We start from the raw sequence: 57,671 nt of genomic DNA, 5'->3' as shown, positions 1-57,671 counted from the left end.
TTTATCTCTAAGTTAGTTCATACCGTTTATTATTAAATATACTTAGAGTTTGGATGTTTGTTGTATTGTCGCATAGGTTTCCATTATCTCATAAGTTTGAAATTTTATCATCTTAATTATTAGTTTGATATTAAATTAAGTATGATTTGGTATTTGAGTGTTGATTTGTAAATAATTGTTATTTTATTGTTATTTTGTGCTAATTAGTACATAATCGGCATACAAATTTTGTAAAAAGTTGTAAAAATTTTAGTAATGCTTTATAATTTGACATTAAGAAATTATGTTGTTAAATATTGTTTTTATCTTAACATTTTTAATTTTTGGCTGTTCATCTTCATCTTCATCTTCATCTTCAGAAACGGTTGAGGTTTTGCATAATATTAGTGAAGGTACACTCCATACAAAGATGACTTTAAAAAATGGTTCAGGGTTTGTTTATATGGATTATCCTAATAGGATTAAAAAGGATAATAATAAATATTTTGTTTTGGATTTTAATATTAAAACTAATAGGCCCCTTAATCTTTTAAAGGTATCTTTTAATGGTATTGAACTTGATCTTAAAGAGGTATTGTTATCTTATGATAATCGATTGAAATTAGATGGAGAAGAGTATATTTTACCTTTTGATGATTCAATTGAACTAACGGGTTTTTGGATTTACTTAACTTCTGAGTTGATAGAACGTTTAGAACTTTTAAAATTTGCAAAAACTGAAGGCTTTAAACTTGATGTTGAGTGTATTGAGCGCAAAAGTGGTGTTAAGAATAATATTTCTTTTAACAGCAGTGTAAGTAGTTCTAAGAAGTTTTTTGATCTTGTTGATAAGTTTGAAGTCCTTTAAAGTTTTTGTTTAGCATTTTTTAGTAAAATGTGTTTGGAGGAGAATAGAATGGATAAGATTAAGTCACTTTTATTTAAAATATATATTTTCTTGTTTATATGTTTTTGTATATTTTTCATATTCTTTGTTATCATGTACTTAAACGGTTTATTTTCAAATAGAGTGTTTTCAACAGGAGAACGTTATTTTTCAAATCCACATACTAGTATGATAAGAGAGAATACTTATTTTAAAGAGTTTGGTTTTCATGGCATTAAGAGTATGTTTTTTAAAGAGTTGTATGTTAGTAAGGACTCTTTTGATTTTAAGTCTTTGCAAGATGCAGAAAGAGAAAAGATAGTTTCTTCTTATCCATCTTTTACTCTACGTCTTAAGGTAGTTGATAAGGGACGCTTAATGAAATTTAAAAATGTAGTCTTTGATGGAGTTAATGCCATATATAATGATAATATAACTAAACCAGAGTTTAATTTATCAAATGAGCCATATTTTAGTATTATTGGTAATAATGATGTAGATCAAAAATATTTGGGTGAATATCCAGTAAAGGTGGTTAATGATTTAACTATTGCGTTTAATGAGTCCCTATTTAAGGTTTTACGTGAGCAAGCAAAATTAAAAATTACTTTAATCTCTCATGATAATGTTGAGTATAGTATTGAGACTGGTAACTTTTTATCTGATAGTAGATTTGATATTATACATTAATTAATAATTACATTAATAAAATTTAATTTCCATTTTATTTAATTTTTGGTGCATGCACCTTATTTTTTTAATAGAAATTTTAAATTTTTGCTGTATATTATTTTTCTAAATATTTATTAAGGAGATAAGGATAAGAGAAAATTATGAAAAAAATTCATGTTATTGTTTTATTTTTAGCTGTATTAATATTTGGTTGTAACCCTGATGGAAGTTTATTTGTAGATCCTTTGTTAAAGTCAAAGGGTTCCCAAAATGGGATGAGTATTCTTCAAAAAATGGGGAAATCACTTGATGATAAAATTATTGCTATTAAGGAAGAACAAGTTTTTGGTGTTCAAGTATCAGAAGGTGAAGTTGCTGGAGATAAAGAGGTTCTAAAAGGTGAAGAAGAGAGTTTAGAAGAAAATTCTAAAGACAAAGAAGGACCAAAAAAAGAAGGTACCAAAGAAGAAAGAGGTTTAGATGATAGTCAAAGTTCAAATGGTGTTAATTCTGTAATTGTTGGAGCTACTGGATCTAAAGGTATTAGTTCTGAAACTGGAACTGGAACTGAAACTGTAGCTTCTAGCCAAGGAGTATCAAAGGCTTTAGAGACCTTAGTGGTTGCTCAAGAAGCATCATCACCAACTGTTAGTGTAACTACAAAAGTATCACCACAAACTGTTAGTGTAACTACAGAAGAGGTAAAAAGTCCTATTAAGCCTGATGTTCAAGTGTCAGCTAATGGTGGTAAAAAAGCAGTGACAAAGCAAGATCCTAATAATAAAAATTCTAATAACCAAGGAAAATCAAGTCTTGGATGGTGGAATTGGTTTTTTAGCGCAAAATGGGACTACGAGTGGTAAAGAAATAAAATGAATCCCAATTTGGTGTGAAATTGGAATTGAAATTATGATGAAAATAGATATGATGTTTTATGTGCTGATGATATTGAAGAATTGATTGATGTATGTTAATTGATATGCCCTAAAGTTTATATACTTTAGGGTGTTTTTTTTATTTAAGTTATTATTTAAATTGGTTTAAATTCCCCCACTTCCTTTTAGTTGGAATACTTTTTAAGTAAAAATTTGAAAATTTACTTGAAATTTAATTTTATTGCTATATATTATCTTAATATTTTGAATAGTTTATAAGGAGGGTAGATATGAGAAATTTTAGTATTATTGTTTTGTTGTTAACTACCTTAACATTGAGTTGCAAGCCATATAATTATGGATCTGTTCAAAGAACAAAAAGTTTTGTTGACTCTCCTCTCCTAAGACCGGATCGTGTTGGCCAAGAGGTCGCGGTTGGCGGTAGAGAAATAGAAAAAGCTGTTAGTCGAAATTTAGGAGTTGCTGATGTGCAAAGAAAAGACACAGCTGATGTTAAAAATGGAGATGTTGTTGCCCGGAAAGCTAGGGATGTGCTTCAAAAAGCAGGAAATGCTATTCAAAGAGATGTAGATGGTAGTGTTGAGGGACTAAAAAATGATGTTATTCAAAATTTAAAAGGTGCTGGTGTTCAAGTAGCCGTAGATGGTGCTAAGAATGGAGGTGCTGGTGTTCAAGTAGCCGTAGGTAGTGCTGAGAATGGAGATGATCGTGGTCAAGTAGCCGTAGGTAGTGCTGAGAATGGAGATGATGGTGGTCAAGAAGCAGGAAAGGTTTCCCAAAACTTAGGAGATACTGGTACTCATTTAAATTTTGATTTAGGTGTTGAAAACAAGGGAGATATATCTAGTAGCGGTATGTCTACTAACTATGTAACAGGACATGTAACAGAAAATAGAGATTCAATAGATTCAATTACTAGTACTAGTTCAAAGTTAGATACTGCTTTACAAATAGCAGGAGCGTCTACAAGCTTATCTGGTTATGAGGGAGAAGTTACTACTAACACTCAAGATAGAACTTTTGTTGAGACTGGAACACAGGAATCTAAAACACAACGTTATGATTTTTCTAGTCAGGATATGAAAGATAAAATTTTGGGAAGTGTTGTTAGTGGCAGTAAAGACAGCGAGTCAATGATGAGTTTGAGTTCCAATGCTTCAAGTGAAGCTAAAGATAAAACAGTGGTCTTGAGTTATGATGTTATAAGTAAAGGCAATGACGTAGCAGTAGATTTAAGTTCTAATGAGACTCAAATGATTGATCGTTTAGAAAAATATCTTCAAAGTGCCATTAAGATTAATGGTATATCAGATTCTGAGCAAAGTAAATTAGAATCTGGACGTAAAAAATTCTTTAATTGGTTAAAAACAAGTGATACTGATGCTTCTAAGAGAAAAGCATTAGTACAGGATCTACAAAAGGTGTTTGCTCTAATAAAAGAAAAAAGTTCAAATTCAGTAGAGCTTCAAAATTGGATAGAAATTATTGTATATGATATTGAGGATAAAAGTACTATTGTTGATATTGGTAATGATGATGAATTAAATAGTGATCAAGAGATAGACTTTTTAATAAAAAATACTCTTAGCTCTAGGAATTATAGTGGATTTGCTGTAAGTTTATTGTTCCAATCATTGGCAGATACTCTTTATGATAGTGAAAATAATCATGAAAAATCTGAAGAGCAGATATTTAATGATCTAAGGAAAGTATTTTCTGATAGTTCTACTAAAAGTGGGGGGGTTTTAGAGTTTAAATCTAAAATTGAGGCTATAAATTAATGTAATGATTTTAAGAATTTACTCTAAGTTTATAAAAGCCTTAGGGTAAGTTCTTAATTTAGTTTCGTTTGATTTATGCAGGGTAGTAAATCTTTTTTAAGATTATTATATGCAAATTAACGTGTACATACATTTATATTATTTTGATATTTAAAAATTATTTACAATTTTTTTTAGAAATTGATAAGGAGGAAGAGTATGAAAATTGCTAAAATTTTTGTTGTGCTCTTAAGTATTTTGGTATTTAGCTGTGATTTAGCTAACTTACTTGGGAAGGATAAACTTGATGATCATCAGGTCGAGAAAATGGGAAATTTTCTTAAAAATGGCTTGAAGGCTGTTATTGAGGGTGAAGATTATTTGGTAGATTCTCTTGAAGAAGGGGAATATGAGTATGAATATTTTTATGTTGATGAGAAAGGTAACATTGTTTATGTAGATTATGATGGTGTTGATTATCGTCCAAAAGTTGATGTTGTAGAGGGTGGAGATGAAATTAATGTATCTGCTGGTGGAGTAGTTACTGCTGGTGATGACCAGAAAGCTGTCACTTCTCAAGCAACAGAAGTTAAAAAAGATGAAACCCAAGAAGCTGTCACTTCTCACGCAACAGAAGTTAAAAAAGATGAAGCTCAAGAAGCTGTTGCCGTTAAAGTAACAGGCTCTAATAAATGTGTAGACCCAAAAGTGAAATGCTTGAGAAAAAATAGAGCTAAAACTCTCAGTCTAACTCACCAAAAACCAAAAGAGTTTATATCTCCTCTTTTAGGAACAAGAGTTATTCATTCTTATGGTTCCCGTGGTATTAACTGTAAATCAAGAGAGATTAATTCAGCAGGTGGTGTAAGCGTATATATTAGTGATGATGAGAAAAGTAAATTTGAAAGTTTAGAGAAGTATGTTGGAGATGCTATTAAGGTTAATGGTAGATCAAAATCTGATCAAGAAAAGTTTAAGAATATCTACCAAACTTTCTTTAAGTGGTTAAAAAAAGATGATCTCCCTTCTTCTTTTAAAAGATTAGCATTGGGACGAGATATGAAAAAGGTGTTTGATTTTATAAAATCAAATGCTAGCGGTTCAAAAGAGATTCAGAATTTGATTATTGAAGGCAAAGATAAAGAAATTTTAAGATCAGCTGGAATTTATTCTACTAGTGACATTAAAAGTGATGCTGAAGTAGAAGCTTTAATGAAACTTTCTGTTAGTGATAAAGTTTATAGTGGAAATTATTTAAGTCTATTTTTCCAAAGATTAGCAGATAGTTTTGAAGATTGTTATGATTGCAGTGATAATTCCTTTGATTATGTATTTAGACAGATGAAATCTGTGCTTGATGGTACTTCTTATAAAAGTGATGATTTTTCCACATTGAAGACAAAGATTAAGGAATAAAATTTAAATACCAATTTATGCTTTACCTTACCCTAGGGCTTTTAAGCTTTAGGGTAAATTTATTTTACAATTATTTAATTGGTTTAATTTATGTCAAGTAAATTTTGAAGTTTAAAGCATGTGTTTTCAAGTTTAGGTTAGTTATTTTGTTTGAAGTTTTTTATTGTAAGGGGTGATTAATATCTGTTTTAAGTATAGGTTTGAACATATATTTAATATGTTAATATTGATCGATTAAAATTTAATTTTGGAGAATATTTAGCTTATGATAGTAATAAGACTCTTTTTTAAATTATTATTTGCAGTTAGTTTTTTTGTATTTAATACTTGTAATAAAGAATCTTAAAAGTCTACAGTATCTTATTTAAACAATCATAGTGGTACATGAGGATTTGCATTGGATCTAACTAATAGTCATGGTAGTTTACTTGTAATTATTTATAATTATTTATAATTCTTATTTAGGTGATTCTATACGAATATATCTTAAATTTAAAAGTGATCGTAAGATTAGATTAAAGTCGTTTAAATTAAATGAAGGTGATATTTGTTTTTACGACATTTATGCTGGGGATGAGTCAACAAATGGTGATTCTAATTTGAGTAGTTTGTGGAGTAATGGTTTTAAATTACTCTAGTTTCTATTTATTGCGATGAGTTTGTTGTAGAAACTGATAATTTTATTAAAAATATGATTTTTAAATTTAATTATTAATAGTTTAATTATTAATAGTTGTTGTATAGTTATATTTAGTTTACAATATTAAATATTATTGATATAATTAATTTATGATATTTAAGAAATGTAAGAATGATTTTGAAAATATATTATTTAATAAATATACAATCGATCCATTGAAGCTTTATAGGTATTCTTTATTTTTTAGGAATTACATAGAAAATTCAGCAGAAGATGCATTAAAACCTGGGATTAGATTAAATTTTTTAAATTCCTCCACAGTTGATTTGAATGATTTACAACCTTTAAGCTTAGAACTTAGCGAGGCACTTCTTGAGGCAATGATAAGTTATAGGTTTAATGGAGCAGGATATATTTTAATTAAACCTAAGGTTTTAGATGAAGATTTAAGCAAGAGTGTGAAAGATGAATTGCCAGTTGGATTTAAATATTTAGACTATAATCGGATAATAAATGATCACAGTAGTAATTATTTAGAATATCTGCAAGATGATGGTACATCTATTATTTTGCACAAGAGTAGGGTTATAATCCATGAAAATTTTGATTATATACTAGGAGAGCATATTCCAGTTTATACCCAAAGCTTACTTTTAAGTATTTGTCTCTTAGAGCAGATATATTCAGAGATTGAAAAGCGCATTGGGCAATATAATTTTTTGTTTTATAAAGATGAGCAGCTAGTTGAGCTTATGGAGTCATTGCAAGATGCTAAGAATCAGATTAGTTTTAACACTAAGGGTAAGGGATTATTTTCTACGTTTTTTAAAAGTAATGATGGTGTAAATAAAGGTTTAGGCAGGGTTGGGTCTGAGATTGACCTTGTGTTTGAGAGGCTAAAGGGTGGTTTAAGTAATGAGGGAATTTTTTATAGTGCTGATGAGGGTGCAAGTTTACAGGTCATAAAGTACGATCTTGCATTTTTAAAGGATGCGTTTGAACTTGTAAAAGCAAAGATAGGTGCTGATAGTAAAGAACCTCTTACTAGAAGTTTTAATGAACAGGTTAAGGGTTTGGGAAGTGATGGAAAGGGAGATAGGGCTAATTATATTGATTTTTTACATACCGTGCAAGAAGCAGCAGTGATTTCAGTTAATCTTAAGTTAAGTAAGTATTACAGACTTAGCATGCGTTTTAATGATCTAGTCATATTAAGTGATGAGCAAAAATTAGAGCAAGATATGAGGTTACTGAATGTGTATTCTAAATATCTAGAGATTATAAAGTCGAATTCTTTAAGTGATGATGAGGTTGCGATATTAAGGAATAAATTACATTTTGATTTTAGATTTTAAATTTTATTTTAGGAGGTTTAATAATGGAAAATGCTGGTATTAATGTTTCAGATAAACTTAAAGGAGATATTTCTATTAGTGAGAGTTTAAATAATACTGGTCATAATAGTATTAATGATACTGATAATACTACCCATAATAATATGAGTGGTGCTAAAGTTAATAATCTTAATAAGATTGATAGTGTTAATAATAATGAATTATTAGCTAGAGCTGTTTTAATTACTAGACTTGCTGATGATAATTTAAGTTTTAGTTATAATACACAAGAGCTTTTAGGTGCTGGAAATTCATTAGATAAAGTTTTAGATATTCAAGTATGCGAGCTTATAAGGAAGTATGTTGATGAGAAGCAAATAATGGCAGTTGCAGGTAATCTTGATATCTTTAATTTAAGTGATGAGGTTAAGGATATACTATTAAGGCTTGCAAATGCAAATATTGATTCGTCTAAGAACAGTAATAATTCATATAGTTTAATGACCTTTAGTAAGGGTAATTTAAAGGAGGTATTAAATTTACGAAATCCAAATAGTACAATAAAGGATTATAAAGATTTAAGACAAGCAATGTTGAATGAGTGGATGCAAATTAAGCAAGAGTTTTATAATTTTAAATCTTAAGTTTTAAAATTAAGTTATTTTGATAATTATTTAAAATTTATTTAAATTTAAAAAATTTAAGGAGAGTATTTATGCCAGACAAGAGTGAACCTGAGGCAGCTATTCCTATTGTTGATAAGGGTAAGATTGAGAACAAAATAGCATCCTTTAGGAAAAAAAGACAAACATCAATTTTGGAACAACTTAAAAACTATAGTACATATCCAGCTGTTTTTGATAGAACCAGTCAGTTTAGAGCATCTGATTTTTATTTTACTCATAGGGGAGGACTACAATATTCTGTAGCAGATAAGTTAGAAAATTATCAGGCTATTAATTTTTGTTATAAACGAGGAGTTAAACTAGTTATTGAGAATGGTATAGCACCTCGAGTAGCATATGGTGGTCTTAGAGATCTTTATGGAATTTGTATAGATTACGATGAGTCTACAAAAACGGCAACAGTAATATCAACAGCGAGCAGTTTTGAGTGTATTTTACTCTCAGATTCTAGTATTAAAGCTGGAGATAAATTAGCTTTTAATGATCTTGGATTGCTTGAAAAGATTGTTGACTCTACTCCCGTGCAAGCAATAGCTTTAAGTGATGCTTATGAATTTAAAGATAATCCTGGCTTTCATGGCACAAAGATTATGTTTATAAGTAGGCCTGCTGCATAGATTTTGAGTGGTTAGTAATTAATTGGTTAGTAATTAAATTAAAGTTGAGTTAAAAAAAATTAGTTAAAAATTCAAGGAGAAACTAAACATTGAATGAAAGTCTATTTAATAATGAAGAATTTATAAATACTATTAGGGATTCTCTATCCCTTGATAAACCAATTCCTGAATATTATCATTTTTTTGATAATGAACAAATAGAGAGTGGTGATATATCGCTTGCAAGTGAAAAGGTTATAAAGTGGAATTCAAATATAGTAGATCAACCAACGCTTAGAGTAAATGATTTTAGTACTGTAGCTACTATCAAGTTTAAGAAACAAGTGGTTCTTGTTAACTATTTACCATTTCAGTATGCCTTTACATATTATGCACCTGATGGGAAATTAGATGTGCAGGCAATTAATAACATTAATATGAGAGACGGACTTAAGTATTCATTATCTAAGATACATAAGCTTTTAAGTGCACATTACTTAATAGGTGGTTTGTGCTTTTCAAGTGATAAGAAGAATCGTCGCACCCTTCTTGTTGATGATGCTAATAGGGAAACCATGTATGGGTTACTTAATATTCCAGGTCAAATAGATAAATCTGTTACAGTGACACAAGCTTTAGATCTAATAAAGGCTTGCAATGCTCAATTGGGTAAGATCAATTTGGAAGATGAGAGAAAAGTTCCTTTTAAAGTATTAACGACACCTAAAGTTAAAGCTCTCTTACTTGAAAGACTACGTAATAATAATTATTCATACAAGGATATGTTATTTGATTCTTTAAGTTCAATAAATAATGATGCTGATATTGAGCTTGAGACTACGAATTTATTAGATGATGAGATGTTAATTTATCCAAGAAGTTCTAAGCTTTTGGTATTAAAAGATGGACATCCTCCGGTTTTAAATGCATATACACAGATGTCAAGTAGTAATTTTAGGACTAGTTTTCTAGATTTTTCTATTGGAAGCATCATTGCAAGTCAAGAATCAATACTTAGACTTAAGATAAATTGGCCCTGATTATGGATAATGGGGATTTGGGTAAGATTTATGCCAAGGTACTAGATTTACTGATGCTTAAGTGTGAGGATCTTAAGTTTAGTGAATTTAATGTATATGTGGATTTGCTTGAGGATATTTTGCTTAGCAAAGGTTTAGGACTTGGGGATTTAAATATGAGTAAGATATTTTTGCTTATATATTATTTTCTTGGGTGTGAACTTAAAAAGAGAGGCAAACTTTTGCATTTTGATTGTAATAAAGTTAAATCCGAGCGACTGGGTGAAATATCGGTGGAATATTCAGGTTATGTTTTGCATAATGAATCTTTAAATAAGGATTTTTGCGTTGCTTTTAGTAATCTTGTAGAAGATATTAAGACTTGCAAGAGAACATTAATAGGCGTTGTATGATGAGTGGTCTTGGTCTAGCTATAACTAGTAGCATTATAAGATATTCAAGACCTATGTTTTTATTTAAGAGGAATTTAATTAAGAATAGAGCTAATGCTTCTTATGAGAAAAAGATTGAAAGAGAGAACCCTGTTAATTTTTATGGTGTGTTTTTATTTAAGGATGGGGACATGGTTGAGCTTTTTGGTTCAAATATCTTTATAAAAGAAATATGTGCTAAGGTCTATACCTTAGATACTATTGATTTTAACCTGGAGGATCAGGTACTAGTAGATAAAGATTTAATGGAGATTGTAAGTGTGAATAAGTATTATGTATATTTAAAAACCGGTTATACCGTTTTAATTCTTAAGAAACTTTAATTATCTCTTTAAGGAGAATATTTGTGTTACTTAATCTATATGAATCACAAACTTTTTTAATAAAAATACTAATTACGTTTAAGGATTACTTAAAGCATCATTCTTTCAAGATAGAGGTTATCAATTCTTATAATCGTTTGTATTTAACTGACTTAATAGATGATTATTCTTACCTGTTAATTATAAATCCTAAAGGTTTTGATTGCTTAGATCCTCGAGCTTTAAGAAGTGGCAATTTTTATTCTAATGTTAATGAATTTGGACTAAAGTTTACTCTTTGTTTTATGGGGTTTGTAGGGGATGTTGGTGATCTTAAAATCTATGTTAATTTGCATAAAATTTATGAATGTTTCTTGGATTTTTTGCATGAGAATTCTTGCAAATTTGAATTTGTAAAATCATTAGAGGATGAATATGATTTGTCTTTAAATTATTATCTGAAATCTACAGGTGATTTGTTAAATGGGGGTGTTAGTAATGTTACTTATAATAGCGGAAGGGCAATTCTAGGGTTAACTCAGTCTTACAGAGCAGACATACAAGTTATTGAGATTAAAAGTTAAAACAAGGATTAATAGAAAAGATTAATAAAGATTAAAATAAAAAAATTAAATTTAAAAATAGGAGATTATATGCCACAAGATACAATTAGCGTCAATTTGATTGAAGATACAGTTAGATTGCATAGTATTGGTTATTATAATCCTTTGCTTGTTTACAAGAGCAAGGTTTTAAATGAGGGACATTTTGTTTTAAGTGTTTCAAGCTTTAAAGATACTTTAAAATCCATTGAGATTAAAGAGGAGCTTAAGGCTTTACCAGAGCAAGTTAATTTGGCTACTCTTCAGCGTGAGTTTTTGTCAAAAAGTTTTAGTGATTTTTTTAATGCAGAAGGGCTTAAGTCTTGTAATTTTTGTCTTTATCAAGATAAAGATACGATAGTTGAATTTTTAAAGAAAAATATATATCCATTTGTAGTCTTTGTAGAAGTGGTAAGAGATTTTTTAAAAACGGATTTTGATGATATTAGTGAGCTTACTAAATTTGTGGTATTCTCAACTAATAGTGAGCATTTGCCTGGGTTTATAGAGGTTCTACCTGTAAGCCAGAGGGATAGAGTCATCTTGATTTATGATAGTGGTGAAGATAATTTGCATCTTAAGTTCATGGCTAAATATTTGCATGAGGCTAGTATTTTTCATGCAACTAATCCTTATGGAATTACATTAAAAGCCAAGCCAATTTATGATGCGACTTTAATTAGTAATTTAAGACAAAGTAATATTAATTTTTATTCTCTTCTTAATGAGACTGGTAGAGATGGGGTTTTGGCTTTCAAAGAAGGGGTAGACTGTTCAGGTAGACCAATTGATGAGTCATTTACGTATTATCTTTTAAAAAATGAATCAACACGTGAGCTTATTCGTATTTGGAACCGTAATAATAGGCAAAATAGTAAGCTTAGTCAGTTAAAATTTGCTGATGGGAGATCCAATGCTTATACTGCAGGTCTTGAATGTTTATTTAAAGAGTTTAAAGAACGTGGACTTATTGTATCTTTTGGTGATATTAAATTTGGACTTAAGGCAGATAATGCTTTAGGCTTAAGTTTATCCATTCGTATTAAGTATAATGATAGTTTTAAGAGTGTGGTTTTAAACATAAGTAGTGATGATATTAATGATTATTTAAGAAAGGAGGCTTTCTAATGAAAGATTATTATTCATTGGATTTAGTATTTTTTAGTTTTGCAGGTATGCTCATAGATAGGGGAAAGTTACAATATTCAACCTCTCCTAATGTTATGGCTACTGCCAGCACTGAAGAGAAGAATGTTCCTATTCCAAGTTTTAGGGATCCTAGAACTATTATTCATATGTTTAGTTTAGAGGTTACCAAGGGTTCATTTGATTATAGAATTTTAACTAAACTTAGTAATGAGCAGTTTTACTATTCGACTTCCAAAAAGGATAAGCTTAAGTCATTAGTCTTTAATGACCAGATGGGGCTTAAGATTATTTCTAATAGTGCATTTTTTTCTGAAGTGCCTAGTAGGACTTATGCAAATAATAATGATACTGTAAATTTTATGATTCACGCAATTAATTGCGAAATTGAGAGGGGATAATTTGTGAGATATAAATTGAAGATTTTGACTAATCTTAAGACTTATGAATATGTTTTAAGGGATATTCCTATGTATGATTGGGATTCTATTTTAGGATTTGATGCAAGTCAAGAGACTTTAAGAAGGGAACTTAATAGTTTGCCTATTCTTAAGCGAATAAGCACATTAATGATATCACAATCTTTTTTTGATGAATTTTACGGAATTATTAGTACTAATAGGGAGCATTCATTTTTATATAAATATCAGCTTCCCACCATTTTTTTTGCTGTTCAGTATTCTTTGGTAGAAAAGATAGAAGGATTTAAAGAACCAAGTTTAGTGTATGTTGAGAGTTTTCAGGATCTTGGTGGGACTTTTGTTAAGTATCCACATATTGATGATAGGTGGAATTATAATGATTTGGTATTTGATGGGAAATAGCGTTTTAAGGATTATTTTAAGTTAAGGACATTAGATTTAAAAGGACGGTTTATGAGTCGTAGTGCAATTTTAAGTGAGTATTTTAGTTATTTAAGGTATTTAAGGAGTGAGGATTGCAAATATTATTTTCCCGTTTTAATGGGAGTTTGCACTTTTGCTGAGGTTAAGCGATTTAAATATGCTGAACTTTTAGAAATTAATAAGATTGCTAATTTTAAGCTTAAGAAGGAAATGTATAAAAACTTTTTAATTGCAAATTTATAGGAGATTTTGTGTATGAGTTTAAATAAACTTACTGATGTGATGCAGTATTTATTTTATGATTTCGATTTAAGTAGTAATTTAGAAGAACATTTAAAATTTGCAGGAAGTAATAAGTTTTTAGAAGAACAGATGGCGTCTATGTTAATTGAGCCTGGGATAGTTAGTGGTTTTAAATCTGAAGATATTTTAGATGATAGGTTTATAAGTGAGTTATTAGTTGAGTTACCAAGAATTGATATTGGTTTGCAAGAACTTAAGACTTGTAAAGCTTTAAATCAAGTTTCAAATTTTAAAGGAGATGTGGAAAGTGTAGAGAGAGACAATAATGCAATTGGGGTTATGTTTTCAGATTTAAAGTTGCCGTTTAAGCTTAAGCCTGAGGATGAGTTAAGTTTGCCTTTATTTGATGGTTTGAGTGCAGGTTCAAAATCAGATTCGTTTTTGAATTTAGATACAAATATGCTAGACTTAAATTTTTTTAAATCTTTAAGCGATTTTGATGAAGATTTGAAGGTATTTCCTAATAATTTTAAGTTAAAAGAGAATAGTATTGCAAATAAGGGCACAATTAATGATGTAACTTATAGTGATTTTGAGAGGAATAGGATTGAGGACATACTTGCAAGCACGGGTAAGTTTGATAATCAAGTGGACATGAATGATTTTATTCGTAAGACTTGTGGTTTTAAATCGTTATTATCTAAGGTTGAAAGTACACCTGATGCTCTTTTTGATACAGTTAAACTTGCAAGTTCTCTAAAGGGAACTAATAGGCAGTTTGATGCTAATGATGAAGCTGTATCTGTTGTTTATGATTTGTTTAATAGAGGTGGTTTATCTCTTCTTAAGGATGATGTAGGGAAGAGAGAGAATTTTTCTGAGTTTTTAGGTACGGGAATTAGTTTTGATGAGCAAGTAAAACAGCGTTTTTGGGATGCAGGCTTAAATTTAGATCCAAGTGTAAATGAAGGTATAAGTTTAAAATTAGGTTCAGGTATGAATGTAGGTATAGATTCAAACTTAATTGATGCTCAAAGGCAAGTTACAGGTGATTTAAGACCAGAGAGTTTTGGGCTAATTAATGATGTTCGTGGTGATGATATGCATCTGCTTGTAGAAGAGGTAAGGGAATTTTTAAGTTGGGCTTGTGGCATAGATTTAAATAGGAGTATTATAGAGCCTTTGGGTATGTATTTTACTAATATGGAGAGATCCATTAATGGTTTAAGAGACGCTATAATGTTTAACATGCAAGGTGTTTCTTTGCAAGATAATATGCATGACTATAAAATGGGCAGTGAGATTTCACGCATACCTTAAAGGATCTTAAAGATATTTAGGGGATATTTAATATGGTAAAGGATGTAAAATTACTTATTTGGGAAGTTGTAAATCATATTTTAAGTCGTGCAAGTTCATCTAATTTTATAGCACTCTTTCCTCGACCTGATTTTAAGGAACTTGTATATGTTCCGCAATTATTTTTTATATTTCCAAAATCAGGAGTTATTGAGGAAAGTTTAAGTAGCGTTAGTAGCCAGCACCCCATTATTAATCTAAATACCAGGCGTAGTGAATTTGTAAGTTATAATGTTACAGCAACCCCGGAGATAATTACTATTTCCAATGCGATTTTGTCTTCTGTTTATGATAAAGTTTTAGTCGATAGTCTAAAGAGAACGCCTTTTGCAAATAGTGCTTTAGAATTTGATTCTAATTTTGTAAAGATGCAGTTTAGGGAAAGGTTTAAAGCAGGTATTTATTATAGCATTTATGGTGCATCAATAGGATTTCATGAAACTACTATTATTAATTCTTTAAGCATTAAAGGTACGTCATTTATAGATGAGCTTAATGTTAGTTTACAAATTAAAATAGTGAAAACTTTTAATTTTTTAACATATAAAGGTTAAAATATATTTATATAATGATTTATATTTAGGAGAATATTTATGGTTAAATTCAGATATATTGTATTATTTTCATTATTTTTATTTTTTAATCTTTATTCAGCACCTTTTAGACCTTTTGATTTTACCAATTGGAATTTTGAGAGGGAAATTGAGGAAGCTTATGAGGCAAGTTATGATGTTGTAGATAGTGTTTTAGTAAATGTTGATGACGTTAATAAAAATATGAAATCTAAAAAAATTTTACAAAGAATATCAGAGCTTGAGGGATATTACAGATGTCTTGTAAATATGATAAGGGATGATCTTTTTTTGCAGGTAGAAGATGAATTTTTAAGAGAGTATGGTCAGTATTTTGATGATGATGTTTTTACTGAGACTGATAATAGGTTTAAAGAGGCAATAGAAATCCCTATGGAAAATGCGTTTGACAAATATAGGCATAGAGTTTTGAGTTTTAGTAATAAGACTTGGATTAAAAATCCAGATTATACCAAGTTATTCATTAAACTACAGCTTAAAGAGATTGAGTTTGTGGAAAATTATGTTACACAAAAACTTGGTGTAAACTTAGGTATTGGAAATGGTAGTTTAAATGGTCAAAGACAGTCAAGTCAAAAACAGTCAAGTCAAAGACAGCCAAGTCAAAGACAGTCAAGTCAAAGACACTCAAGTCAAGCAGGTCAAAGATATGGTTCTCAAAGGCCCATTACCAGGGATACCAGGGATGAATATGAAAGACAAGTAGGTTTAAAGCAATCAAGACCAAGTGATATGGTTGATATGGTTAAAGAGACTTATGGTGATGAAGAACTAGTAACTAGAGAGAGTGGTGAAAGTTTAAAGAAAAGACCCATTCCGAGGAGTAATGATGAGAGTTTAAAAGGTCAAAGACAAGCAAGTTCAAGACAGGCAAGTTCAAGACAAGCAAGTTCAAGACAGGCAAGTTCAAGAGCTGTAAATTCAAGGCAGACAGGTTCAAGATCAGACAGCCGGAGAGCAAAAAATGTAAGACCTACTGGTGTTAAGAAAAGTAATATTAGACCAAGTAGTACTAGACCAAACCCTAAAAGACCAGGAAGTGATATTAGACCAAATTTTGTAAGACCTATTGTTAAGCCACTTGGTGAAAAGCCAGTTAGTTTTAGATCTGAGTACATGGAAGGTGAGAATTGATATTACTATTTGTGCTATTTATGCTTGAGGTTAGTAGTTAGGTTGACTAATATTAACCTTTAGGAGTTTATCAAGGGAGTTATGTTATTATTTCAATATGATTTTAAACTAGAATTTTATAGTGCTGGGGGTGAGATTAAAAATCGGAAACCAAAGTTTGTCATAGAGACAAAACATGGGGCACCTATTATTAATATTGTAATTAGTAATGAATATTCCCTTGTTAGTGCTTTACAATGTAAAAAAGCACAATTGCAATTATTTAATATGCCTTTAAATTTTAATAAGTCTTTAAAGCATGGAGATATTGTTAAAATATACTATAAAAAATTTGCGCATGAGGATGAGTTTGCTTATAAATTTGTTATGGCTGGATATCTTGGTGCTCCTATTGATTTTGATTTTGAAAATGGTGATTTTATTTGTCAGTATGAAGTTTATCTTTTATCCCAAGATACGTTTTTTAATAAAAAACTTGATACTAAAAATTACATGGGCAAGTCTTTAGAAGAGGCAATAAATTTGGCATTTCCAGGTCAAGCCATTATTAAAATGGGGGCTCATTCTCGCAATCGCATAATAAATGAGAGTTTTTATGCCCCTACTTTGAAGGAATTTATAGAAAAACTTATTGCAAACTATGTGCATTTGATTTTTGTTGATGTTGGTGAGTTGGAGTTTAAGGTTGATATTAAATTTGTTTTTAGTAATTTTGATAAACTAGGTGGCCAAAGAGTTTATAAGAAGCTTGAAGATTATGCACTTTTATTTATTCCTCAAAGAGAAGTGAGGTTTGTAGGTCGATCTGTCATTAATCTTTGGAATGTTACACTCCTCTTTACAGATAAGATTAAGGTTGGAGACGGGGTTGAATTTATAGATAGGTATGGGAAAGTTGTTAGAGCTGTTGTGCAAGAGACTAGTGCTAATTTAAGCAATGTGGGTGATTGCACATTAAAATTAAAGCTTTATGATGAATCTAATATTTTATAGGTAGGATAAATTTATGAACAAAACTTATGAAATTTCTAGGAGACTAGGAAGTTTAAGTAATGATTTGGCACTTGAGGCTGCTAAGAAGTATTTACGTGATAATTTATTTATTTGTCGAATTGGAATTATTAAGGAATTTGATTTTAATTCCCAAGAAGGAATTGTTGTAATTGAAGAATATGAGGACTTAAGGATTAAGAGTCGCAATATCTCGAATTTAAAACTTAAACTTAAGGAAGATGATAGGGTAATCTTGCTTCAAAGTGGCATAAATATCTTTAATGAGAAAGATAATAATTATTTCGATAAACATTATTTTTATATCTTAAATGCAGTAAATCTTGAGTATGCAGGTATTGATGTACAGAAATTGAGCATCAGTGCAAAAAAATTGAATGTGGTATGTGAGGATTCTTCGTTTAATTCTAAAAATGTGATATGTGATGGTGAGCATACCAGGATTTCTCTTAACTCTTTAGTTATTGAGGCTACTAGTATTGAGTTTAAAGGCAATGTATATATTAATGGTAAATTGTTTGAAAATCATACACATGGGGTTGGTAGCATAACTTATGTTAATGCCAGTGGAGCTCCCACTCTTGCAACGGGTAATACTGCAGGTGTTTTGTAAATTTAAAATATTTAAAATTTGATTTAGATTTTTGGTATCATGTAGGTTTTCCCTCTATTTTATTTGGTTTTAAAAAATAAAGTATTATTATTAATTTTTAATAAATCATTAATGAGATATGTTTTTCATATAGAAGGGAGATATTGAAATATGAGAGCTTTCAACATTTTAATTTTATTGATGGTTCTATTTTGTTGTTGCGATGATGAAGAATATGTCAATAATTTGGGGATAGATTACAATTTTGATGATATTTCCAGCAGTGATCTTGACATTGGTCTTGCCTTTGACCATTCTTCATTAGAAAATTTAATGGTAGATTTTAATCTCTCAGGAGAAGAAAAAATAGCAGTTAGATTTTTAAGAAGTGCATTAACAGATCCTACAATTACAGAAGGTATTCCAAATATACGTACTTACAGTGATGATGAATTTTATGAGTTTTTAGTTGTTCTTAGTTCTGCTAAGATTAAAGAGGCAGTTGCTGATATAATTGTGACATTAAGAGTACGAGATGACATACTGGATGCTATATATGAGCTTGCAGATGGACATCCTAAAAGGGATGGTTTTGAAGTCCAACTTGCTACTAAGCAAAGAGAATATTTAAAAATTCTAAAAATTGCTTGTGGTGGTGATAATGGTTACAGGGGTGCATATCTATCACTTAAGATGGCTAATTGTTCAAACGTATTTACACCTTTAAAAAAGCAAATATATGATGTTTTGCATGAGTATTAGATTTGTTTAGTTAAATTATTACATTGTAATTGGGTTTTATTTTTATTGTTTCTCTTTAAAATAAATCTTGAAATTTATAAATCTCATTACTGAAGATAAAATTTTATCTTTAGTAATATTTCTTAAGTAGTATTAGCTTGGTATACTTTACAGGCTATAGGTAGGGTTAATTAGATAATTATCTTTTAAGTATTTTTACATTAATATTTTATCTAAATGCTTGCTACTATTTTGGCAAATACATACTTATTAAGGCATATTAATGTATGTAAATAATATTATTTATATAATCTTTTCACTTACCATTATTACTAAAAATTAATTAGACTTGAAGATTATTTATTGTAAATGAGTACCGTTAACTTACAGGTACTCTGAATTTGCTATTTGCAGTTTTGGTTTCTGGGTGCCTTTCTATAACTTTTTTTAGGAATTCATTGAATAATTGAGCATCTAGCAAGATTTTGTGGGTGTTTGTTTGTTTACTTAATGTGTTTTTGATAGTTATTTCGCCTTCCATGAAGTACCAATCACCATTTTGGTAAAGCTTTGAAAAAGCAGTTATAAGACCATCTCCTCCATTTGGAAAGTATGCATATAGTTCTCCATAAATATTTATACTTTTATATCCTAATTTTTTAGTTGAGCTCTCCAGCTGATTAGTTATTTTATCTCTTGTGGCTTGCTGATTTCCTTTGCTAAAATCTAGATTTAGATTTTTGTGATTTGTAAGTTTAAATGAGACTATTTTAACATAGTCAACTAAGCTTTCAAATAATATTAAAGGCATGACATACCTAGTGTAGTCTTTATTATTCTTAATAGGAGCTACTGCATATGAGTATTTAAATTTACCTTGAAATACTGATGATGGTTTCCCGTCTATTCCAATTATATCTTGTACATTGCTTTTCATCCAAGTGATATGGCAGTTGTGATTACTAGGTGTTATTAGGTGACCAGATAGACATACATTTAAGGTTCCCTCAGATATTTGCAGTGGTTCTGGTTTGTATTGATATACTTCTTTTGTGTCAATGCTTGTTTTTGTGTCAATGTTTGTCCTAGCAGAGCGTGTAGGGCCTGATTTAAAGGTGTATTTAAGCTTTGGTTCATTATTTTGATCTTTCGATACATGACATGTTATGAATATTGGTAATAAGATAATTATTTTTTTCATATATTCTCCCTTTTATTTTTAGAGTACATTATTTTAAATATGTTTTTTATTTTATCGATTTATATAATAAATTATTTTGATTTATAAAACAAATTTGTTTAACTTTTTTTTAATTAAATTAATTTTCAAAAAGGTATTAGAAAATAGTTAAAGGTTATTAGAAATTATTACAGGAGTATTACGTTGTCTTTAAGTGAATTTAAAAAAATTCACTTAAAGACAACCTTAAATAATGAACTTTAATTTAATTAACCGTTATTTTTAATCTAATTGTTAATTGGAACCCTAAATTTGTTATTTGCAGTTGTGGTACCTTGATGTTTAGATATAACTGATTTTAGAAATTCATTAAATAATTTACCACTTAAGAGTATTTTATGTGTTGTCTCTTTGTTTGTTTGTGTATCTTTAACTTTTATCTCTCCTTCCATAAGGTTCCATTTGCCATTTTGGTAAAGAGCAGCAAAAGCAGATATTAATTCATTCCCACCAGTTGGATTTAGTGCATTTAATATTCCGTAAGGATATACGTTTTTATATCCCTCTTCATATGATTTTTCTACATTAGGTATACCTTGAATAATTCCCCCTAAAATTTTTTTGTTGTTGAAGTCTAGGTTGGTGTGATTTATTAACTTAAATGAGGTTACTTCAGTATTCTCGTCCATGCTTTCAAATAATATTAAAGGCATGACGTACTGACTGTATTGATCATTATATTTGATAGGTGATACTGAATATGAATATTTAAGTCTACCTTTTAAAGCTTCCAGTGGTTTTTGATTATCAGCGATGATTTCTTTGGCTTTAATTTTCATCCAAGTGATTTGACATTTTCGTGGACGGCATTTACACCGCGACCAGCAGATTGGACACATGCATTTTGCAGTACTACCTTCAAGTATTTCAAAAGAGTCATATTCTTTTGTCAATTCTCCATATTGATAATCATCCTTTTTTTCTTCTAAGTATTTTTTTGATTTATCATTATGCATTAGTGTTTGTTCACTTTTAAGTTCAATATTTTTTCTACTGCTATCATTTGCAAAGCAAGATATTATAAATAACAGTAGTAAAAAAGCTGTTTTTTGCACTTTTGACCTCCCCAAGTTCAAAAATATATAGCTAAAAGTTCATTTTTCATTTAAATCCAACATTTAATATTTTAATACTAAATATTAAGCATATTTATTTAGTATTTAGCTTATTAGAGGATGTATTTGTGGTTAAGTGCCTTTATATCGTAAAAAATGCTTATTTAATATTAGGTAGTTTTATGTTAACATGTGTTTTATTAACTTTGGTTTTAATTTTTATTAAGGGGAAGTTAATTTTATATAATAAGATTAATAAGATTAATAAGATGAGTTGTTTAATAGTTAAGATATTTATAGAATAACATAAATTATTGCAGAGTAATTGTAATGTTATTCTTAAATTTTATATGAAAATCTAGTCACTGGTAGTTCTGGTGGCCATTTTATTAAATATAAATATTAGGGTGGATATATGCACGATCATGTAGAGGCTGCAGAAGAGATTTTGGATAAGGAATACAAAGTTTTAGATAAAGGTTTTTTAAGACTTGTTGACTATATGGGTAGTGATGAGCGAATAGTAAATTCTGCTAGAGTTTCTTATAGAGATTCTAAGGCAAAAAGGGATAATGCTGGTCTTATTGACTATTTGGTAAGAAATGAGCATACAAGTCCACTTGAGCAAGTGGTTTTTACTTTTCATGTTAAAGCGCCAATCTTTGTAGCAAGACAGTGGATGAGACATAGAACATCAAGAATTAATGAAGTCTCAGGCCGTTATAGTCTAATGAGGGAAGAGTTTTATGTTCCTTGCAGGGAAGATGTTAAGAAACAAAGTATTACTAATAAACAGGGACGATCAGATGAGGCTGTTGATGATGATATTGCTTTATCCTATTTAGGTGGTCTAGATGAGAGTTATAAAATTTCTTACAAGATTTATAATGATATGATTGAGAATGATGTATCTAGGGAGCTTGCAAGAATAACTTTGCCTTTAGGTTTGTATACTGAATGGTACTGGCAAATTGATCTTAATAATTTATTTCATTTTATTAAGCTTAGATCATCAAGACATGCACAAAAAGAGATAAGGGCATATGCCAATGTCCTATTAGATATTGTTAAGTTGGTGGTGCCCTTAGCAACTGCTAGTTTTAATAGACATATTTTGGGAGGCGTTATGCTATCAAGTGAAGAGGTATGTGAGATTCGGAAAGTATTAGATTTAACCAAACTTAATTTACAGGATAAAAGTTTAACTCGGTTAAAAGAAAAACTTGATTTATGATTTGGCATGAAAGGAGTTAATTATATTTTAGTAGTTTATGCTTCAAAGACAGGGAATGTGTCGCGTTTTATTGCAAAAACGGGGCTTAAAGATATTTTTCATGTAGTTACAGGTGATGAGATCGTAAATAGGCCTTATGTGTTACTTACATATACGTTTGCTTTTGGTAAAGTTCCACCTGAGGTAGAGAAATTTTTGAAGCATAATTTTAAGCTTATGGTTGGCGTTGCTGGTTCTGGAAATAGAAATTGGGGTGATTCATTTTGCAATGCTGTTAATTTAATAAAAAATGAATATAATGTTTGCGAAATATTAAAATTTGAGCTTTCAGGAACATCACATGATGTTGAGAATTTTGTAGAAAGGATTAAAAATGAGGCACTTAGAGTTAAATAATGAAGTTATGGTTTTAAAGGATGGATTTTACAGATTAGAAAAAGATCTTGAAGCTTTGAGTGTTTTTTTAAGTGAAGTTAATTCTAAGTCTTTAAAATTTAAAAATCCAAATGAGAGAATGCATTATTTAATTGATAATGATTTCTATGAAGATTTTTATAAAAACTATTCTGAAGAGCAGATACTTGAAATATATAATCTTGTAAGTCTTGAGAGTTTTAAGTTTAAGTCTTATATGAGTGCTTCAAAATTTTATAAAGATTATGCACTTAAGATGAATGATGGGAATACTTATCTTGAATCTTATGAGGATAGAATAATTGCAGTTAGTCTCTTTTTAGCCGATGGATGTTTTGATTTTGCTTTAAAACTTGCTTTAGAGATGATCAAACAACGCTATCAGCCTGCAACACCTACATTTTTAAATGCTGGTAAGAAGGTACGAGGTGAACTTGTATCATGTTTCTTGTTGGAAGTTGGAGACTCTCTAAATAGTATTACTTTTAATATCTCTGCTGCTATGCAGCTTTCAAAAATTGGTGGAGGAGTGGCTTTAAACCTTTCAAATATTAGGGCTAGGGGTGAGGAGATACGGGGTATTCCTAATATTGCAAAAGGGATTATTCCTGTTATGAAGCTTTTAGAAGATGGATTTAATTATGCAGATCAGATGGGACAGCGAAAAGGTGCTGGTGCTGTATACTTAAATATCTTTCATTATGATATAGAAGATTTCTTGGATACTAAGAAGATCAATGCTGATGAGAAGAGCCGTGTTCAAACATTATCATTAGGAGTAATAATTCCAGATAAGTTTTTTGATATTGCAAAACAAGGTAAAAATTATTATGCTTTCGCACCATATTCGCTTTATAAGGCAACTGGCCGTTTTATAAATGAGATTGATTTTGACTTAGAATATGACTTGTTTGCAAGTGATCCTCGTATTTTGAAAAAAGAGCTTTCTGCTAGAGACATGTTGATTCGTATTGCTAGGCTGCAATTTGAATCTGGATATCCTTATATAGTATACCAAACAGCATGTAATTTAAATAATCCACTAAAAGGTCTTGGAAAAATTAAGATGTCTAATCTTTGTACAGAGATTTTTCAGATTCAAACCCCATCAGTTATTGGTGATTATGGTGAGGAGGATTTGATTGGATATGATATTAGTTGTATCTTAGGTTCACTCAATATCGTTAATGTAGTTAATAGTGATTTTGAGCATACCGTTGATATTGCCATGAGGGCATTGACATCGGTTGTTGATAAGGCTGATATTAAAAATGCTCCAAGCATAAGGAAGGCAAATAATGATTATCATGCCGTTGGTCTTGGGGTTATGAATTTACATGGGTTTTTGATTAAAAATAAAATCTCTTATGAGAGTGATGAGGCTTTGGATTTTGTTCGTACCTTTTTTATGTTATTAAATTTTTATTCTCTTAAGACTAGTATGAATATTGCAAGAGAGAGAGGCTGTGCTTTTAAAGATTTCAATAAGAGTGAATATTATAATGGCAATTATTTTGATATGTATTTGAGTGAAGATTTTACTCCCAAAACAGAAGTTATAAAAGAGATATTTAGTGGACTTAAGATTCCTTTAAAAAGTGATTGGGAGATCCTTAAGCGTGATGTTCAAATGCATGGGCTTTATCATTCTTATAGGTTAGCCGTTGCACCAACTCAAAGTATATCTTATATTCAAAATGCAACAACATCTCTTATGCCTATTGTTGAACCTGTTGAAGCTAGGGTTTATGGTAATTCTACAACGTATTATCCAATGCCATATCTTAATAGGGAAAATGCTTTGCTTTTTAAATCAGCATATTATATGGATATGAAAAAATTGATTGATCTTATAAGTGAGGCTCAGCGGCATGTTGATCAAGGAATTAGTACCTTGCTTTATGTTACAAATGAAACTAGTACCAGGGAACTTGTAAAACTTTATATTTATGCTAAAAATAAGGGACTTAAGAGCTTATATTATACGCGTAATAAAAATCTTTCAGTAGATGAATGTATTCTTTGTGCAATATAAATGCAATATATATATGTAATATAGGATTTAGGAAATTTGTTAAATGAATATGAATAGAGAAGCTATAAATTGGAATAGATTAAATAATAATTATACCAAGATGTTTTGGGACCAAAATATAAGACAATTTTGGGTAGATGAAGAGATCCCTATCTCTGATGATAAGTTGGTTTGGAATTCCTTAAATATCGAGGAGCGGGATGTTTATGAAAAAGTTTTAGGTGGTCTTACATTATTAGATACAGAACAAGGGTCTGTTGGTATGCCTCGTATAGCTTTGGCAATAGATAATCTGGCTTATAAACCGGTTCTTGGATTTATGGGTGCTATGGAGCATATGCATGCTAAAAGTTATAGTAGCATATTTTCAAGTCTATCAAACATAGAGCGAATAGATTATATATTTGATTGGGTAAAAACTTATAAAAATTTTCAAGATAAATTAAATCTGATCTTGGGTAGGTATAACAGCATACACGATAGAATGAGTTTATATAAGGCTTTGTGTACTTCTGTATTTCTTGAAACGTTTTTATTTTATTCTGGATTTTTTTATCCACTCTATCTTGCAGGTCAAGGTAAGATGATTAATAGTGGTGAAATTATTAATTTGATATTGCGTGATGAATCCGTTCATGGAGTATTTATTGGTCTTTTAGCACAAGAAGAGTTTAATAAAATGACTTCTAGAGAACAAGCATTTGCTTACAAAGAGGCTATGTTGATCTTAAATAGGCTTTATGATCTAGAAAAAGCATATACTAAAGACTTATATTCATCTATCGGTCTTGAATCTGCTGTTGATGTTTTTGTTAGGTATAATGCTGACAAGGCTTTGATGAATTTAGGTTTTGAGCCTACATTTAACATTAAAGATATTGATGTTAATCCTTTAGTTTTAAATGGTCTTAGAACTGATACTAAAACTCATGATTTTTTCTCTACTAAAGGTAATGGTTACATAAAGCCCATGAAAATTGAGCCATTGCAGGATGATGATTTCGCATGAATTTAATTTCCTATTTTCATTTTAACTTTTAGTTTCAATTTTTTAACTTTTTTTATGTTTTTTTGGCTCTTTTTTGAGATTTTTATATGAATTTTCGAATTTAGTTTGTATTTAATTTGAATTAAAAATCCTCTTTTAAGGGGGGGTAGTTCATTGTGTTTGCTTGTTTGTTAAAGTGGTTAAAAATATACAATAATTTATATTATATGTAATAATTTTTTTAAATTAAATCGCTTTATAAATATAATTTTATTATATAATAATAAATATCAAGATATATTATATATTATATAGTTATTGATGTTAGTATATTGTATTATCTTTAGAAGGGGAATATTTTGTGAAAAAAATATGTGTTATACTTGGCATGTTTTTTATATCATTTATTGTGACCGTATTATTTTATAATTTTCTTTATAACTTTTCAGATCTCTCCCATAGAAACATTGAAGTGAAAGATGAGACTTGCAGTGTACTTAATGGAGCAGTAAAAATATTTAAAGATAAATTTAACAATGCAATCACTAATTTTCAACAAAATAATCATAATTTTAATATTCCTTTTTATAAATTTATACCAGTTTTTCAGCATTTAGAGTCTAAAATTAATGTATATGATGCTACGGTCAAAGAAAAATCGGCGAACATCCTTGAAAGATTCGATTTATCCTTTGATTATACGGCTGGAGATACAAAGATCGCTTATGATTTAATGTGTCTTTTAAAGGAATTTACAGAACCAATTGATGAAATCCTTAATGGGCATCCAAGTGATGCAAATTTGACTGGAAATAGTATTAGCAAAAATGTAGGTATTATTTCTATAATCACTTTTAATTTGAAAAGGGCAATGGCTATGGGAAAAGAGTCGGTTTAGAGCAAGTGATGGGGCAAAACTTGGAAATAGATCTAAATAGTGGCAAGCAAAATATTTTGCAAGAGTTAAAAAACATTATTGATGATGGGATGGTTAAATCAAGTGTTCCTTTTGTAAGAGAAATGTTTAGGGAGGATTTCAAAGATATTTAAATAATGTTTAAGTAGCAAAAAGGGTTTGAGCTTTTTGTGTTTTATTTAGTCCTTTTAAACACGTACAATGTGGTTTAAAGTACTTTGTCCTTTACTTTGTTATTCTCCTTTAATTTTGTATATGCCTAAAAGTATGATTAAATTTGTATCTTTTAGGTATTTTTTTAGTTTTTTACATGAAGACTGTTTTTTGTCTTTGTATTTTGGATATTGTCATTTTTTTAATGCATTTTGGTTATTTAGTAATTTAAATTTATGCTAATTTTGAGAGGGAAATTATCTTTTTAAGATTAAAGTAATAAATGTTAGTTATATTATATAATATATATATTCTAGTAATAGACTAGTGATAGATGGTGTGTGTGTAAAAAAAAGGAGAAATATATGGCCGAGAAAGATCAGGTTTTTAATGATCTTCGAAGGATATTAATCGAGTTTAGAGAAGAGCTTGAAAGTGAACGGGCTGCATTTATTTCCAAAGAGGATCAATTAAATATTGATTTCAAGGGAACATTAGAAAATATCGTTTATTATCAGTCAGATCGGGACAAAATTTATACGATGTTGGGATATGATTTTGAAATCATGGGCAAATTAGGTACGATCTTTGATAAGTTAAACTTCAAACATGTAAGCGATAGAGATACAAGGGTTGTTACTAATTTTTTAAACGGTTTAATGCGTGTTGCAGATTCAATTCAAACACTCTTTAAGGATGTTTTAAATCAAACAAAATTAGAGATTCTTAAGTCTAGAGATGTAGGTGACTTTAAGAAAATTATTCAGTATCTAATTCAGTTTATAGAGATGGTAAAAGATTTGATGTCTCGGGTTAAGGCTATTATATTATCAGCTGCATCAAAGACCAATGAAGATGATATATTAAATGAATTAAATAAAGTTATCTCTAGTTCAGATGCAAAGCTTAATAGGGGAATGCGTAGTATTCATTATCTTTTATTTGATATCATGGAGTTAGTCGATCTTTTATAATAAATTGCAGAAAATTGTTGTTTTTTTAGTTTTTTTAAGTGAGAGAGAATTTTTATAAGGGTTAATATTTTGAAATTAAAATAAATAATAATAAATATGTTAATAAATATGTGAACGCGACAAAATAGTAGATGGTATGTGTAGGAAAAAGGAGAAATATATGAATGAAGTAGATACAGCTTTTGCAAGCCTTACTAATGTACTAATAAAATTTAAAGAAGAACTTGAAGATAAACGAGTTGCGTTTTATCCCAAAGAGTTGAATGTTTATTTTAAGGGAGCATTAAATGAGGTTTACTATCCATCAGATATAGGGGAAGTTTATGAGGCATTGGAGTATGATGTTGAGGTTATTCGTAACTTAGATCAAGTGTTTGATAAGTTGAACTTCAAACATGTAAGCGATAGAGATACAAGGGTTATTATTAATTTATTAAACGGGTTAATGCATATTGCGCATTCAATTCAGACTCTTTTTGAGGATGTTTTAAATAAGACAAAATTAGAGATTCTTAAGTCTAGAGATACAAAGGACCTTAATATAATTACTCAGTATTTAGTTCGGTTTATAGAGATGGTAAAAGATTTAGTACCTCAACTTAAGTCCGTTATATTATCAGCTGCATCAAAAAACAATGAAGATGACATATTAAATGAGTTAAATAGAGTTATCTCTAATTTAGATGCAAAGCTTAATAAAGGGATTCGCAATATTCATTGTCTTTTGTTTGATATCATAGAGTTAGTTGATCTTTTATAATGAGTTTCAGGAAAGTGTGGTAAAGGTATTAAATGGGGGGTATTCTTGCTAACCAGTACGTAATACTTAAATAGTATGTTCCGAAATATTCATGGTCTTTTGTTTAATATTATAGCATGGGTTTAAGCTTAATATAATTATTGATTAAGAGAGGATGATTTTTCCTTTAGTTTTTATAAGTGCAAGTAAGGTCTTTGAGGTTAAAGGTTTATATTTTGCAGATAAATAATAGTGATTAATTAGTTTATAAGAGATATAAGATTAAATTTTTATTTAAGAGAATTTAAGGTGTATATAATGAGTATTATTATATGCTGTATATTATGTAGTAATATGGGTATTATGTGTGTTATACATATGTGAAAATGATAATTAAAAGGAAAATTTGTATGAGTATGAAAAGGTTTAGTGTGATATTGTGTATGCTGGGTTTAGTGTTGGGATGTGTTGCTGATGGTGAGAGTGCCACAGTATTTATGGAATGTAGAAAAACCGAAAAACCTTGTTCAATATCTATGCTGGTACCATTTTTACAAGATACACTAATTGAAGCTTATAATGATTTAAAGTCATTAGTAGAGCATTTTAGAAATCAGATTGTACATGAATATTTCGATAATCCACTTGATCTACCTCTTTCAATGGGTGTTCTTAGCAAGTTGAGAGTCCATCAATTGTCAAACTATGGTATGACAGATTATGGTATAGCTAAGAGTAATAGAAGGCTTGATAGTATTTATGTAGCTTTAGGGTGTGATCTTACACTTATGCAGGTATTAATAAAGGACATATTTGCTAAATTAAACCTGAAACCAGGTCCCCATAAGGAATCTAAAGATATAGCCATTGCTTCTATGTTGTTATTTAATTTAGAACAGGTTTCATATTATACTTTCCTTTTAAAGAATATTTTGAGTGATGAAAAATTAAATAAAGTTAGGATTAGTAGCGCGGCTACAATAGAGAATATTTCTCAAATTACTTCTTGGCTATTTTCGTTTATGCAAGCAAAAGACGATCTAATTAGAGATTTTAGAAAGGTTATAAGTGGGGCAGCAGCAGTAAAAGATAATAGACAATTAATGGAAGCTGAGCTTAAAAAGATTGTTGATGGTGGCAAAATTAAGAGTAAAATTAACGATATTAGTATTTTGGTAAGAGATATTCAAAATTTAGTTACTCAGATTACGAAAGTTGTGAATTAGTTTTATTATTATTCTATTTATAAATTTATGTATTTAAAAGGAGAAATATTATGAAAAAAGTTGGTATGGTATTGTATGTATTAATCATATTGGCTTGTAAACAAGGGCCCCCGGACGGTTTAGGATTGGACAAAGTGGACAGCAATTTGAAAAGAAATGTAGATTCATGTGAGCAAAAAATGGGTTTAAGACCGGTAAAACGGATAGAGGTTGATTCCAGGCATGTATCTTTTTATAAACTTTACAAAATGGTAAATGAATATAGAGAGTTTCTTAATAGTAGAACATTTAAAGGTTCAGGTTCTAAGCTTGTATTTAAATTTCCTATAGCACAAATATTTTCAGCCTATAAGAATGCAGATTTCATTTATGAAGGTTTAAATTATAGTCCTGTTGCTATTAATAGTCTAGAGTCAATATTGTATACATTGAACTTGGATGTTAATATTGTTAATCAAGATTTATTGCAGGCTTTCCAATTATTAGAGTATATATCAGATAGTGCGAGATTGCTCAAGAGGCTTGTAAATAATAACTTAGATGAAGCAACTCTAGAGCGGCTTAAGGTTAATAAGACAGCTGAGGAACTTGCTAAAATTAATTTTTATTTAGGTGAGGCTATGAATTATAGGAAGCAGTTTATAAAACAACTTTCAATGGTGTTAATCGAAATAGCTGTGAAGAATTTTGATAGGGATTTTGTTTTAGAGAGACTTGCTAATGATATTATTGGGCAAGGAAATAACCTTAGGCATGGAGATATTGTTGAGTTTCGTGCTTCGATGAGTCGAGATATTATCAATTTACTTTATTTTAGTATGAGAAGAAGCATAGATGTAGTTTTGTGTTTTATTGGGAATTAAATACTGTGATTGTTTTTGAGTCTTCAATTTGCTTTGTGATACTTTAACTTTTAAGTAATCTTTAAGTATCTTATTAGCATAAAATCTTATTTTATAAATGTAATTATATTATTATAAATTATTATAATAATAAATATTAAATTATATTTAGTATAAATAGATATTGAATTATTGAGCATCTGTGCGTAATAAAAGGGTTTTAGGAGGAGTTTATTTAAATTTTGTTGCAATTAAAATTATGATTTTTCATTAAATTATTATTAAAATTGTGGATAAATTAAATTTTTGATATAAAATATATATTTATATTCAATATAAACATATATTACTTACTACATAATATATGTTATTATATAGTATGAAGGATATAGTAAGGAGGAATATATGAAAGTATCTAGTTTAGTTATGGGTATAATTTCTTACAACCTAGGAGGAATTGAAAAGGACAAACCAGTTAAACCATCATTGAATGTAAAAGCCCACTCAAGAAATAATGAATGTGCACAACAATCGTTTAATATAAGTTCCAAAGATAGGGCTTACTATGCATTAAAGACAAGAGTAAGTTTTTATAAAGAGGAGCTTAAAGATGCACACAATCATTTTGATCTAGGTAAGCTTTTGTTAAATATTCCTTTTAAAAAAATTTCACCAGATTTTTTTTCTTCAGATAAACAAGATAAAGTTTATGCTGGGTTGGGGTATGATGCTGAGGTTATTAAACAATTAGGAAGAGTATTTAGTAAATTAGATTTCAACGGTCCTTATTTCATCAATACTGATGCAGATATTGCTCATAGTTTATTGATAATTTTAAATAATATTACGGATTATATTAGAACTGTTGTAAATTATTATTTAAGTGATGAACACTTAGTTCGAATTAGAGATACCAAGAATGAATTAAGGATTAATGAAATTAATACCAGTTTAGAGGAATTTATTAATATAAGCAAAGATTGTATGTCTAAAGTTAAATTACAAATAACATTTTTAGAATCAAGAATGACTAGAGAAGCTGTGTTGTCAGGAATAAAGGAAATTGTTGATTGTGAGGGAGAGATTGGACGAGCAATTAGTTTAATGAGTATAATTGCCGTTACAATTTGGAGTCTTTCTTAAGAGTAGGCTTAAGTTGAAAGTGAGTATTTTAGTGCATGTTTTTAAGTTTAAGATAAGTTGAGTGGGATAAGAATAGTGTTATTTTGAAATGGAGTGTAAAATATGGTCTTGGCGCATAATCCAAGACTAGGTAATGAACTAGTTTTAAAGATATTTAATGAAGTATTTGCAAGGAATTGAGAAATTTTAGCTTGAAGAGCAATTCAAATTTAATAAATTTAAAATGCATATTTATCTTATACAAATCATTTAATATTGATTTAATATTGTTATTATCGTTTGACATGGGATTGGCTTATAGTTTTTATTTATTGTAAATCAATGTTATAATAATTATTATATTATAATGAATATAATATTTGATGATAAAAATTTTAAACAAGGAGGAGTTTATGAAAAAGATTAATATAATTTTTTATTCGTTATGTTGCTTGGGTGTGATGTCTTGTGGACAAGATGAGTTAATATCCTTAGAGCAGCTTTTAGTTAGAAAGGGTTTAGATAATCGGATCCATTTGGGCTTAGACAAAACAAAGAAGGGCGCTGAAAGTTTGAAAGATGTGCCAGAGAAGAGTGATGTAAAAAATTCTTTCGTAGTGCCAGAAAAAGCTACTGGAAATGACCTTAAAGGAGATTTAGCAAAAATCCCCCCAAAAGGAGAAGTTCAAAAACATGAACTAGAAAATGATTTAGCAAAAATCCCCCAAAAAGATGTAAAAAATTCCTTAGTGGTGCCAGAAAAAGCCACGGGAGATGACCTTAAAGGAGATTTAGCAAAAATCCCCCCAAAAGGAGAAGTTCAAAAACATGAACTAGAAAATGATTTAGAAGAAGTGTACACTAAACTTGATGGAAGTGTAGCTAAATACAAAACACAACTTAACAATGAACGTAGTCAATTTGATCCAAATCGTCATTCATTTCGTGTTCCTTTCAGTAAGGTAAACGCAAGATTTGATGCTCTAGAGCAACAGGCAGATATTTATGCTGCTTTAAAACATGATGTTGAAACTATTCAAGATTTGGCAAGTGTATTAAATAGGTTAAATTTACAAGAAGAATTTCCTTTGTCACAGAAAAATAGTACAATCTCTGAAAATGAGCTTGCTAATAACTTGTTAATTCTCATATGGCAGGTTGGTTATTTTACTAAAAAAATTATTAATGTTCATTTAAGTAGTGGTAACTTAAATCGAATTAAGGCTAGCAAGGATGTAGATAAGCTTGTTAAAATTACTGATTTTTTGAAGAAATTTATTAGAATGAGAGCTAATGCAGTAAAGACAATTCAAAACCAAATAAAATTATTAGCCTCAAAAAATGATAAGTTAGATCTCTTAGAGGCAATAAAGGTCACTGTTGGTTTAAGCGGTAATGATGGTAGAGAAATTCAGAAGGTAGGTTACTTGATTGTAAAACTGGAAGATGATATACAATTGTTGATTAATTGAAGACTAATTAGTTTGTTAATTAGATTTGGGAGTTAAAATTAACTCCCATTTTTTTTGCGTAATAATTTATATATGAATTATATTGAATTTGTGTTTATCTTTATATTTTTATTTTTTTTAAATTTTATCCAAAACAAAAAATATAAAAAATTCAAAATTTGAAAGTCAAGATTTTTTATTCTATTTTACCTAATTTACTATATAAATATCATTCTGTTGCATTATATTTATTACTAATAAATATTGATTAATATTGATTAATTTAAAATTTTAAAAAAAAAGGGGGGAAGTTTATGCAAAAGTTAAATATAATACTTTTCTGTGTCTTTGTTATGATGTCTTGTAAACAGGGTGAGTTGGTTACAGAGATTCCGTTTGGGTATCAAGCAGAAGATAGTTTGAAGGGTTACTCAAATTTAAGCCAAGCAGATTCGAATTTATCTTCTAATAAAAAACCTTCGGTTTTACGTCAGTCGCATAGTAAGGCAGTGAGTCGAGATGCAGCAAAATCACCAAATATAGATGAAGATATTAAAATCAAAAAGGTTGAAGATAAAGGGGTAGTTGAGGAAGTCATAGACAAAAAGGTTGAGGACAAAGGGGTAGTTGAGGAAGTCATAGACAAAAAGGTTGAAGATAATAGGATTGAGAATAAAAAAGTTGAAGACGAGAAAGTTGAAGACGAGAAGGTTGCAGATGATAAGGTTGAAGGTAAAAAGGGTGAATCGCAGTTAGAAGTCGAGGTAGAAGAACAACCACCAGTTCCAAGAAAGACAGCACAAGAAGTTTATGCTGAATTTGAATCTAGAGTAATAAAGTATAAGTCTAAGCTTGTAAATGATAGAAATAGACTTGATCCAAGGTACTATTCATTCAATATTCCCTTTAAAAAGGTATCACCAATCTTTACTTCTTCAGAATATCAGTCAGATATTTATGCTGCTATGGGGAGTGATGTATCAGTTATTATGAACTTGGAGAGAATATTTAATAACTTAGATTTAAAAGAGCCTGCTTGGTATACTTATGGTGATACGAAAATAGCCGTTCATTTATTTAATCTTTTATTAAATATTTCAGAGTACACCAGGAAGCTTGTCAATGTTCATTTAAGTAGTACGAATCTTGAGAAAATTAGGATGGGCAAGAGTGTGGAAGATATTATTACAATTGATGCTCTTTTAGGAGAATTTATAAAAGAGCGAGAGAAAGCAATAAATACGGTTCAGTACCAAATAATCTCATTGGCATCAAAAAATAAGAAAGAGATGTTAGATGGACTTAAGAATACTATTGGGTTAAGTAGCGGTTCTGCTAGAGAGATTCAGCATGCATCTTATTCTATTATAGGAATGGTAGCTCGCATAGCATATTTAGTAAAGTAATTTATGATCTAAAGGGGGCCTTTTGGTCCCCTCCCTTTTATTTTTTATTTTAATGTTTTTTTAATTTGTATTAAATTATTAATTAATGTTATTGATTAATAATTTATATAGGTTTAATATTTATTCTTTTAAGTATTTATTGCTATTTAAGTTAAGTTAATATGTATAAAATTTGAATTTTTTTAGCTTTAAATTATTGTATAACTGTGATTATGCTTTATATATTGTAATTATAAAGTTAAAGATTGTTAATTATATTCTCGTTACCATATGGTAAAAAGGTTATATGGCATGAAAAAGGAGAATTCTATGAAAAGAATCAATGTCTTATTATTTATGTTATGTATATTAAGCATTCTTGTTTGTAAGCAAGGTGTGGCTGATAAATCAAGTAAAAAGATAGATTCGACTCAAAAAAAAGCGACCCAACCAGGTTCAAATAGTAAATTGGTTACACCTTTGCGAAAGAAGTCACCCCCATTACCATCTCCAATGAAAATAGAGGAGATACATGTAATTCAAGGGGGTATTGATAATCCCCCCTCTGTAATAGCTGACTTAGAAGTGACTAAGATAAAGACAGTGGATCAAGCTTACGATGCATTATCAAATCTGGTAACTAAATACGTGGATAAACTTAAGAATGAACGTGTTAAATTTGCCGACAAGAAGGATATGTATGGTCTGTTTTATGAATCAGTCTCACACTCTTTTAAAGATTCTGATAAAAGGGATAAAATTTTTGCTGCCTTAGGGCACGATACTACAGTTATTGATAAATTGGAGGATATATTAGATTTAGTTTTTAATGATGAAACTGTATATAGTATTGTTATTAAAAATTTGTTTGACGAATTGCTTGAAATCACAGCATGGACCGAAGAATTATTTATTAAGATCTTGAGTAGAGACGGTTTCAATAAACTTAAAAAGAAACATAAGGATGATATTCTTAAGATTTATTTAGATGTAACAAAATTCATTGAGGCAAGAGAGCGATTAATAGGTAAATTGAAAAATCTAATAATGTTAGCAGGGAAAAGTGATGATCGTGAACTTATGATAAATCAGATTAATGAGATTAATAGGCATGGAGCAGAATTTCGGATTGAGCTTTATACTATGCTATCACTAGTTTTAGAAATTCGGAAAATTGTTGAGAAAAATGAGAGAAATTGAAGGTAAGTAGAAGTTATCAAGATAGAATTTAGAGAATTTAATAAAAATTCAGTTAGGGCCAATTGTAGGCCCTATTTTCTTGCAAGCTTTAAATATATCATTTATGGATAAATGCTTATTTATATGACATCTGAATATTAAATCTTAATTAATCATATTTTATAAAATATGATATAATCAGTATAAATAAATACTGTTTACTGTATTGGTATTAATCTTATCATAGATAATATAGGTGGTTGTGTAAGAATGCTTTTTATATTATGTATTTTATGTCGTGCAAAGAAAAGGTAAACAAATGGGTTTTTTTTTTGATGGCAAAAGTATTTGTAGTTATATTTGTTATGATTTCTTTAGGGTTTTTGATAGTGGGATGTACTGCCCCAATGGGGATAGCAGAGTCAATTGGGATAGTAGGGCAAAGGGGTCCTAAAGGGATAAGTGGGTTAGAAGGAGATGCTGGGCTTAGAGGAGATGCTGGGGAAAAAGCCGGACGAGGTGATATTGCAATATTAATGACAAGCTTGTCGAATCTTAAGCGTTCATATTATGCTAACATTGATGAATTTAATTTACAAAAAAACGATATCGATACTAAGGCTCTATTTGATCATATTGTATTTAAGGGTTTATTTAAGTTAAATAATCCAAAAAATGGTAGGGATGATGTTTATGCGAGTCTAAAGCATAATATTGAAGATATTCAAACAGTAAAACAGATCGTAGAGTCATTAACAAATTCTTCTAATTCTATGCTTGAGGGGTATGCTAAGGATTTGTTGATCTTTTTAAGAGACAGTGCCCGTTGTATTAAGGAAGTTATATATTTGTTAGAGAATGAGTTAGATATACTTCAAAAGAGTAATGATTTAGAAGGTATTAGTGAACTTAGTGCTATGTTAGTTGAGATGTTGTACAGAAGAGAGGGTGTTCTAGATGCTATTAGAAATGTGCTAGATTCAACAAAATTGTTTTTAGTAAACCTGTTTATTTTACATCATATCGAAAATGTTCGATTTAAATTAGACCCAATTGTTCTCTTGAATGGCAAAATTCATAAAAAAATTTATGTGGATTATGAAAGCTTAAAAAATTTAAGAGATGCAATTGAGAAAAAAGTGAATAACATCAAGCGAATATTAGACACTGCCATTTTATATGACTAAATCTATGTATTCTAAATAATTGTTGTTAATTAAGTTGAACTACAGATAAAATATGTTGATTAAGTAATATATTTATATTATTATTAATAGATATTCAGTTTTGTATTGATATAATAGCATTTTTATTTTTTTTATTATGTAAAACTAGATAAAAAAAGGAGATATTTAATGCAAAAAATGTTTAATGATATGTGTTTTTTGATTGTTTTATTATTTATGATTGTGGGATGTTCTGATTTATTGGATCTACAAAAGATAAAAGATCCACAAGACTCACAAGGCCCACAAGGGATAAAAGGAGTAGAAGGAAAAGAAGGTCTTCCGGGGGTTTCCCAGGCTTTTCAGGGAAAGATGGTAAGGACGGGAATGCTAGTGCTGCATTGTTAAGGATGAAATACTTAACAATTTACAATGCATGTTTTGCTAATAGAGGTCATTTTGATCGTAGTTTAATTAATATTCCATTTGAATATCAGGTTGATAATGCTTATGTATTTCTTGAGTTTGACGATCTTGATGTACAGGAGAATCTTTATGCTGGTATGGATTATAATCAAGAGTTTGTTAAAATCTTAGAAAAGGTAATAAATAATTTATTAAATTCTGTTTTGACTGCTAATGATTCTAAAATTTTAACTATTAGTAAGCTTATGGGTGTTATAAAGGATATTGGATTTTTTGTTAGTAACCTTGTAGGTCCTAGTAACAAAAATGTAATTTTAAGTAAAGATATTATAGATCAAGTTATTCTTAACAAAGAGCAAAATGTTCTTATTGAACTTGCTTCTTTAATAGATACAGTGTTCTTTTTTAGATTTAACTTAATAAAAGAGATTTATTTAATATTAACTTCGTTACAAAATATGCAAGATATGAAAAAAGTTCAAGAGGTTTTATCGCCAATTATTGAAATAGGTGGAAGTATTCATATGCGAATTTATGGGTATACTATAAATAGCTTACAAGGTTTAATAAGTGAGATTAAAAGCAAGGTTTAGTGAATAATAAATCTAAATTTAGCAAATTTAGATTTATTATGTATAGTTGTATAGATTACTCTCATGCTAGTTGTAGGTTAAATTTAAAAAATTAACCATATTGTTAATTGTAAGATTTGTTAATTGTAAGATTTAAGTACAGCAAGATATAATTAAAATAATTAATTATTTTAATTATATTAATTATATTAATTATAAAACTTAGTTAAAATGTATTCTATGTATAAAAAAAGGAGTTGTTTGATGCAAAGAGTATATATTATGATTTGTTTGCTGTGTTTGTTGAGTCTAATGCTAGGTTGTTTAGCAGGTAGTAAGTGTGTAAGAAAGGAGAGGGAGGTTCATCATTTAGGTATTAAAGGCGATAATAATTTTTTAACCTTAGCAAAGATAGATGAAGGGAATCTTACTGTAATGAGAAATACACCAGCACAGCAAGCTTATAGTGCGTTACTTGAAAATTTGAATAAACTTAAAGCTTCATTGAATTATCGACCTGAAGGATTTAATAGATCTCAGTTTGATAATATATTTCAAGTTTGGGTTGATTCTCAGGGTTTTAAAAAAGATAGAGATGATGAGGATAAAGTTTATGCTAGTTTAAATCGAGACGTTGAAGCTTTAAGTAACTTGAAAATAATAGTAAATAACTTGGCAAGTGTAGGTAACCATGTTATGGCTTTGACTATTGCTATTAAATTATTGAATAATTTAAAGAGTAGTGTGGAATATATAAGTGAAGTTATAAATGATAAAGGTTCAATTTTAAGTATAGACAATTTATTAGCACTTAGAGCCAGTAATAATATAGTAGATATGCGGGACATTAAGTATTTTTTAGGGTTAATGTTATCAATACGTAATAATTTGATGGAAAGATTTAAAATAATGTTAGAGGGCGCAGCAGGGTTGGCCACTATGAAAGTAGTAGAACAATCTAATGTTCAAGCATTGATCTTGCATCTTGATAAGATTATTAAGGAAGATGAATTCCTTTATAAGAGTATTTTTTCTACTTCTAAGCCAATTTTAGGTTTGCAAGGATTGAGAGATTTAATAAAAATACGAGTTGATAAATTAGGACATTAGGTTTTATAGTAATGATATGTTAAGAAGTTGAGTTGGTGGAGCAATAAGGAATGTATTAACAATATTATTATATACTTGGATAAGTATTATATTAACGTAGATTTTTGCATAGATTTATAGTTTGTTTCTGTGTGTTTTCTATGTATTTATAATTAGTGTTTTGGGATCAGTTGTTTTAAGTTGTGAAGCGGGTAGAAAAAGTCTCATTGAATGAATTCTTACCAAGTTTTGAACAGGCAATGCCATTTACACAAACCATTTGGGTAGTAAATCTGACTTAGTTAATCCAAATCTATCTGAGGATTTACCACAAACGCCTTATGGTACATAATATGCTTATACAAAGAGAAGATGGGTAGTATTACTTAAAGGTATAATAAATCAAGCAGCATTATTCAATGTTAATGATAAAAATCACATTCAAGATGCATTGGGCTTTATTATTGGTTTGATATTTAAAACATGTAATAGTAAAATTTGTATTATTGATAGAAATTTGAAGGATTTTAAAAAAAAAAGTATAAAAAGAAAGTTAGTAATTTAATACCGTAGATAAAATTAGATCAATTGTGTATTTATATACAGGATTGCTGTCGTTTAAATTTAGTTTTAAGTTTTAATTTAATATATTAATTCTAATTAGGTTGCAAATTTTATATTGTTTAAGTATAATAAATATTACAGGTTGAGCCACCACCTGATTCAGTTTACGTATTTTAAAGTTTACTTTAAAGATGTAGACTGGCTTTTTTTATTGTATTTACGTATTATGATATCACTTTAATTATTCTTATATTTCTAATTGAAACATAGATATAAATTATAGAAATAAAATATTTGGTAATAAATAAATTTTTAATTATATATATTTATTAATAAATATATATATTTTTTATTGTTATATTCAATTAATGGATATATATTTTGGTTATATATGTAGTGTAAAAGTGTAGATAAAAGTGCGACATAAAAATAATGATAAGGAGAATATTAATGACAATGACATCTATTTATGCATGTGTACTAAGTATCTTAGGATTAATGCTGGTTCAGTGTAAATTTAATAATAGCCCAACTAAAGGAACTAGTTCTCTAATCAAGCCAACTTTAGCAGTAAAGCGAGGCTTAGAAGCAGATAAAGATAAACATAAATGTGTATTTGTAAAAAAGGTATGTAATCGATTACATTTGGATTTTGAAGTGGATCAATCAATATCAATCCCAAAGACAGTAATTGAGGCTGTTGGAATTTTAAAGAAAACTTTAGTAGCTTTTAATAAATCATTTAAAGAGAATTATGATACCTTTGAGCAAGGGGCTAATAATTCTGCTTATTTTAATTCACAAATTACATTTGTGCATGGTAAATTTACAAATGATTTTAGTAAAGATAAGGACAATATTTATGCTGCTCTAGGATATGATGTTAATGCTATTCGTAATTTACAAACAATAGTAAATGCATTAGCAGGAGCTAATGCCAGCGAGCAAGATATAATGAGTGCTGAGAATTTATTGGACTTTTTAAGAGATACTACTCAGTTTGTCTTAACGGTTGTAGATGAAAATGAGGGTGATTTAAGTGACTTAAATTTATATATACTGCGGCAAAGGAGTAATTTGCGAACCATTAAATATCTTAAGAAGTGTTTAGATGGATTGCTTGCAAGAAGAATTGAGGTGATAGGAGATGTCAAACAAATGCTAGCATCAGCAGTAGAAAAATTGGGTAATAATGAAGCAATTCGAAGTGAACTTGAGAAGATTGTTTCTAGTAAAAGTGGATCTATTTATCATAAAATTTATTCTACCAAGAAGAGTGACTTAGATAACGATGAGAGCTTATTGGGCTTTGCTAATTTAATTAGTAAGAGAATTGACATTATAAATTCATCTTCAAGATACGGAAGAAAGAGGAGGATCGCGTAATTAAAATTTAAAACTTTTAATTTAAGTGATTATAAAAGTTAAGTTTTGCTAATATCAAGACTAACAATTGTATGTGGACTAGCTAGCTTTTATATTTTTGTTATTAAATATAAATATAAATATAAATTAATGTAACCAGTTAAAGTATGTGGATTACAATTCAAAAGTTAAATTTCAGTTAAAAATCCCCATTAAAATGATGTTAGTTGTAATTATTAATAATAATTCGTATATAATAATAGATATTAATATGTAATTAATATTACATTTATATAGTTAAAAGATGAAAGTTATTAACAAAAATACCGGTCTATATTTTTTAAATAAGTAATCTGGATCAGGTGGTGGCTCAACTTTTTAAGTTCAAGTTTTACTTTCACTTAAAAAAAACAAAGAACGTAAGGGGCAATTTTATGATAAAAGTATGTATGTATGTTATGTATTTTTAATATTTTTGGACTATTGATATTAAACTGTTTATCAGTAGGCTGTTTATTAAAGGATGATGCATCCTACCGTAAAGGTAAGTTTATAAGTATACAGGAAAAAAAGGATCAAAAGATCTGTAAGTTGATTGCCTTTATAAAGGGGTTATAGGAAACCTTTGATGTCATAGTAGATAAGATTAAATGGTTTAGGTGATCATTGAAAGATAAAAATGATACATTTGATGAAAACAAAATTGTGTTTGATAAGATTATATTTAGTAAGTTGGAAAATTATTTTAATACAGGCAAACAAAATAGCGCTTATGCTGAGCTAGAACATGACTTGAAATATATCTTTAACTTAAAGAGCGTTATAAAGGAATCAACAGTGTTTTCTAAATTTGTCAGTCGAAATGGATTGGACATTATAGATATATTTAAAATATTAATGCAAACAGAAAAATTAGGTTTATAGTTGATTCTATAGTAAAAATATCAACTGTAATTAACAGTACTTATGTCATTAAAAAAATATATTCCTATATCTGATTAAGGGATCAAACCCTTAATCAGATATAACTCCCCAATCTCTTATAGAAGAGCTTTTAACATATTTAAATGCAGAGTTAGCTTCTCCATCCTCAGTAATCTTTTCAAGTTCCTCTATCAATTTCTCTTCATTATCTACATTTTCTGCAGCTAATACTATTTGAGCTTTAATCTTAGAAATAGCGGTGTTTCTTGCTTGCATTATTGTCTTTAATTGAGCAGATTTTTTAGAAAACTCCTTAGCAGACTGAATTTTAACTAAGTTTTTCTCATCTGACCATTTATGCAAAATTTTATGAATACAATCTGTAAGATTAAATAAAGTACTCAATAAATCATCAGCAAGGATTTCGTAATACAAGTTATTATCGACTGATGCTTTAGAGAGTGGAAAATTAGTTTTGGGAAGGACAAAATTAAATATTTTTGTAAAAAAATTCTTATCTTCTTCAACGGGCTCTTCTTCAATAGGAATATAAATATTAGATAATTTGTCAAGTATTACTTTTAAACTTTCAATAATACTCTTATCATGCTCTAGACTAGTATAAATATAGTTCCACTGAGACTGAGTATTATATTTTGATAATGATTTTATAAAGTCATCGACTGACTTATTTACTGTAACTTTATTGAGTTCAATTTCCAGTTGTTTTTTATATTCATCTATGACTTGTTTGAATTCAACGTAAGCTTTATCTCGGTTTACATTTGACTTGGAATTTTTGGTACCCTCTTCAGGAATCCCATAATTTATGGGAATATATGTTTTTGATGACACTACTTTTATCCCATCTTGACTAACTACATCATGAGATACCCCTTGTTTACAGGAAAGAGTTGCAACTGCAATTATATAAATGCTAATCCCGACTTTTTTCATATAATAATTCTCCTTTTTTAATCTTTTATTAATCATTCAAGTCAATCATTCAAGATTATCTAATATATATAACACAGTTTCATACCATATGTACACACCTTAAATTACGTTGCATTTCATTTAATTGGTTAAACTTGGAACTTAAGCATCCCACAACAACTTAAAGCACACTCTACCACGACACTTTGGATTTTAACCTAATATGAGATTCTTTTTAAGTTATGCTTTCTTATTTGAAAAGTAGTAATTTGTAAATAAAAAAGTACTAGTGAAGTTAAAAATGTTAATTTATGCATCATCAAATGTATATCTATTAATTTTAAACGTTTTACCAATTTGTGTATATCTTCAAAATGGCATTATTTTAAAACTAAATTAGTTTGTAAATTGATTTAATTATAATTTGATTTATTAATTATATTAATCGAAAATTAATTTATATATTAAAATAATATATAAGGAGAAGTGTAGTGAAAAAAATTAATAAATTAATTTTTTTAATTAGTATTATAAGTATAATGATGGGATGTGGCCAAGGATCATTGAAGCAAAAGAAGAAACAAGCAGGTTTAGGTAAGGCAATTTTCTCCAAAAATCCAAATGGTGCTGTAGGTAACTTAGATGTATCGCGTGCTTTATTGACTAAAGAGATTAGAGAAAATTCAAGAAGAGATATTTCAAATGCACTAAGAGTAGATAATGTTGAGGGTGATGCTAATAAAAAAAACAAAGGAACAGGTGAACAGGGAGCAGGTAAACAGGTAGCAGGTGAACAGGAAGTAGGTAAACAGGGAGCAGGTGAACAGGGAGCAGGTGAACAGGTAGCAGGTGAACAGGAAGCAGGTGAACAGGAAGTAGGTAAACAGGGAGCAGGTAAACAGGGAGCAGGTGAACAGGGAGCAGGTAAACAGGGAGCAGGTGAACAGGGAGCAGGTGAACAAGGAGCAGGTAAACAGGGAGCAGGTGAACAAGGAGCAGGTGAACAAGGAGCAGGTAAACAAGGAGCAGGTAAACAAGGAGCAGGTAAACAGGGAGCAGGTGAACAGGGAGCAGGTGAACAGGGAGCAGGTGAACAGGGAGCAGGTAAACAGAGAGCAAGCAGAGATTTGGCTCATAAAATACTCACTCTAAGACTAAATGGGTATATAGAGACTCTTAATTCTAAAGTAGATGAACTTGTGTTTATGAAGGCAGGAGTTGATCCAAAAGCCCCTTTATTTGGTGACCAACGTATTTCTGGGTGGTTGCATCGTTTTAATCGGCAGGATGCAAAAAATAAGATTTATCTAGCATTAGAAAATGATATTCAAGATATTATGACTTTAAAAAATATATTTAAATATTTAAATTTGTCAATTGAGGTTTATGATTCTAGATACAAAGGTAGTGAAGGGAGTCTTATTTCGGATATATTATACCGGTTGTGTAATATTTCAGAGTATTCTTTTGACAATTTAAGGATGAATTTCAATCAAGAAACATTAGATTTAATTAAGAATTGTGATTCTGCAGAAAAAATTTCTGCAATTGACCTTAAATTAGCGGAGTTTATTGATATAAGGAAAGATATGATTTATAAAATTAAGACCAGATTGGATCGTGCACTTTCAAATAGAGAGAGAGGTAACAAAGAGAGAATGTTAGATTTATTGAAGGGCATTGCTGATTCAAATGGTAATATATATTTGGGAGTTAACTCTTTACGCGAACTTGCAAGATCCATTTCACATTTAATTCGTTCTTTATAGATTGGGTGAATTTAGGTGATAAGGATTTAAACTTTTTAAAGTGTAAGTAGCATGGATTATTATGTGATATAAATATGAAAATTAAAGGGTGTATTCCATTAAGGCCTGCATCAGGCCTCCTTTTTTAAAAAGCAGTATTTAAACAGTATTTAAAAAAGAATGTATTTTTACTACTGTATTTTTGTAGGTAATTTTATCAATAGTGAATATTGAAAGGATATAGCCAAAGATTTGGCTAAGAAGGTTAAGCCACCTATCAGCTTGGGAATCCAAGCTGATATTTAAATAGTTGTTTGTTATGAATGGACGAAACAAAATTTTTGCCACCTTTAAATTATATTTAATGAAATGTGTAATAAGTATTATAATGTAATACTTATTATATAAGATTAATTATTATTTGTATAGTAGAAAAGCTTAAAAAAAGAGCGAAATTTATGAAAAATTTTAGTATGTTGTTTTGGATATTGTCTATTATAATTGTTTCTTATAGACCTAAAAATAAATCAGTTTGTCAATTGGATTTGAAGGAAGATATTTAACTTGTAGGAAGTTTAATCATTGTTATTTCTTAATTTGGTATTTTATCTAAAATAAGAAAGAGAGGAAAAAATTCCTCTCTAAAGTTTGAGTTATTTGTGAAGTCTTATTTTAGGATCTCTTTAATATCTTGAGTTAATACTTTAATGTTAGGAATTTCAGTTTTAAATATTGTGCCATATTTAGAATGTATATGATTTATTAATTTTTGATTGTTATTTTGCATATCATTATCAGCTTCATATTCAGTAATAATGTTATTAATAGTATCTCTCCATTTTTTTCTTAATTCTTCAATTTTCACAAGTTTGTTTTTGATGTCTTTTAATTCTTGAAGTTTCAAAGTATTAAGATTATTTTTTTTGTTGTTTATTTTATAAATTAGCCATTCAAAATAATCTTGAACATAATTTATCCCTGTTAATAGTATTGTTATTGCTAAATTATCAGTTAAATCTTTTATTGTTATTGCAAATTTTTTAAGTGTGTCTTTTTTCCATTCTAAGGATGAATAAAATTTTCTTCTTGCAATTGTATTTTTAGCAGAATTTACTAGTTCGTTATTTTCTTTGTTCTTGAAGCGGTTAAACACTCCCAATTTCATTCCATATTGATCATCATCTTCAATATTATTTTTATATTCATTTATTAAAGCTATACTGGTTTGAACTTTTTTTATTATCTCAGCTATTAGTGCTGCTTTTTCGTTATCTTCTTTTGACTTTACGTCTTTAGCTTCTTCTAGATTGTTTTGAACATGTTTTTTATCTATTTTAGGTTCTAATGATTTGTCATCGCCTTTTTTTGCTGCTAATTGGGCACTGTCATTAAGTATTTGTGGTCTTAACGTTATGTCTATTGATTTTTTTGTATCATCGATTTTATTTGTATTTGTCTGAGAGTTTGTGTGGGGTTTTGTCTTTGCAACTGTTCCATTTGGGTTACATCCAACTAGTATAAATGCTATTAAAGCAAATGTAGTAAAAGTGTTATTTAAAATGTTATTTCTCATAGAAATTCTTCTTCCTTAATATTATATTAATATGATCATCAATTAATAATGATTCTTATATAGAAATATATATCATTTAATTTGAAAAAAACAATAATTATAAAAAAAATATTAAAATTTTTTCTTGTGTTGTTAGTTTGTAAATTTGTTAAATGATAAGAATATCTTATGCAAAGTATCTTATCTTACTTTTGACGAATCTGCTTATTAATGTAATATTGGTGCTTTATTGTTTTTAAAATTTTGTTAGTTTTGTGAGCTATATCTTTGATGCCATTAATTTTATCTTCTATTTTTTTGTATTTAGTGGTTATATGTTCTATTAATTTTATGCTGCTATTTTTAATGTCTGCCTCGGTTTTATAATCATTAATGATATCATCGATAAATGATATCCAACTTGTTCTTAAATTTGTAATTGTGTCAAGATTGTTTATAATGTCTTTTAGTTGTTCAACATTTAAAAGAATTAGCTTATCTCTTTCTACATTGATTTGATTTATGAGCGCTTCAAATGATTTTTGCGAATATTCTCTTCCTGTGTCTAAGATCGATTTATAAAGTTCATTACCTTTTTTAGTATTGATAGCTTGCATTTGAATAAGAATTTCTCCCAGCCATTTTAATCTTATTGTGTTATAGTTTAGAGATGCTAGAAATAACTTTATTTTTTCTTTGTTGATTAGATATATATTGTCTAATGAATGTATCACCTTATGGTAGTAAGTTTCATCAAAGATTGCACATTGTATTCCAAGTTGTTTTACAGGTTCCTTGATAATATCTGCTGAATGTTTCTCTATTAAAATTAGGGCAGTGTCAACTTTATTCTTTATTTGGTTTGTTAAATTTGTTTTTATGTTGAAATCGTTTTTTATTTTTGAGTTATTTGAGTTAATTATGAATATGTCTTTTTTTGTAGAGGTGTTTAATTGTTTGGTTGGCTTGGGGTTTGAACTACAGGCAAAGAGCACTAAGAGTGGTAAAATTAATGTTATAGTAAAGATATCAAAAATGTATTTCACAATATTTTCCTTGTTTTTATGGTTAAAACTAATTGATAATCAAAACAATCTAATTAAAATTATTTGTATATTTGGTAATATAAATTTAATAAGTACCGTTAAAAAATATTAATAATTATTAATTGAAATTATATATTTTCTTGATTGTTAAATCAACGTTATTTTAAATTGAGATAATTTATAGAGATGTAGTGATTAATAGGAATAGAAAATAATAAAGATGACATTATCAAAGATGACATTGTCGTTGTATGTGTTATAATCAAGTATAAGTAAATAACATGTATTGCACTTATATATGGATTTAATTTAAATATCAAGTAAATGTCGAGATAATAAATGTCACAAAATGATAATCTCTATTAAGATACAATATTATTTGATTTACACATGAATAAGAGAAGAATAAACGTTCTTCTCTTACATTACTATAAATTTTGTAATGATATTTATATGTTTTATATCACCTTAATTAAGGTGCAATGAAAATGTTCATAATTTCATTAGATGTGTTTTTGATTATGTTAAAGTCCGGTTCAAATGCACCTTTTTTGCTTTCTAGGTAATCTCTTATTTCAGTAGCAGTAGCAGTAGTTTTAAGTTTATTTTGAGGTGTAGCCTTACCAATTGCTTTGTCTGTATCGTAATCTTCTTTGATTTTATTTACTGCATTTACAATATTTGTTTTTGCTTTTTGAATTTCATTAACTTTATTGTGCAGTGTTTTTAGAGTGTCAAGAGATAATTTTTCAATTTCATCTTTTTTGTTATTTAGTGTATAGAATGCTGTTAAGTAGTAGGCATTAGCATACTCTCTCATACTATTTAAAATGTCCTCTAAGGTAGTCTTCATAGCAGGAGTTGCTGTAGCATTTGCTGCCATTTTGTTAGCAAGTGCCCCAAAAGCTTCAATATAATCTTTATTGTACTCAAATGCTAGGTATATTTCTCTTCTGGCTGCTTTACTATCCTCATCATTTGCGTTATATAGTTTGGCAACTGCTTGACCTTGGGGAGTGTGTTGAGTTACGGCAAATAGTTGATTGGGATCAAAGAGGTTATATCCTTGTGCATTCTCGTCCCAATTATTATCATTCTGTGTTGTTAGTACTTGCGTTACTGTTGGTAGTAAGTTTTTTATATCATCGACCATTTGTTGTTTTTGAGCCTCTTCTTTGCTTTGTGTTTCTTGCCCTGTTGGTATTGCGCTATCAGTTTTATTTGGATCGTTGTCACAAGCAATTAATAAAATCAAGCTGGCTAAAAAAATAAACATAGTAAAAACTTTATGTTTCAAAATATTCTCCTTGTTGTTAAGATTAAACAAATTTATTAACCATTTTTATAAAAGTGTTAGTTAATAATTATTATTAACTGATATTGTATATAGATTTGATTTAAATATCAAGATAGTGGTAGTTGAAAATAATATTTTTATTATAATAATTTTAATTAGTTAATAACTTATATTATTACTTTTATTATTTTTGTTATTATTTTTTTAAGATGTAAATTGTATATAATTATTTTGTGTATAAGTAATTATTATAGTTATTATAGTTGAATTTTTGATATTAAAATTTGTTTAAATGGCTATAAAAAGTGATTTATAGCTTAATTTTAAATTGTACAAATAACATAATAAACATATAAAAAACCTAGTTGTCTTTTGTGTTAAGGCCCTAGATAATACAAGACCTATAAATAAATTAATTAAACGTTAATCTTTTATCATGTATGGAGAATCAATCAATGTTTTTGTTCCTTTATTATTTGTAATGTAATTATGTAATGTAATTATGTTTAAATAATATTTATCTTTTATCTAAGATTGATTTAGTATCGGGCTTTATTTAAATTATCTCTTAACTTATGGACTTCATTAAAAAAATATCTACTTATATTTGTCATAATAGTCTTTATACATGATCTCATGATAGCGTTTACCCCAGATTCATTAATATAAATTAGTAATGCTGGATTTTGTGTGTTAAATTCCTCTATTACCTTTTTAATATTTACTTCTCTGGTATTATTAATTCCTTTGGTAGCTATGTCTAATAACTTATCTAGTAATGATATCATTTTTACCCCACTATCTATGTTACTTTTGATTATATTTGCTACAGGACCGTTGTATCCTGCGTTTAGTAATGCCTTAAATGCCGTTAAATTACCGCTTTAACTTTTCGATTTGCTTAATTTGCAGAAATAAGGAGTGATGTAATATTTGAATTTTAATTGTCCAATTAAAAAGATAACAATGCAGTTACTTAGGAAATAAATTATAAAAAAGCCCCTTGATAAAGGGGATATTTAAAAGAATGTATAAAACATTGTGAGTAAACAATCTTCCTTTTGAAAAATTAAAGTATTTGGTAATTAATTATTAATTCAAAATTATTTATTTTCAAGTTTTTTTTTAAAAAGTTTTAAATTTTTTTGGAATTTTTTTTTATAAATAATTTTTAACCTTAGTTACTTGATATTAATGAATAAGTGTTGGAGTTTAACATTTATTATATAATAATAAATGTACTTGTTTGAAGTAAGCAAGGAGGATATTTGTGAAATAAAGTGGAATTAAACTAGCTTTAGTATTTATTAATACTATTAAATTAGTTGCGATTTTAAAAAATAAGAATCAACGACATCTCCAACTGGTGATTTGGTAAAAATTGCCTAACTAAATTACTTGAAGGTTTTTTAATTTATGATGAAAGTTTTTAGGGCATTTGAAAAAGTTATAACATCTGTTGATATGTTATAAAATAGGTTCTAATTTAGATAAAGAGTTAAGAGAATTAATACTAGTATTAGTTGATCAAATATTTGATGGCCATTTTTTCACTGTTAATGAAAAAGAATTAGATCATTTTGATGAGAAGGTTTATGTTATATTAACATCTTGTTCATTTTGATGTTGCTAGCTAGTTAAAAGTGTTATAAGTGAGATTGTAGAAATTGTAGAGGTATGTTGATTAGGTAGTTGTTTATGGGATTTAAGATTTTAGTAAGAGAGATGCATTTAGTTGGAAGTTTAAAGATTATGCTTAGTTTTGTGACACAAAGTTAAAACGTATATTTGCAGATTCTGTAGAGGATGTGTATTTAAGCTTACTGATGATGAATTTAATAATCTGAGTCTTGATTTTGTAGGCAATTATGTTCAAATTAATTAAAAGTAAAATAATTAGTATATAACTGACCTTTTATATATTTTAATGCTTGTTCTTTTTTTATTCCAAAGTTTTACTTAAATTGTTGAAATTTTTAAATGAAAAGCTTGTAAGCGTTCCATCTTTGATGGACTGTAATATTATGTGCAAAATATTATGTGCAATTGTTTAGTCTTAATATTTCCAATCTCATTAAATAATTTATTTAATTAATTTTGATCGTATTTAGGGTTTAGTATTTTTTTAAGCTTATCTTGCAGATTGGAATTTTTTTTGTGGTTTTTTCTAAATCTTCTAGAATACTTAGGTGCTTTTTTCTTGAAGTAAATCTTTAAAGGTAATAAGTGCTTGTTTTTGATTATCATCAAGGATATTTAATAAATTAATCTCAATTTTTAGTAAACATTTTTTTCATTAATTTTATTTTGTCTCCTTTAAAATAAGTAAATCGCAATTTGCTTTAGAAAACATTAATATATTAATCAACAAAGATAGGCTGTAAATGTAGCCTATCCTTGTTGTAAATTAAAAATAATATTATGTGAGTTAGTTTTTAAAGTTCAAACTTATCTCATATTTATCTCATTTTTAACTTTTCCTAGTAACTCTTTTGCATCCTTTAAGCTCTTCTCTAGTTGTGAGAAGTCAGATCTATATCCTATGCTGTATGCCTGGAAAGTATTAGCTGCTCTCTCAATGTTTTTTGTAAGATAGTCTAGTTTATCTTTAGCCCGACCTAATGCTTCGGATAGCTTAATAATATAATCTACGGAAAATTGTGATTCTACTTCATGATAGTCTTCTGATGCATTTTCGATTGTGTTTTTAACATCATCAACTTCTGTAAAAAGTTTTTGCAGTGTTTGTGCTAGCTTCTCTTTACTAAACTGGTTCAACTTTTCTTTAGCATTTTTTCTTTCGTCTGGGGTAGAATGACCACTTGTACTCATAGTAGCTTGAAATTCGACTTGCTCTTTGTCTTCTTTGATTTTTTTGATCATCTCAAGTTCAGAATCAATCTTTTTTTCAGCTTTCTCTAATTGATCATAATATTCATATTGAGGGCTATCTTCTACTTCTTCTGTAGTAGAACTAGCATAACCTGAAATTGTTGTTGGTATTGAGTTGTAAGTGTACTCCTCGTATTTACCTGAATATCCACTTAAACCACTAAGAGTGCCTGTAGTACCACTTAAACTGACTGTAGGTATTGCAAGCTCTGGTTTTAACTCTCCTTTTTGACTGTTAAGAGAATTTGAATCTCTATCGCTGACAATAGCAACAGGTAAATTTTCTTTTTCTTCTTCTGGAAGTGTTTCTTTGATGATAGGTTCTGGAACTGATACATCATTTACACTAGGGGCATAAACACCAGGAATATGTCCATTGTCTTGTGATGATGCTTGAGTGTTTACTTTTCCTTTCACCGTATCTTTTGTATGTTTTTTTATAACCTTTTTTAAAGGTCTTTTAATTAATTTACTTGACTTATCAGAAGTATTGCTGATAGCTTGATTTTTAGAATCCAAGATGGAGCTGACCTTATCAAGTAAATCACCAGATTTTTTTTGTATATTTTTATCAAATAGTAAATCACAACTAATAAAACTTATCAATATAAGTACAAATAAATATTGTTTTTCTAATTGCATCATTACCTCCTTGCAACAATAAATATATAGCAATAAGTGTATAAAACAAGTAAATGTTCAAATTATGATGCGTTAAGTGACAAAGCTTTGCAAACTATTGACATAGAGTAGTTTATTATGGTAAAAAATTATTTATTAAAAAATATGGATATTTTAAAAGGAGCAGGAGTGCTTTAATAAGGCTCTTTATAAAAATTCATGTATGTTAATTAGGTTAAAGAGTTAGCCAAGTATATTAAATCTGTATGAAAATCTAAAAGGGGATATAGTAAATCATTATGTTTAGATATGACCTCACTTAATACTCTAAATATTGGTTCTGTTTTTGAGCCACGGAACCATAAACTAGCAATTATTTCATGTTTGTTGTTTTTAAATAAAACTTTAAGCCCCCCTGATGAGTCACCTGTTCTGGAGAGATTTTGTTTGATACCCTCATAATTTATAATTTCATAATTATGTATTGGTAATTTTTGTAACAGGGTATTATTGTTGTTAAATTCTTTTTCTAATAATTTTTCGTAATTGGTTTTTAGTATTTCTTGATTTTCTACTTTTATTTTAAGCATGGCTTTTTCTGATGATACTTCTACATTGCTATAAAAATTGATTGTCTTTAATATATCCTCAAGAGTGTAGTGTTCATTATATGAATTATTAGATATTGAGCACCATATCTTGTAAAGATTTTTGATTGTAAGCAATTTTATAATGCTAAAGAGAGTTGTTAGTGGGTCTCTTACTTTTGAAGGGTATATAATATTGCCCCCATTTGATCCTTCTCCCAAAATTTTTACTATTAATCCTTTATTCCGTAAAAGGTCAGCCATTTCTATTAAGTTGGCTTCACCAACCTCCACTCTATAAACTTTTGTGTTAAATAGAGATGCTATTTTTTCAATGTTTAGTGAGGTTGCATCATTAACTACGACAGCTAAATTATCTTTAATTCCCATATGGTAAAGATAGCTAAGCTCTGAGAGTACTGAGAGTGCAAATATTTTTTGTGGTGTAATGATACTTGCTTGTTCTTTTTTTAAAATTGCAACCAGATTGCCTCTATCTCCATCACAATCAGGGACATATCCTAACTTGAAAGAATTGTCATTCTTAAATTTTTGCTCTAATATTTGTTTGCACATGTTTAAAGATGTCCCTTCGGGAGTCATTCCATGCTTAAAGATACCAATTTCTGTGTTATGAAGTTCTAATTTTATTCCCAAAGATTCAATCATTTCCCTATCAATTGAGTTAATGCGAGAACTCCCATTCATCTCTCCTATGATTCCTATAGGTTCTTTTTTGATAGTTTTTTTTAGTATGTCAATATTTTTTTGATTGTGTGTGTCTGAATATATTATTTGCTGCATTAATGACTTATATGAGTTATAAGATTGTGTTTTATGTCTAGCTTGTGAAGTGATAATTTCTTCATATGTTTTTAAGTGCAGAGCATTGGTATTAAACTTTTGTAAGTTTGTTATTAGATTGTTTATTAAAGTTTCATTTTCAATGTTGGATCTGATCTGACATATTATTTTCTTTGTTTCATTTGAATTTAGCACGCCTCCATCATTTAATCCAATTTTAATGCCATTATATCCTGTAGGATTATGACTTGCAGAAATGTATATAAATCCTTTTGAATTTTGATTTTCTTTTGTATAAGCTAAGATTTCTGGTATTGGGAGTATTCCAAAAAAATTTACACTGTTGTTGTTTAAAATTAAGGTCTTAATTATTATCTTTGAGATTATATTTCCAGTTGTTCTTGAATCTAATCCAACATTGATATATTTTTTTTGTTTATCTTTAAAATAATTTGATATTGTAAAGGTTATAAGAGCAACTAATATTTTGTCGTCATCATTTATTTCATATTCTATTGAATTTTCATTTTTTGATTTTGCAAATATCTTTCTAAATCCTGAATGAGAAAATATCATTTCATTAATAGCGTTTCTTAGATTTGTCATATTTAATATATACCCTTTTAGCATATTTTCCTCTTCATTAGTATTTTTAATTTAATATTTGCCTTTATTTGTAGTATTATGATTATAGTAACATATTCTATTACAATAGGCATTATTTAATAGCGCTTTTTATAATATGTTAATTGTTGTTTACCTTGTCTTTAAATGAGGTTTTGGTATGTATGAGGTAATCGATGAAATTTTTTCTAAAAAAATGCTTGATATACCTTATCTTAATATACCCTTAACTACTCGTGATGAAATACTTACAATTGTAACAATTGTAATGAAATACAAATTACTGTCTCTACTAAGAAATTCCTAAATATTATATAAAATATTATATAATATTGGTTAATTGTGTGGTAATATATATATATATATAGAATAAGTAATTATTTATCGGACTTGATAAGTAGGGGTTTGCTTATAAGATAGAAACAAAGATTGGTTCTTAATGTTGATGATATGCTGAATAATAATAGTTAAAAGTTGTAATAAATTACAAAGAAGGAGAGATTTAATGGTAAGAGTAAGTATGATGTTTTTTATTGTGTTTGTAATAAGTTGTGATTACAATGCAAAAATAAGAGAAGAAGAAAGTTTAGCTCCAAAATTGTTTGAAGCTAGGTCAAATAAAATGGTAATTGAGATCAAAAAACCAACCCCTCCTTCTCCTGATGTTATTCCTCCTTCTCCTGATGTTATCCCTCCTTCTCCTGATGTTATCCCTCCTTCTCCTGATGTTATTCCTCCTTCTCCTGATGTTATTCCTCCTTCTCCTGATGTTATCCCTCCTTTAGGTGAACAAAAAGACATAATTGCTCCAATAAATTTCAAGAGATCTTTAATTGAACTTCCAGAAAAAGCAACAACAAAAGAGGAAGCTTTGAAACAATTTTATGAGAAAAGAAGATCGCTTTATTATGACCGTGAATCTATAATTAAGCGTGATGAACCTTTTCTTTATGATGCTATAAATGTAGGTTTCCCTCCCTTGAGCTTGGATAAGATATTTGAGAAAAGAGGATGGCACTATAATTTCAGTACAGAAAATATTTATGCATCTGTGTGTTATAATCCTGAGCTTATTTACTCTTTAGCATTTGCAATATATACAATGTATCCCCCTCGTAGTGTTTCCGAGTCTGTCCATCATAGTATATATTTACCAAATGAAAATGATAGAGCGCGATATAGGCTTGCTATTGAAGGGTTATTATATATGTTAGGCAAAATGTCATTTGCTACTTTAGAGTTCTTATTGATAAATTTTAGGGATCGGAAAAATCGCGATATTTTTAATAAGTATTCTACTATGGAAGAACTTGTAAATCTTACTCAAAAAATATATGAATATAATGACATGTTAAGTTATGCATCGCATAAGATTCTTGTTTTAACAATTTATCACTTGCCGAAAGAAGAAATGACAGCAGAAAGATTTTACAATATATTTAATTCACTGATCAATAGTAAAAATAGTAATGCTGCAGTTATAGAGGTTGAAAATAAAGGAAGAGAGATTTGTGATTTGTTGCAAGAGATATTCGATAGAGGAAAAAACTAGAAGAGAGAGAAAAAATAAAAAAAAGGGGAGTAAGCAATAAAGGATTTAATGAATAGAGGTTTTGTTGTAAATATCTTATGACAAATGAGTGTAGCATGGTAAGAGAATTATTGACTTATTATATGTTATATAATAAGGGATATGATGAAAATGTTGAGCATTTTTTTGGAAGGTAGGGTTTTATGAAACAAGTATTAATTTTAATGTTATTTTTTGTTTGTATTGTTGTTAGTTTTGCTCAAAGTTATGATGAGATGGCTTCTGATGCTGTAACTGCAAAAGGCAATATGGATAGCAAATTGTTATTTTATGAAATTCATAAACAAAATACTTTAGTGCCTTTTCTATTGAATTTTTTTGTGGGTTTTGGTATAGGTTCATTCGTGCAAGGAGATCTTACTGGTGGATTACTGATTTTAGGATTTGATATGTTGGGTTTCGGTTTGATTAGTGGTGGTATGTATTCTCTTTCTCAATATAAAGGTATTAATACACCAACGATTGCATTATCTTTGATGTCTTTAGGTGGAATTACTTTGTTTGTGACACGAATTGTTGAAATAATAATTCCCTTTACATATGCGTCTAGTTATAATAGGAAACTTCGAGAAAAATTGGGTATATCCTTGGGAGGATTTAAGCCTCAATTTGAGATAAATTTCAACGAAAATTCTGGTTTAGTTTTTGAACTTGCTTTTACTAAGAAGTATTGATTATAAAATTTAAAATAAAAATAAGTATAGTTTTTAATATATTTACTTGCTGTTACTTTGTAACAAGGTAACAGTAAGTACCACAAAAGTTTAAGAATGTAAATATGGCACCTATAGCAGGTGCTAAATTTGCTACAAATAACCCCTTAGGTAGCAGAACTTTTGGGTCTCTTCATCTTATAATATTGGTCTTATGGTAGAGGCATTTATTGATGGGATACAAAGGGAAGGTGTTTTTGCTGTAGTTAAGCACTTTCCTGGACTTGGAGGCACAAAAGTAGATACCCATAAAGATTTGGCCTTATTACCTTATAGTAAAAATTTTTTAATGGTAAATAATTTTATACCATTTCTTTTTGGAAAGAAAGCAAAATTTATTATGCTTGGACATGTACTTGTTCCTAATATTTCCGCAGATGTAAGTAGTATGTCCAAAGATATTGTGGATATTATAAGACATAATCTGAATATCTTTAGTATTATCATGACAGATGCGTATGATATGGGGGCAATTGTAAATAATTTTAGTTTGGAGCATGCGATTAAGAAATCATTAAATTCAGATATTGATGTTGTGCTTATTCCAGAAGGGTTTAAAAAACTTAATGTAGAAGAGTAAATATTCTTAAGTTTTGTATAAAGGAAATGTTTATTAAAAATGACTAAGTATTGTTATAATTAGATAGGAAAGGTAATAGCTATATCGACTAAAAAATACTCACGTAGAGAAGAAGAAAATATAGAGAGGATAGAGAATAAATTAGTAATTGGAATATTAAGTTTAAGAGAGACAAAAGGCAATGCCGGGAAAAGAAAAGCAGAGATATTATTTCCACCAGTAATAATAGAAGTCCTAAGAGATATAGGTAATTGAGTACCTACTAAGATATTGATAATGAAAGAATATATATGTATTTGATATTTCAATATATAAAAAGAAATAGATAGAGTAAAATAGACATTTGAGAATGAAGTTGAATTTTGGGGATAAAAGTTAATGGGGATGATATTGAAATCAATCCATTCATTGTAAGTCATGGTTATTCCAATGAAAGCGTAATATTTGTAATGTTGATTATAAGGAGTTAAATTTATATAATTGTGTTGAATAATACCTATTTGTAGTGGTTTTATATTTTCATTATTAAATTTTTCACCCCATGCATGGGCATGTATTATAAACAAGTGTAGTGATATAAGTATTAAATTTTTCATTGTGTGTGTAAAAAATTGTAACATGTTATTAAAGAATAAAAAATGGTTTTTACTTGTTTGTATTGTATGAAATGGGGAAGGATGTAATAATATTATATTTTATACTATTAACAATTAAATA

57 protein-coding genes and 1 pseudogene are annotated in these 57,671 nt (G+C 28.8%); 48 read left to right on the top strand and 10 right to left on the bottom strand.

The features are described from left to right. Nucleotides 1–283: 283 nt before the first annotated feature. The 22 genes from QMG63_RS04750 (at nt 284) to QMG63_RS04645 (ending at nt 18,925) form a co-directional block, all read left to right on the top strand. On the top strand, nt 284–847 hold the full coding sequence (locus tag QMG63_RS04750; protein WP_281862232.1) for a hypothetical protein: 564 nt from the start codon (nt 284–286) through the stop codon (nt 845–847). Between the two features lie 48 nt (nt 848–895). After that, the gene (locus tag QMG63_RS04745; RefSeq protein ID WP_281862231.1) at nt 896–1,555 is read left to right on the top strand and encodes a hypothetical protein; all 660 of its coding nucleotides are present in this window, start codon (nt 896–898) and stop codon (nt 1,553–1,555) included. Nucleotides 1,556–1,698: 143 nt separating this feature from the next. Beyond that, entirely contained in the window at nt 1,699–2,400 is a 702-nt protein-coding gene (locus QMG63_RS04740) for a hypothetical protein (protein WP_281862229.1), read from the top strand. A gap of 302 nt (nt 2,401–2,702) precedes the next feature. After that, the gene (locus QMG63_RS04735) at nt 2,703–4,214 is read left to right on the top strand and encodes a hypothetical protein (RefSeq protein WP_281862227.1); all 1,512 of its coding nucleotides are present in this window, start codon (nt 2,703–2,705) and stop codon (nt 4,212–4,214) included. A 198-nt stretch (nt 4,215–4,412) separates the two neighbouring features. Then, nucleotides 4,413–5,609, top strand: a complete 1,197-nt coding sequence (locus tag QMG63_RS04730; RefSeq protein ID WP_281862226.1) for a hypothetical protein — start codon at nt 4,413–4,415, stop codon at nt 5,607–5,609. A gap of 789 nt (nt 5,610–6,398) precedes the next feature. After that, entirely contained in the window at nt 6,399–7,604 is a 1,206-nt protein-coding gene (locus QMG63_RS04725; protein WP_281862224.1) for an anti-CBASS protein Acb1 family protein, read from the top strand. A 23-nt stretch (nt 7,605–7,627) separates the two neighbouring features. Further along, nucleotides 7,628–8,227 (top strand): DUF1357 family protein, encoded by a 600-nt coding sequence (locus tag QMG63_RS04720; RefSeq protein WP_281862222.1) that lies wholly within the window; start codon nt 7,628–7,630, stop codon nt 8,225–8,227. 71 nt (nt 8,228–8,298) lie between these two features. Further along, the gene (locus QMG63_RS04715; RefSeq protein WP_281862220.1) at nt 8,299–8,886 is read left to right on the top strand and encodes a DUF228 domain-containing protein; all 588 of its coding nucleotides are present in this window, start codon (nt 8,299–8,301) and stop codon (nt 8,884–8,886) included. An 89-nt stretch (nt 8,887–8,975) separates the two neighbouring features. Further along, nucleotides 8,976–9,905 carry a hypothetical protein gene (locus QMG63_RS04710; protein ID WP_281862219.1) on the top strand — a complete coding sequence of 310 codons (930 nt, stop codon included), beginning with the start codon at nt 8,976–8,978 and terminating at the stop codon, nt 9,903–9,905. A 2-nt stretch (nt 9,906–9,907) separates the two neighbouring features. Then, nucleotides 9,908–10,297: a DUF3890 domain-containing protein gene (locus tag QMG63_RS04705; protein ID WP_281862217.1), complete on the top strand. Its 390-nt coding sequence runs from the start codon at nt 9,908–9,910 to the stop codon at nt 10,295–10,297. Then, nucleotides 10,267–10,659, top strand: coding sequence for a hypothetical protein (locus QMG63_RS04700; RefSeq protein ID WP_281862215.1), 393 nt, complete (start codon nt 10,267–10,269; stop codon nt 10,657–10,659). The genes QMG63_RS04705 and QMG63_RS04700 overlap by 31 nt, the downstream gene beginning before the upstream one ends. A gap of 23 nt (nt 10,660–10,682) precedes the next feature. Next, a complete protein-coding gene (locus QMG63_RS04695; RefSeq protein WP_281862214.1) occupies nt 10,683–11,222 on the top strand; it encodes a DUF764 family protein in 540 nt (179 codons plus the stop codon). A 69-nt stretch (nt 11,223–11,291) separates the two neighbouring features. Next, a complete protein-coding gene (locus QMG63_RS04690) occupies nt 11,292–12,368 on the top strand; it encodes a DUF787 family protein (protein ID WP_281862212.1) in 1,077 nt (358 codons plus the stop codon). After that, nucleotides 12,368–12,787, top strand: coding sequence for a DUF1463 family protein (locus QMG63_RS04685; RefSeq protein WP_281862210.1), 420 nt, complete (start codon nt 12,368–12,370; stop codon nt 12,785–12,787). Before QMG63_RS04690 ends, QMG63_RS04685 begins: the two co-directional genes overlap by 1 nt. Before the next feature lie 3 nt (nt 12,788–12,790). After that, nucleotides 12,791–13,210, top strand: a complete 420-nt coding sequence (locus QMG63_RS04680; protein WP_281862208.1) for a DUF1473 family protein — start codon at nt 12,791–12,793, stop codon at nt 13,208–13,210. A 51-nt stretch (nt 13,211–13,261) separates the two neighbouring features. Continuing rightward, on the top strand, nt 13,262–13,474 hold the full coding sequence (locus QMG63_RS04675) for a DUF1322 family protein (protein WP_281862206.1): 213 nt from the start codon (nt 13,262–13,264) through the stop codon (nt 13,472–13,474). 12 nt (nt 13,475–13,486) lie between these two features. Then, nucleotides 13,487–14,794 carry a hypothetical protein gene (locus tag QMG63_RS04670; RefSeq protein WP_281862204.1) on the top strand — a complete coding sequence of 436 codons (1,308 nt, stop codon included), beginning with the start codon at nt 13,487–13,489 and terminating at the stop codon, nt 14,792–14,794. A gap of 32 nt (nt 14,795–14,826) precedes the next feature. Further along, the gene (locus tag QMG63_RS04665) at nt 14,827–15,387 is read left to right on the top strand and encodes a DUF792 family protein (protein ID WP_281862202.1); all 561 of its coding nucleotides are present in this window, start codon (nt 14,827–14,829) and stop codon (nt 15,385–15,387) included. Nucleotides 15,388–15,426: 39 nt separating this feature from the next. Beyond that, entirely contained in the window at nt 15,427–16,560 is a 1,134-nt protein-coding gene (locus tag QMG63_RS04660; protein WP_281862200.1) for a hypothetical protein, read from the top strand. Between the two features lie 81 nt (nt 16,561–16,641). Then, nucleotides 16,642–17,553, top strand: a complete 912-nt coding sequence (locus tag QMG63_RS04655; RefSeq protein ID WP_281862198.1) for a DUF693 family protein — start codon at nt 16,642–16,644, stop codon at nt 17,551–17,553. Between the two features lie 13 nt (nt 17,554–17,566). Continuing rightward, nucleotides 17,567–18,184, top strand: coding sequence for a DUF777 family protein (locus QMG63_RS04650; protein ID WP_281862196.1), 618 nt, complete (start codon nt 17,567–17,569; stop codon nt 18,182–18,184). Nucleotides 18,185–18,334: 150 nt separating this feature from the next. After that, nucleotides 18,335–18,925 carry a BTA121 domain-containing protein surface lipoprotein gene (locus QMG63_RS04645; protein ID WP_281862194.1) on the top strand — a complete coding sequence of 197 codons (591 nt, stop codon included), beginning with the start codon at nt 18,335–18,337 and terminating at the stop codon, nt 18,923–18,925. Nucleotides 18,926–19,283: 358 nt separating this feature from the next. Here the strand turns inward: QMG63_RS04645 and QMG63_RS04640 are convergent, their stop codons facing one another. Together QMG63_RS04640 and QMG63_RS04635 are read right to left on the bottom strand one after the other, a co-directional pair. Beyond that, nucleotides 19,284–20,105 carry a BB0158 famile outer surface lipoprotein gene (locus QMG63_RS04640; RefSeq protein WP_281862192.1) on the bottom strand — a complete coding sequence of 274 codons (822 nt, stop codon included), beginning with the start codon at nt 20,103–20,105 and terminating at the stop codon, nt 19,284–19,286. A gap of 266 nt (nt 20,106–20,371) precedes the next feature. After that, nucleotides 20,372–21,199 (bottom strand): S2/P23 family protein, encoded by an 828-nt coding sequence (locus tag QMG63_RS04635; RefSeq protein ID WP_281862191.1) that lies wholly within the window; start codon nt 21,197–21,199, stop codon nt 20,372–20,374. A gap of 415 nt (nt 21,200–21,614) precedes the next feature. Between QMG63_RS04635 and thyX the strand changes: the two genes are divergently transcribed. The 20 genes from thyX to QMG63_RS04535 all read left to right on the top strand — a co-directional run bounded on the left by thyX (nt 21,615) and on the right by QMG63_RS04535 (nt 41,963). Further along, entirely contained in the window at nt 21,615–22,433 is an 819-nt protein-coding gene (gene thyX / locus QMG63_RS04630; protein ID WP_281862189.1) for an FAD-dependent thymidylate synthase, read from the top strand. 6 nt (nt 22,434–22,439) lie between these two features. Then, on the top strand, nt 22,440–22,829 hold the full coding sequence (gene nrdI / locus QMG63_RS04625) for a class Ib ribonucleoside-diphosphate reductase assembly flavoprotein NrdI (protein ID WP_281862187.1): 390 nt from the start codon (nt 22,440–22,442) through the stop codon (nt 22,827–22,829). Next, entirely contained in the window at nt 22,807–24,882 is a 2,076-nt protein-coding gene (gene nrdE, locus QMG63_RS04620) for a class 1b ribonucleoside-diphosphate reductase subunit alpha (RefSeq protein ID WP_281862185.1), read from the top strand. The genes nrdI and nrdE overlap by 23 nt, the downstream gene beginning before the upstream one ends. Before the next feature lie 43 nt (nt 24,883–24,925). Continuing rightward, nucleotides 24,926–25,891 carry a class 1b ribonucleoside-diphosphate reductase subunit beta gene (gene nrdF, locus QMG63_RS04615; protein ID WP_281862184.1) on the top strand — a complete coding sequence of 322 codons (966 nt, stop codon included), beginning with the start codon at nt 24,926–24,928 and terminating at the stop codon, nt 25,889–25,891. A gap of 340 nt (nt 25,892–26,231) precedes the next feature. Further along, nucleotides 26,232–26,768: a hypothetical protein gene (locus tag QMG63_RS04610; protein ID WP_281862182.1), complete on the top strand. Its 537-nt coding sequence runs from the start codon at nt 26,232–26,234 to the stop codon at nt 26,766–26,768. Nucleotides 26,769–26,788: 20 nt separating this feature from the next. After that, on the top strand, nt 26,789–26,920 hold the full coding sequence (locus tag QMG63_RS04605) for a hypothetical protein (RefSeq protein ID WP_281862180.1): 132 nt from the start codon (nt 26,789–26,791) through the stop codon (nt 26,918–26,920). A gap of 384 nt (nt 26,921–27,304) precedes the next feature. Next, nucleotides 27,305–27,913, top strand: coding sequence for a hypothetical protein (locus QMG63_RS04600; RefSeq protein WP_281862179.1), 609 nt, complete (start codon nt 27,305–27,307; stop codon nt 27,911–27,913). A gap of 160 nt (nt 27,914–28,073) precedes the next feature. Next, nucleotides 28,074–28,673: a hypothetical protein gene (locus tag QMG63_RS04595; protein ID WP_281862177.1), complete on the top strand. Its 600-nt coding sequence runs from the start codon at nt 28,074–28,076 to the stop codon at nt 28,671–28,673. A gap of 389 nt (nt 28,674–29,062) precedes the next feature. Further along, complete coding sequence (locus QMG63_RS04590) at nt 29,063–29,878, top strand: hypothetical protein (protein ID WP_281862176.1); 816 nt, start codon at nt 29,063–29,065, stop codon at nt 29,876–29,878. Nucleotides 29,879–29,928: 50 nt separating this feature from the next. Continuing rightward, complete coding sequence (locus QMG63_RS04585; RefSeq protein WP_281862174.1) at nt 29,929–30,741, top strand: hypothetical protein; 813 nt, start codon at nt 29,929–29,931, stop codon at nt 30,739–30,741. A 384-nt stretch (nt 30,742–31,125) separates the two neighbouring features. Then, entirely contained in the window at nt 31,126–31,863 is a 738-nt protein-coding gene (locus QMG63_RS04580; RefSeq protein WP_281862172.1) for a hypothetical protein, read from the top strand. 392 nt (nt 31,864–32,255) lie between these two features. Next, nucleotides 32,256–33,314, top strand: a complete 1,059-nt coding sequence (locus tag QMG63_RS04575; protein WP_281862170.1) for a hypothetical protein — start codon at nt 32,256–32,258, stop codon at nt 33,312–33,314. Between the two features lie 293 nt (nt 33,315–33,607). After that, nucleotides 33,608–34,699, top strand: a complete 1,092-nt coding sequence (locus tag QMG63_RS04570; RefSeq protein ID WP_281862168.1) for a hypothetical protein — start codon at nt 33,608–33,610, stop codon at nt 34,697–34,699. Nucleotides 34,700–35,008: 309 nt separating this feature from the next. Continuing rightward, the gene (locus QMG63_RS04565) at nt 35,009–35,878 is read left to right on the top strand and encodes a hypothetical protein (RefSeq protein ID WP_281862166.1); all 870 of its coding nucleotides are present in this window, start codon (nt 35,009–35,011) and stop codon (nt 35,876–35,878) included. Between the two features lie 314 nt (nt 35,879–36,192). Beyond that, complete coding sequence (locus tag QMG63_RS04560; protein WP_281862165.1) at nt 36,193–37,044, top strand: CRASP family complement regulator-acquiring lipoprotein; 852 nt, start codon at nt 36,193–36,195, stop codon at nt 37,042–37,044. Nucleotides 37,045–37,212: 168 nt separating this feature from the next. After that, nucleotides 37,213–37,431, top strand: a complete 219-nt coding sequence (locus tag QMG63_RS04555) for a hypothetical protein (protein WP_281862163.1) — start codon at nt 37,213–37,215, stop codon at nt 37,429–37,431. Between the two features lie 2 nt (nt 37,432–37,433). Further along, on the top strand, nt 37,434–38,042 hold the full coding sequence (locus tag QMG63_RS04550) for a hypothetical protein (protein WP_281862161.1): 609 nt from the start codon (nt 37,434–37,436) through the stop codon (nt 38,040–38,042). Between the two features lie 243 nt (nt 38,043–38,285). Then, complete coding sequence (locus QMG63_RS04545) at nt 38,286–39,131, top strand: hypothetical protein (RefSeq protein ID WP_281862159.1); 846 nt, start codon at nt 38,286–38,288, stop codon at nt 39,129–39,131. Nucleotides 39,132–40,130: 999 nt separating this feature from the next. Next, nucleotides 40,131–41,060: a CRASP family complement regulator-acquiring lipoprotein gene (locus QMG63_RS04540; RefSeq protein ID WP_281862157.1), complete on the top strand. Its 930-nt coding sequence runs from the start codon at nt 40,131–40,133 to the stop codon at nt 41,058–41,060. Nucleotides 41,061–41,705: 645 nt separating this feature from the next. After that, nucleotides 41,706–41,963 carry a hypothetical protein gene (locus QMG63_RS04535; protein ID WP_281862155.1) on the top strand — a complete coding sequence of 86 codons (258 nt, stop codon included), beginning with the start codon at nt 41,706–41,708 and terminating at the stop codon, nt 41,961–41,963. Between the two features lie 90 nt (nt 41,964–42,053). Here QMG63_RS04535 and QMG63_RS04530 read toward each other — a convergent pair whose 3' ends face one another. Continuing rightward, a complete protein-coding gene (locus QMG63_RS04530; protein WP_281862153.1) occupies nt 42,054–42,920 on the bottom strand; it encodes a hypothetical protein in 867 nt (288 codons plus the stop codon). 470 nt (nt 42,921–43,390) lie between these two features. On the opposite strand from QMG63_RS04530, the gene QMG63_RS04525 reads away from it, so the two are divergent. Then, nucleotides 43,391–44,668 (top strand): hypothetical protein, encoded by a 1,278-nt coding sequence (locus tag QMG63_RS04525; RefSeq protein WP_281862151.1) that lies wholly within the window; start codon nt 43,391–43,393, stop codon nt 44,666–44,668. A 646-nt stretch (nt 44,669–45,314) separates the two neighbouring features. Here QMG63_RS04525 and QMG63_RS04520 read toward each other — a convergent pair. The 4 genes from QMG63_RS04520 to QMG63_RS04505 form a co-directional block, all read right to left on the bottom strand. Then, the gene (locus QMG63_RS04520) at nt 45,315–46,220 is read right to left on the bottom strand and encodes a complement regulator-acquiring protein (protein WP_281862149.1); all 906 of its coding nucleotides are present in this window, start codon (nt 46,218–46,220) and stop codon (nt 45,315–45,317) included. 185 nt (nt 46,221–46,405) lie between these two features. Further along, nucleotides 46,406–47,278: a complement regulator-acquiring protein gene (locus QMG63_RS04515; protein WP_281862292.1), complete on the bottom strand. Its 873-nt coding sequence runs from the start codon at nt 47,276–47,278 to the stop codon at nt 46,406–46,408. A gap of 439 nt (nt 47,279–47,717) precedes the next feature. Continuing rightward, nucleotides 47,718–48,542 (bottom strand): virulence associated lipoprotein, encoded by an 825-nt coding sequence (locus QMG63_RS04510; protein WP_281862147.1) that lies wholly within the window; start codon nt 48,540–48,542, stop codon nt 47,718–47,720. A 539-nt stretch (nt 48,543–49,081) separates the two neighbouring features. Continuing rightward, nucleotides 49,082–49,330, bottom strand: a complete 249-nt coding sequence (locus QMG63_RS04505; protein WP_281862145.1) for a hypothetical protein — start codon at nt 49,328–49,330, stop codon at nt 49,082–49,084. A 671-nt stretch (nt 49,331–50,001) separates the two neighbouring features. Here QMG63_RS04505 and QMG63_RS04500 point away from each other — a divergent pair. Beyond that, nucleotides 50,002–50,166, top strand: coding sequence for a hypothetical protein (locus QMG63_RS04500; protein WP_281862144.1), 165 nt, complete (start codon nt 50,002–50,004; stop codon nt 50,164–50,166). A gap of 824 nt (nt 50,167–50,990) precedes the next feature. Here QMG63_RS04500 and QMG63_RS04495 read toward each other — a convergent pair. Both QMG63_RS04495 and QMG63_RS04490 read right to left on the bottom strand, forming a co-directional pair. After that, nucleotides 50,991–52,076, bottom strand: a complete 1,086-nt coding sequence (locus QMG63_RS04495; RefSeq protein WP_281862142.1) for a BBK32 immunogenic protein P35 — start codon at nt 52,074–52,076, stop codon at nt 50,991–50,993. 209 nt (nt 52,077–52,285) lie between these two features. Next, the gene (locus tag QMG63_RS04490; protein ID WP_281860618.1) at nt 52,286–54,076 is read right to left on the bottom strand and encodes a phosphoglucomutase; all 1,791 of its coding nucleotides are present in this window, start codon (nt 54,074–54,076) and stop codon (nt 52,286–52,288) included. 154 nt (nt 54,077–54,230) lie between these two features. Here QMG63_RS04490 and QMG63_RS04485 point away from each other — a divergent pair, with 154 nt between their 5' ends. From QMG63_RS04485 to QMG63_RS04470, 4 genes and pseudogenes are all read left to right on the top strand, one after another. Further along, complete coding sequence (locus QMG63_RS04485; protein WP_281860617.1) at nt 54,231–54,377, top strand: hypothetical protein; 147 nt, start codon at nt 54,231–54,233, stop codon at nt 54,375–54,377. Nucleotides 54,378–54,575: 198 nt separating this feature from the next. Next, nucleotides 54,576–55,622 carry a hypothetical protein gene (locus QMG63_RS04480; protein WP_281862140.1) on the top strand — a complete coding sequence of 349 codons (1,047 nt, stop codon included), beginning with the start codon at nt 54,576–54,578 and terminating at the stop codon, nt 55,620–55,622. Between the two features lie 182 nt (nt 55,623–55,804). Further along, nucleotides 55,805–56,335, top strand: coding sequence for a P13 family porin (locus tag QMG63_RS04475; RefSeq protein WP_281860613.1), 531 nt, complete (start codon nt 55,805–55,807; stop codon nt 56,333–56,335). Nucleotides 56,336–56,430: 95 nt separating this feature from the next. Continuing rightward, nucleotides 56,431–56,954: pseudogene (locus tag QMG63_RS04470) on the top strand (glycoside hydrolase family 3 N-terminal domain-containing protein); the annotation flags it as partial. Nucleotides 56,955–57,013: 59 nt separating this feature from the next. Here the strand turns inward: QMG63_RS04470 and QMG63_RS04465 are convergent. Continuing rightward, nucleotides 57,014–57,550: a hypothetical protein gene (locus tag QMG63_RS04465; RefSeq protein ID WP_281860611.1), complete on the bottom strand. Its 537-nt coding sequence runs from the start codon at nt 57,548–57,550 to the stop codon at nt 57,014–57,016. Nucleotides 57,551–57,671: the final 121 nt, after the last annotated feature.

The organism is Candidatus Borrelia fainii (genome assembly GCF_027925085.1).
GTDB lineage: Bacteria > Spirochaetota > Spirochaetia > Borreliales > Borreliaceae > Borrelia > Borrelia turicatae.
The sequence above is the reverse complement of the archived record's forward strand: the minus strand, read 5'-3'. Positions and strand labels throughout refer to the sequence as shown.

Coding starts and splice junctions, on each gene's coding strand:
- QMG63_RS04750 (WP_281862232.1), top strand. CDS start 284: ATGTTGTTAAATATTGTTTTTATCTTAACATTTTTAATTTTTGGCTGT.
- QMG63_RS04745 (WP_281862231.1), top strand. CDS start 896: ATGGATAAGATTAAGTCACTTTTATTTAAAATATATATTTTCTTGTTT.
- QMG63_RS04740 (WP_281862229.1), top strand. CDS start 1,699: ATGAAAAAAATTCATGTTATTGTTTTATTTTTAGCTGTATTAATATTT.
- QMG63_RS04735 (WP_281862227.1), top strand. CDS start 2,703: ATGAGAAATTTTAGTATTATTGTTTTGTTGTTAACTACCTTAACATTG.
- QMG63_RS04730 (WP_281862226.1), top strand. CDS start 4,413: ATGAAAATTGCTAAAATTTTTGTTGTGCTCTTAAGTATTTTGGTATTT.
- QMG63_RS04725 (WP_281862224.1), top strand. CDS start 6,399: ATGATATTTAAGAAATGTAAGAATGATTTTGAAAATATATTATTTAAT.
- QMG63_RS04720 (WP_281862222.1), top strand. CDS start 7,628: ATGGAAAATGCTGGTATTAATGTTTCAGATAAACTTAAAGGAGATATT.
- QMG63_RS04715 (WP_281862220.1), top strand. CDS start 8,299: ATGCCAGACAAGAGTGAACCTGAGGCAGCTATTCCTATTGTTGATAAG.
- QMG63_RS04705 (WP_281862217.1), top strand. CDS start 9,908: ATGGATAATGGGGATTTGGGTAAGATTTATGCCAAGGTACTAGATTTA.
- QMG63_RS04690 (WP_281862212.1), top strand. CDS start 11,292: ATGCCACAAGATACAATTAGCGTCAATTTGATTGAAGATACAGTTAGA.
- QMG63_RS04685 (WP_281862210.1), top strand. CDS start 12,368: ATGAAAGATTATTATTCATTGGATTTAGTATTTTTTAGTTTTGCAGGT.
- QMG63_RS04675 (WP_281862206.1), top strand. CDS start 13,262: ATGAGTCGTAGTGCAATTTTAAGTGAGTATTTTAGTTATTTAAGGTAT.
- QMG63_RS04670 (WP_281862204.1), top strand. CDS start 13,487: ATGAGTTTAAATAAACTTACTGATGTGATGCAGTATTTATTTTATGAT.
- QMG63_RS04665 (WP_281862202.1), top strand. CDS start 14,827: ATGGTAAAGGATGTAAAATTACTTATTTGGGAAGTTGTAAATCATATT.
- QMG63_RS04660 (WP_281862200.1), top strand. CDS start 15,427: ATGGTTAAATTCAGATATATTGTATTATTTTCATTATTTTTATTTTTT.
- QMG63_RS04655 (WP_281862198.1), top strand. CDS start 16,642: ATGTTATTATTTCAATATGATTTTAAACTAGAATTTTATAGTGCTGGG.
- QMG63_RS04650 (WP_281862196.1), top strand. CDS start 17,567: ATGAACAAAACTTATGAAATTTCTAGGAGACTAGGAAGTTTAAGTAAT.
- QMG63_RS04645 (WP_281862194.1), top strand. CDS start 18,335: ATGAGAGCTTTCAACATTTTAATTTTATTGATGGTTCTATTTTGTTGT.
- QMG63_RS04640 (WP_281862192.1), bottom strand. CDS start 20,105: ATGAAAAAAATAATTATCTTATTACCAATATTCATAACATGTCATGTA.
- thyX (WP_281862189.1), top strand. CDS start 21,615: ATGCACGATCATGTAGAGGCTGCAGAAGAGATTTTGGATAAGGAATAC.
- nrdI (WP_281862187.1), top strand. CDS start 22,440: ATGAAAGGAGTTAATTATATTTTAGTAGTTTATGCTTCAAAGACAGGG.
- nrdE (WP_281862185.1), top strand. CDS start 22,807: ATGAGGCACTTAGAGTTAAATAATGAAGTTATGGTTTTAAAGGATGGA.
- nrdF (WP_281862184.1), top strand. CDS start 24,926: ATGAATATGAATAGAGAAGCTATAAATTGGAATAGATTAAATAATAAT.
- QMG63_RS04600 (WP_281862179.1), top strand. CDS start 27,305: ATGGCCGAGAAAGATCAGGTTTTTAATGATCTTCGAAGGATATTAATC.
- QMG63_RS04595 (WP_281862177.1), top strand. CDS start 28,074: ATGAATGAAGTAGATACAGCTTTTGCAAGCCTTACTAATGTACTAATA.
- QMG63_RS04590 (WP_281862176.1), top strand. CDS start 29,063: ATGAGTATGAAAAGGTTTAGTGTGATATTGTGTATGCTGGGTTTAGTG.
- QMG63_RS04585 (WP_281862174.1), top strand. CDS start 29,929: ATGAAAAAAGTTGGTATGGTATTGTATGTATTAATCATATTGGCTTGT.
- QMG63_RS04580 (WP_281862172.1), top strand. CDS start 31,126: ATGAAAGTATCTAGTTTAGTTATGGGTATAATTTCTTACAACCTAGGA.
- QMG63_RS04575 (WP_281862170.1), top strand. CDS start 32,256: ATGAAAAAGATTAATATAATTTTTTATTCGTTATGTTGCTTGGGTGTG.
- QMG63_RS04570 (WP_281862168.1), top strand. CDS start 33,608: ATGCAAAAGTTAAATATAATACTTTTCTGTGTCTTTGTTATGATGTCT.
- QMG63_RS04565 (WP_281862166.1), top strand. CDS start 35,009: ATGAAAAGAATCAATGTCTTATTATTTATGTTATGTATATTAAGCATT.
- QMG63_RS04560 (WP_281862165.1), top strand. CDS start 36,193: ATGGCAAAAGTATTTGTAGTTATATTTGTTATGATTTCTTTAGGGTTT.
- QMG63_RS04555 (WP_281862163.1), top strand. CDS start 37,213: ATGCAAAAAATGTTTAATGATATGTGTTTTTTGATTGTTTTATTATTT.
- QMG63_RS04550 (WP_281862161.1), top strand. CDS start 37,434: ATGAAATACTTAACAATTTACAATGCATGTTTTGCTAATAGAGGTCAT.
- QMG63_RS04545 (WP_281862159.1), top strand. CDS start 38,286: ATGCAAAGAGTATATATTATGATTTGTTTGCTGTGTTTGTTGAGTCTA.
- QMG63_RS04540 (WP_281862157.1), top strand. CDS start 40,131: ATGACATCTATTTATGCATGTGTACTAAGTATCTTAGGATTAATGCTG.
- QMG63_RS04530 (WP_281862153.1), bottom strand. CDS start 42,920: ATGAAAAAAGTCGGGATTAGCATTTATATAATTGCAGTTGCAACTCTT.
- QMG63_RS04520 (WP_281862149.1), bottom strand. CDS start 46,220: ATGAGAAATAACATTTTAAATAACACTTTTACTACATTTGCTTTAATA.
- QMG63_RS04505 (WP_281862145.1), bottom strand. CDS start 49,330: ATGATATCATTACTAGATAAGTTATTAGACATAGCTACCAAAGGAATT.
- QMG63_RS04495 (WP_281862142.1), bottom strand. CDS start 52,076: ATGCAATTAGAAAAACAATATTTATTTGTACTTATATTGATAAGTTTT.
- QMG63_RS04490 (WP_281860618.1), bottom strand. CDS start 54,076: ATGCTAAAAGGGTATATATTAAATATGACAAATCTAAGAAACGCTATT.
- QMG63_RS04485 (WP_281860617.1), top strand. CDS start 54,231: ATGTATGAGGTAATCGATGAAATTTTTTCTAAAAAAATGCTTGATATA.
- QMG63_RS04480 (WP_281862140.1), top strand. CDS start 54,576: ATGGTAAGAGTAAGTATGATGTTTTTTATTGTGTTTGTAATAAGTTGT.
- QMG63_RS04475 (WP_281860613.1), top strand. CDS start 55,805: ATGAAACAAGTATTAATTTTAATGTTATTTTTTGTTTGTATTGTTGTT.
- QMG63_RS04465 (WP_281860611.1), bottom strand. CDS start 57,550: ATGAAAAATTTAATACTTATATCACTACACTTGTTTATAATACATGCC.